Below are 56,844 nucleotides of genomic sequence, written 5' to 3'. Positions count from 1 at the left end.
TTGTGCGCTATGGCTTTCGGTGTCCATCGCGTCTTTTAGGCTCAAATTGTGTTGCGCCAAATATTCATCTACTTGTTTTTTCGCGTAGTTGTTGATTTCAAATTGGTTAATCATGTTTGTTTCCTTTGGTTGGTTACATAAAGATAAAGTTAATCTAGCTAATTGCGTGCCAGCTTATAGTGAAGTGAAATAAAAATGAGACAAGGCGATAACGCTCGCCGTGTGCAAATAGCACATAAGAGCGTTATCAACGCAGTATCATTGCAATTTCACTTCACTATTAAAAGCAGCCTGCATCTTATGATGATTACTGCGGCAAAATATCCGACTTCAATTCAAAGCGCGGAATCACCACTTCGATGCGTCCGCCCCAGCTCGTTTCAAATTCGTATTGCCCTTCCATGCTACCCCAAGGCGTGTCGAGCTGTGTGCCGCTTTGGTATTCAAAACAATCGCCCGAATACAAAGTCGGCTGTTCGCCCACTACGCCTACGCCGTGTACATTTTCTATGTTGCCACAAGCGTCGGTAATTTTCCATGTTCGGGTGCGGAGCGTGATGATTTCATCGCTGCGGTTTTCAATCTTAATTTTGTAGGAAAACGCAAATCGGCTTTGTATGATGTCGCTGTCGGCGGCGCGATATTGCGGTGTAACGTGAATCAAAATATTGTGTTCCATTAGCTTATCCAAATGATGATGTACAAGACGATAATCGTCATGATGGCGGCGATGATGTCGTCTAGCATCACGCCCAATCCGCCGTGTACTTTTTGGTCAAACCAACGAATCGGCGGTGGTTTTAGCGCGTCAAATAGGCGGAACACGATAAACGCTAAACTCCAACAGCCCAAGCCTTGCGGAATGCACGCTAATATCAACATCATGGCGACGATTTCGTCCCACACAATGCCGCTGTAATCGTGTGTGCCGAGTGCTTGTTCGGCTTGATTGCAAATCCAGATGCCCAGCGCAAATAGAGGTAGGCACAATAAGCCCAATGCCAGCTTGCTCATGCCTGAGCCGAGCAGTAAACCTGCAATAAACAAGGCGGGCAATGTGCCAAATGTGCCTGGGGCTTTGGGGGCGAGTCCTGTGCCAAAGCCAAAGGCGACAAAGCACACGGGGCGTTGCCATAGCCATGCGAAAGTGGGTTGAATGGTGGGTGGGATTTTGGTCATGATGTAGATGAAAGAGTGATTAGATTGTGAGAAATGCTACGAATATGCGGAATGATACCATGCATAAAGAAAAATACGACGGTTTGAGTGCAGGCTGCTTGAAAAATCATGCGCCTTTGATTACTGCCTTAATCCGTACCATTTCACGCACAAACGCCGCTAATTTTGCAGGTAAATCCGCGTTTAATTTGCCAATCAATGCGAAAGTGTCGGTTTTGTCGTCAGCGGCAAGCCCGAATCGGTGGCGCGCGCGTGCGGCGTGTTGTCGGACACGGTGAAAGACGAAAATGGCCAAACGCCCGAAAACCTGCTGTGGCGGCTGGACGTGGAAGTCGGCTTCCACCACCCCGCCATGCTGCCCGCCGTAGCGCAAACAGCCGAATGGGCGGCCGCCTGCGGTTTGGATGCGGAACAGGCGCGCAGCATCGCACACAATATTCTGATGGATCCGGTGGACTGGATGGCTGAATGCCGCAGCATGGCCACGCTGGGCGTGCGGCGGATTTTGGAAATCGGCCCCTCCGGCGGCGTGGCCATGCTGACGCAGGCCGTGCTGGACGGGGAAGAGATTGAAGTGCTGGATGTTTCCGGCGCGGAAGGCAAGGCGGCGTTGTTTGGCAGATAACGGCGGCTTCTGATTTTTGAAACTGCGGTTGCCGTGAAGTTAAGAAAAGGCTACCTGAAAAATATTCGGCTTTGTTGAGTCGGATATTTTTCAGGTAGCCTTTATTGATAGGATATTTTAATGGCCGCTTGCCGAAAACGAAGCTTCAACGAAGTTGAAAAGCAGCCTGCACATTGGTTTGTTTTAGGTGGGTGGTTTGGGGATTGACGGATAGGCCATATTGGTATTTGAGGCCGTCTGAAAAGTGGCAGCTTCAACGAAAGTAAATTTGAAAACGGCAAAACGTCAATTAAGCAACCGCGTGCGTGCGTATCGCACACACCCTACGCGTTGATTTTGAAGTTCCTCATGAATCATGGGTAGGGTGTGTGGCGCAGCCACGCACGCAGTGGGTAGTTTTTTATAGCATTCACTCCCCAAAACTCATTACCGCCGTTTCTTTTGTTCCGCCCCAATCCAACGGCAGCCATCCATCCCGTACATAACGGTGAAATGACGAAAACGCCCAATCGCGGACATTGCCACACAATCCATGTTTGACGGGATTGAAATGGATATAGTCCGTGCAACGTTGCAAATCCGTTTCGTCACGCATGGTGTGTTCATAAAAACGCCGTTGCCAAATACCGCGTTCGTGCCGCCGCTGTTTGCTGGCAGACAGGTTTTCGGCATGAGGGAAATGTGCGGAGAATTTGGTTTTAATCAGCCGCCAGCGCAGGGAATAATCCGCATCGTCGGGCGGCAGCGTCCAAATGGCATGAATGTGGTTCGGCAGCACGCATACGGCGACGGTTTCAAAGGGATATTGTTTTTGCACATCCACATAAGCCGCACGCAATAAGTCGATATGTTCGACAAGCAGGCGCGATTTTGGGTTGGCAAGTTTGACGGTGAAAAAGAATGTGCCGCCGGCAATGAAGTTTCTGCGATAACGCGCCATGGGATTTTTGCTTGTGGTTTGGGTGTTGGAGAAGGGATGGTTTATTGTTTAAGGTTTTAACTTCGTTGAAGCTGATGTTTTCAGACGACCTTTGAGGTCGTCTGAAATTGCTAGCTTCAACGAAGTTAAAAGTTGAAACGGCAAATCGTTAATCAAGCAACCGCGTGCGTGCGTACCGCACACACCCTACACGTTGGTTTTGAAGTTCCGAGTGATTCAACGGTAGGGTGTGTGGCGCAGCCACGCACGCGGTGAGTTGGGTATGCTGGCTACGGCTTGCTAGCTACGATTGCTTGTGTTCATCATCTATTGAAATAAAAGATACCATTTTATTTTCTTTATTATTTTTCATTAGATTATTCAAGTTTTCGACGAGAGAGTTTTTCTTACTTTCGTATGGCGTTAAATAATCAGAAATAAAAGCTATTAACAGTAAAACTATGAATGTTGCTAAAATAGTCATTATTAATAAAAAAACCGTATTATCAAAATTTTTGTCGGTAAATAAATAGTTTTTTCTCGTCGCAATAGTATTTTCTGATGTTACAAGCAATTCATTATCCAGTGAATAATCAGAAAATGGAGCACCACCTAAAAAGAGTAGTTGTATCTCTCCTTTTTCTTTTTGTCTCAAATTAGGAATAGTAATTTCAATTTTTTTATCAATAATCATCATTGATGTGTTAGAAAAAGAAGATTTCATTTTAATATTCTCTTGATCTTCTTTTGTAGGAAGAAAAAAACCAGGAATAATTATATGAATATCTTTTTCTATTTGTGATGAATTATTTTCAATATTGATGGATAAAATGGAAGCTAGTCTATCGTAGTTATTAAAAGAGTATTCATATTTTATATTGCCAGAATTAATCCAGCTTATAATAAAAGTTGCAGCTACTGTTGTTAGTATCCCTACAATCAAACCAATAATATGATTTTTCATAATATTTCTTTCCAATCAAATTTAACAAGCATTGATTATTCAATTACTAATTGAATTCAAAAAAAACCTTCAAATACTTCCCAGTATAACTCCCCTTAACCTTCGCCACCTGTTCAGGGCTACCTTCCGCAATAATCCTCCCACCGCCATCACCGCCTTCCGGCCCCAAATCCACAATCCAATCCGCAGTTTTAATCACATCCAGATTATGCTCGATAATCACTATCGAGTTGCCTTTGCCTTTCAGACGGCCTATGACTTGCAGCAGCAGGGCAATGTCGGCGAAATGCAGACCTGTGGTCGGTTCGTCCAAAATATACAGCGTGCGTCCTGTGTCGCGTTTGGATAATTCTAGGGCGAGTTTCACACGTTGTGCTTCGCCACCCGATAGCGTGGTCGCGGATTGTCCCAAACGGATATAGCCTAATCCCACGTCTTGCAAGGTTTGTAATTTTCGGGCAATGGTCGGCACATTTTCAAAAAATTCAAAGGCTTCTTCTACCGTCATCGCCAAAACTTCGTGAATGTTTTTGCCTTTGTATTGCACTTCCAGCGTTTCGCGGTTGTAGCGTTTGCCGTGGCAGACTTCGCAAGGGACGTACACATCGGGCAGAAAGTGCATTTCTACTTTAATCACGCCGTCGCCTTGACACGCTTCGCAGCGTCCGCCTTTGACGTTGAACGAAAACCGCCCCACGCTGTAACCACGTTCACGCGACAATGGCACACCTGCGAACAATTCGCGGATTGGCGTAAACAAGCCTGTATAAGTGGCTGGGTTGGAACGCGGTGTTCTGCCGATGGGCGATTGGTCAACGGTAATCACTTTGTCCAAATGTTCCAAGCCGTGAATGCTGTCGTAGGGGGCTGGTTCTTCGTGGGCGCGGTTGAGCTCGCGGTGGGCGATTTTGGCGAGCGTGTCGTTAATCAGCGTGGATTTGCCGCTGCCTGAAACGCCTGTTACGCAAGTGATTAAGCCCAAAGGCAATTCTAGCGTTACATTTTTCAAATTATTGCCGCTTGCGCCTTTCAGAACGAGCATTCTGTCGGGATTAACAGGCGTTCTTTCAGACGGCACAGGAATGGATTGTTTGCCGCTTAAATATTGTCCCGTCAATGAATTTTCATCTTTCGCTACGATTTCGGGGCTGCCTGAAACAATCACGCTGCCGCCGTGTTCGCCTGCGCCTACGCCCATATCCACGACAAAATCGGCGTGGCGGATTGCGTCTTCATCGTGTTCAACCACAATCACGCTGTTACCCAAATCGCGCAATCTTTTCAATGTCATCAATAATCTATCGTTGTCGCGTTGGTGCAAACCGATTGACGGCTCGTCCAAAACGTACATCACGCCTGTCAAGCCCGAACCGATTTGGCTGGCTAGGCGAATGCGTTGGGCTTCACCGCCTGACAGCGTTTCGGCGGAACGGCTCAAATTCAAATAATCCAAACCCACGTTAATCAAAAAGCCCAAGCGTTCCATGATTTCTTTTAGGATTTTTTCGGCAATTTGGGCTTTGTTACCGTCTAATTGCAGGTTTTCAAAAAACGCAAGTGTTTGATTTAATGGCAATGCGGAAATATCGTGCAAGGCTTGTCCGCCGACTAAAACGTGTCGCGCTTCTTTACGCAAACGCGCACCGCCGCAGCTTGGGCAGGCGCGGTGGTTTTGGTATTCGCGCAATTTGTCGCGCACGGTTTCGCTGTCGGTTTCGCGATAACGGCGTTCCAAATTTGGCATAATGCCTTCAAATGCGTGTTCGCGTTCAAATGTGCCGCCTTTTTCGGATAAGTATTTGAATGGAATAATTTCTTTTCCTGAACCATTCAAAATGATTTTTTGGATTTTTTCAGGCAGCATTTCCCAAGGGGTTTCCACGTCAAAACCATAATGTTTGGCAAGCGATTGAATCATTTGAAAATAAAATTGATTGCGTTTGTCCCAGCCATCAATCGCGCCAGCCGAGAGCGATAATTCGGGGTGTGCGACTACTCGTTCTGCGTCAAAAAAATCGGTGCTGCCCAAACCGTCGCAGGTTTGGCACGAACCTAATGGATTGTTAAAACTGAATAAACGCGGTTCAAGTTCGGGTAAACTGTACGAGCAAACAGGGCAAGCGAATCGCGCCGAAAACCAATGTTCCACGCCCGAATCCATTTCTAACGCCAAAGCACGTTCATCGCCGTGTCGCAGCGCGGTTTCAAAACTTTCCGCCAATCGCTGTTGAATATCATCGCGCACTTTCACGCGGTCAATCACAACATCAATATTGTGTTTGATGTTTTTTTCCAATTTTGGCACGTCTTCAATGGCGTAAATTTTGCCGTCCACACGCACACGCGCAAAACCTTGTGCTTGTAAATCCATAAATAAATCAACAAATTCGCCTTTGCGGTTAACCACCGCAGGGGCTAAAATCATCACGCGCGTGTCTTCAGGCAGCCTGCACATCGCGTCCACCATTTGCGACACGGTTTGGCTGGCAAGCGGTTGATGATGTTCTGGGCAATACGGCGTGCCGACACGCGCATACAAAAGGCGCAAATAATCATGGATTTCCGTAACCGTGCCGACTGTGGAACGCGGATTGTGGGACGTGGATTTTTGCTCAATGGAAATGGCTGGCGACAAGCCTTCAATCAAATCCACATCGGGTTTATCCATCATCTGCAAAAATTGACGCGCGTAGGCGGACAGGCTTTCCACATAACGGCGTTGCCCTTCGGCGTACAGCGTATCAAACGCCAGCGAAGATTTGCCGCTGCCTGAAAGCCCCGTAATCACAACAAGTTGGTGTCGGGGAATGTCTAGGTCAATGTTTTTGAGATTGTGGGTGCGTGCGCCACGAATGCGAATGAAGTCGTTGTTTTGAGCCATGATTTGAGTTGCCTGAAAAATAAAAATGAACTGCGTATTTTAGCATTGTTTGGTTGATGTATTGCAGGCTGCTTTTTATAGAATGGATTGATGTGGCGTGATTGTAGGGCGTGATGATGAAAAGCAGCCTGCACTTTAAATCAACCAAAAAAATGCAGGCTGCTTTTGTTTAGTCCGCTACCGATTTCTTGCGCGATTCCTGCGTATCCAACAACACAAAAACCAGCGTTGCCAACGTCATCAACAACAAAGTCAGCACCATCGCTTTGCCGTAATTGTTGTTACCGACTTTGCTCAAATAGTAGTAAATCAGCGTGGTGAGCGTTTGCCATTCGGGGCGCGATAAAAAGAGCGTGGCGGCAAATTCGCCTATGCTGGTGGCAGCGGCAAAGGTCAAACCGCGCCGTAATGCAGGGCGCAGCAGCGGCAAGGTAATGTGCCACAGCGTTTGGATTGGGCTTGCGCCAAACACTTGTGCGGCTTGGAAATAGCGATGGGGCAGTGCGTCCCATGTTGCCAAAACGTCTTTGGTAACAAAAGGATAGGCGAGCAATACATACAGCGCAAGCAGCAAGTGCAGGCTGCCTGCGTGTTGTGGATATGCCAGCAGCGCGCCAAACGATAAACACACGGGCGAAATCATAAACGGTAAAAATGTGATGCTGCGAAACAGCGGTATGGCGCGAGCGGCTGCGGCGTGGAGTATGCCTAATACGGCTGTACCAAATAGCGCAATGGTGGAAAATCGCAGCGTGTTCCACAGTGCGGAAAGTGTGTCTTCGTGCCATAACACGCGCCACGCGCTGCCTGCTTGGGTGGCTTGCACCACAATCGCCAGCAAGGGTAGGACGCAACACGCGGTCAGCAAGAATAGGGTGTAGCCGAGCAGGATTTTGTGGTGCAGGCTGCTTGGACTTTGCGCGGCAATCGGGCGAATGTCGGCGGCGTGGGTTTGGCGACTGAACCATGCGTTGAGCAAACCTGCGGCGGTGGTGGCAAACAGCACCAGCCAAACCAATACGCTGGCGCGTTCCAAGTCCAGTTCGTGTGCGATTAGGCGGTAGATTTCTACTTCGGCGGTGGCGTATTGTTGTCCGCCCAGCAGCAATGCCAAGCCGAAGCCAGAAAAGCAGTATAGAAAAATCAAGCAGCCTGCACTTGCGAGCCATGGGCGCAACACGGGCAGTTCAACGTGCCAAAATTGTTGCCAAGCGTTTGCGCCCAGCGTTTTGGCGGCAGCGATGCGATTGGCTGGCACGGCGAGCAAGCCTTGGTAGGCAGAACGAATCAGCACAGGCAAATTGAAGAAAATATTGCCATAGAGCAGTAATACGGCGGTGTCTTGCCAACCGCGCCACAGCAGTCCTTTTTCGCCAAACAATGCCAACACGCCCATGCCTGCGACCAAAGTCGGCATAATAAACGGCAACATCAATAGGCTTAAAATCAATGCTTTACCTGAAAACTGCAATCGCGCCAACGCCCACGCGCAGGGCAAACCGAGCAGCAAGGTCAGCAAGACGGTGCAGGCTGCTTGCGTGGCTGTCCAGAGAATGCGCTGGCGGTAGTAGCTGTCGTGCAGCATTTCTAGCCACAGGGGCGAGCCGCCATAATCCAGCATTTTCCACAGCGGAATAGCGGTGAGTAGGCACAAAAAAGCGGCGGGAATGGCCGCGAGCAGCAGGGCGCGGAGTAGGTGGGGCATGGTTTGGATTGGGCGATGAAAAATTGGGCATTATAATAAAAGAACAAAGTAGCCTGCACTTTTTGTTTGCTTACAAAAGTGCAGGCTGCTTTTTTCGCGTGATTTATAGTGGATTAAATTCAACCTAGGACAAGGCGACAACGACCGCCGTGTACAGCTAGTACATAAGGGAGTTGGCAACGCAGTACTAGTTTGAATTTAATTCACTATAAGACGCAGGCTGCGTCCCTTTCACATCAATAATCCAAACTTCGCTTTGCGAGCCCAAACGGAACGGCACGCCCCAAAAACCAAAGCCCGAAGTCACAAAATAATGCCCCAAGCCGATTTGTTCATAACCATAATGCAAGCGATTAATCATCTTCACAATATAATTGGCTGGGAACACTTGCCCATTGTGAACGTGCCCAGACACTTGCACATCAATCGGCAGTTGCGAATGTTCCGACACGCCATCAGGGCGATGGTCTAGCAAAAATACAGGCAAAGTTGTGTCGGCTTGCGTCAATAACTGTTTGGTTGGCAAGCGATTTTTGTCCAAGTTGTCGGGGCGACCCACCACCCACACGCGGTTGTCCACCAGCACCGCATTGTCGTGCAATACCGTAATGCCCGCATCTTGCAAGGCTTGCGTAATGGCGCGTTCTTGTCCAAACAAATCGTGATTGCCCAACGTGGCATACACGCCCAGCGGTGCGCGGAGTTTTTGCAGATGCGGCTTCATGTTTTCCGCTTCGTATGCCACCGTGTCATCGTCCATGATGTCGCCAGGCAGCAAAATCATATCCACTTTTTCTTGCGCCATAATGTTGGACAATTTGTCTAATTGTCGTGCGCCCACCAAGATGCCCAAATGCGTGTCGGCAGCCATGCCAATGCGAATCGGTTGCGCCAACGGTTTGTTGATTGAAATACTGGCATGGCGGACAACAGGCGTGTAGGCATTGTAAATTGCCGTACCAAAAAAGCTAAACAAAATCAATGGCGATAAAATTCGCAAAGCACGAGTGTAATGTGCAGGCTGCCTTTTGGCCAGCTTCAAAACGCGATACAAAAATAATACGATTAAGCTGGTAAAAAACGTAAACAGCAGCAACACCAACCACACTGCCGACCAGCGAGACAGCCCGTGAACTCGAAACACCAAAGCCGAAATCAACAAGCCGTTGCCAAATAAAAAACATCCTGCAAATAATCGTTTACGCGCGGTTTTGGATTGAATGGCAAGCCACCAAATCAAAAATCGCGCAAAAAAGTAAGTGAACAGTTGCAGCCCAAACAGGGTAAAGATAGAAAAGAATTTCATAGGCAAGTGTGTGTAAAAAAGGCGATATTGTAAACGTGCAGGCTGCTTTTTTCTGTGTGAAAACGTGTAAGGCTGGGTAAAGATGCAGGCTGCTTTTTTGCCCAATTTCGTTATAATTCCACTTTCTCGTATCACAACAAGGAACACCAACATGAACCCCATTCTCTCCAACGAACACGCCAGTGCAGCCATTTGGATTGAAGCCCAAATCAAGCAGCCTGCACAAATTGGCACAGCTTGTCGCGCCGCCCTTGTCGCGCTAGAACAGTTGCAAAACCAACGTCCGCAAGACCAAATCGGTATGACCATCGCATTTGGCGCAGACTTCTGGCAAACCCAAGCCGCTGCCAGCCAAGCCCCCGAACTCAAAAATTTCCCCAGCTATGGCACAGGCAACATCATCGCCCCGGCCACGCAACACGATTTGTTGATTCACATTCAATCCAATCAACACGACAGCAATTTCGCGCTTGCCCTATCCGTATTGGACATTTTTGGCACAGCGATTGAAGTCGCCCAAGAAACACAAGGCTTCCGCCGCCACGAAAATCGCGGACTAGACGGCTTTGTTGATGGCACAGAAAACCCACACGGCGATGAAAAAATCCAATCCATCGCGCTCAACCAACACGGCGGCAGCTACATCGTATTCCAACGCTATCAACACGACCTAGCCAAATGGAACAGCCACAGCGTTGCCGAACAAGAACAAAGCGTGGCGCGTAGTAAACAAAGCGATGAAGAATTCGCCAAAGCCGACCGCCACCCACGCAGCCACATCGCCCGAACTAACATCAAAGAAAACGGCGTTGGGCTAAAAATTGTGCGCCGTAGTTTGCCCTATGGCAGCGCGTCAGGCGAACACGGATTGGCTTTTGTTGCCTACGCAAGCAGCCTGCACAATATAGAAGCGCAGTTGCAGCACATGTTTGGCGACGTGCCAGACGGTTTAACCGATTTGCTGCTGGAACGATTAAGCCAAGCCAAAACAGGCGCATATTACTACGCCCCCAGCGTCGCAACCTTGCAACAAATGTAAGCCATAAAAAAGTGCAGGCTGCTTTTGCACGATAAAAAGCAGCCTGCACATTGATTTTTTATCTAACCCGAAAGATTCCCCAATGCACGAACCCCACATCGCCCCCAATGCCAGCAAAACCGAACGCTACCAAACCATCGTCCCAGCCATAGAAGCCCTATTGAGCAGCGACCGCAACCTATTCATCGCAGGACTCGCCAACGTCAATGCCCTGCTCAAAGAAACCTTTGGCTGGTTGTGGGTTGGCTTTTATTTGATTGATGACCAACGTACCGAATTGCAACTATCCGCTTTTCAAGGCCCAGTCGCCTGCACCCGAATCGCACACGGACGTGGCGTTTGCGGACAAGCATGGGCGCAAAATCGCACCATTGTCGTACCCGATGTAAACCAACACCCCGACCACATCGCCTGTTCCAGCCGTTCACAATCCGAAATTGTCGTACCGCTATACAACCAACGGCAACAAATCATCGGTGTACTAGATGCCGATGCCGAGCAAATCAACCAATTTGACGAAATTGATGCCGAATATTTGCAACAAATTTGCCAAATCATCACAAAAAATTTGCTCGCTCAATAAATCTTGCTAATTAAATTTTATTTAAAAACAGCAAAATGACGTTCTATTACAAAATAAATCAAAATAACGCTTGCCAAGAAACCGAATTATCCGCATAATAGCGACTTCTTTGCCGGTGTAGCTCAGTTGGTAGAGCACCTGACTTGTAATCAGGGGGTCGCGAGTTCGATTCCTGCCGCCGGCACCAAAATTTAAAGGACTGCTAAATTATAGCAGTCCTTTTTTATTTTCTCTTAAAAGTCATGCTAAAATACGCGCATCTATCCGTCTAATTTTATAAGGAGAAAATCATGACCTGCCAAAAAATTCGCAAAGCTGTTTTCCCAGTTGCAGGCATGGGAACGCGCTTTTTGCCTGCTACCAAAGCCAGCCCAAAAGAAATGTTGCCGATTGTGGATAAGCCATTGATTCAATATGGCGTAGAAGAAGCGGTAGAAGCAGGCTGCACCGAGATTATTTTTGTAACAGGACGCAGCAAACGCAGCATTGAAGACCATTTTGACAAAGCCTACGAACTGGAAACCGAATTGACCTTGCGCCACAAAGAAAAATTGTTGGCGCATGTGCAAAACATTTTGCCGTCCAACATCACTTGTTTGTATATTCGCCAAGCCGAAGCGTTGGGATTGGGACATGCGGTGTTGTGCGCCCAAGCAGCGGTGGGCAACGAGCCGTTTGCCGTTATTTTGGCAGACGATTTAATTGACGCGCCCAAAGGTGCGTTGGCGCAAATGATTGACAGCTACAATCAAACAGGCAGCAGCGTGTTGGGTGTAGAAACCGTTGCGCCTGACCAAACTGGGTCATACGGCATTGTGGAAATTGCGGATTGGCAGCAATATCAACGCATTCAAAGCATTGTGGAAAAACCGAAGCCAGAAGAAGCACCGTCCAATTTGGCGGTGGTGGGGCGATATATTTTGACTCCGCGCATTTTTGAATTGCTGCAAAATACGCCACGCGGTGCAGGCGGCGAAATCCAACTGACCGATGGCATTGCCAAACTGCTGGAATACGAACCTGTGTTGGCACACGCATTTGACGGCGTGCGTTATGACTGTGGCAGCAAAATCGGCTATTTAGAAGCCACGCTGGCGTTTGGTTTGAAACACCCAGAAACAGGCGCAGCGTTTAAAGAATTGTTGCAACGCTATGCCGCGCAAAATTCATAAATCAAAATTAAGATAAGAAAGTGCAGGCTGCTTTTTACGGCAAAAACCGTGAAAAAAGCAGCCTGCACTTTTATATGTGGGATTTAAAACGTATAACCCGTCTGCAATTCTTCATCGCCCACCAATTCCAGCAACAGCGCATACAAGGGCGCGAGTTCGGCATAGCGGCGCGAAGTACGGCGCAAATAATTCAAAAAGCGCGGGATTTCGGGGCGATATTTGTCTTTGCCATCTCTGTGCCACAAACGCGCAAAAATGCCTGCCACTTTCAAATGACGTTGCACGCCCGTCCATTCGTACCAACGATAAAACGTGTCAAATTCGACTGGAACGGGCAAACCAGCAGCGCGCGCCTTTTCCCAATAGCGAATCACGATGTCTAACGTAAATTCTTCGTCCCACTCAATAAACGCATCGCGTGTGAGCGACACCAAATCGTAGGTGATTGCGCCATACAGCGCGTCTTGGAAATCCAACACGGCAGGGCGGTCGCGTGTGAGCATTAAGTTTCGCACGATAAAATCGCGATGCACAAATACTTTGGGTTGCTGCTCAACTGCGGGCAACAGCACATCCAAAGTTTGTTGCCACAATTTGCGTTGGGCGAAATTGAGTTCGCGCCCCAATTCTTTTGCCACAAACCATTCGGGAAACAAATTGACTTCGCGCAACAGAATTTCGTGGTCGTATTCGGGCAAGCAGCCTGCAACACTGGCTTTTTGCAAAATAATCAATTCGTCAATTGCTTCTAGCAGCAGGGCTTTGTGCGCTTCGGGCGTGTTTTCGTGCTGCATGGCTTTGAGGTATTGAATATCGCCCAAGTCGTTGAGTACCATAAACCCTTGTGCGGCATCGTAATGCAAAATTTGCGGCACGTTAAGCATGGAAAATAGTTTTTGTATGCGAACATAAGGCTCGGTGTTCATTTTATCGGGCGGTGCGTCCATGCAAATCACGCTGCTGCCATCGGCAAACGTTGCGCGAAAATAACGGCGAAAATCGGCATCGGCTGCCGCAAACGATAAAGTGAAGTTTTGTTGTGGATAGCATTGCGCCAACCAATTTTTTAGTGCAGATTCTCTTTGCATGATGTGAATACGCTGGTTTTCGGTTAAAATGACCGCCATTTTAACGTTAAATTTATGTGTAGGTGTGATTTTGTCTCGCTCATTTGTGTATAAACCCTTGTTCGCGGCAGTGGCATTGACTTTTGCCCACTCCGTGCAGGCTGCTTCGGACACTTGGTCGTCTAGCCGTTTGTGTCATGCGCCTGCGCCGTCATCGGCAGAATTGGCTCGTGCCAAAACCAGCGGTGGCGATGCTTTGCCCAGCGATGTAACGCGCATCACGGCAGACAAAGCCGCAGGGCAAACCAATGTGGTGCATCGTGCCGAGGGCGATGCGATTGTGGAACGCAATGGCGACACGCTTAATGCACAATGGGTGGAATACAATCCGCAAGATGAAACGGTGCAGGCAGGCGATGCGTTTGTTTTGACGCGCCAAAATGGCGAAACCGTGCAGGGCGAGCGGCTTAATTATCACTTGGCGCAAAAAAATGGCAGTGCAGACAATGCCGAATTTGTTGCCGAACAAGATGGGCGCAGGCTGCAAGGTGTGAGCAAAAAAGTAACGCTGCTGAACGAACAGCAAACACAGTTGCAAGATGTGAAATTCAACACTTGTAGTGCCGGTGATACATCGTGGTATATCCAAGCGGCAGAAATGAAAGCGGATAACAAATCGGGCATCGGCGTAGCACGTCATGCGCGATTGGTGTTTGCTGGCGTACCGATTTTGTACACGCCGTGGGTGGATTTTCCGATTAATGGCAATCGCAAAAGTGGTTTTTTAGTGCCAACTGTGTCGATTGGTTCGGACGGTGCAACCTATAAACAGCCGTATTATTTCAATCTCGCGCCCAATTACGATGCGACTGTAACGCCTGCGTATATTTCAGAGCGCGGCGCACAATTGGGCGGTGAGTTCCGTTATTTGCAGCCTAAATACCGTGGCGCAATCAGCGCGGAATATATGCCACACGATAGCGAATCAAAATACGACAATCGCTACGAAGTCCGCCTGAGACATTATCATCAATTTAACGCACATTTATCGGGTGGCATTGATTTTACCCAAGTGTCCGACAACGATTATTATCGCGATTTTTACGGGCGCAACGAAATCGCCGAAAACGTGAATCTAGACCGCCAACTGTGGTTAAGTTATGTCAATCAATGGCTGGGCGGCAATGTGCAGGCTGGTTTGTTGGTACGCAAATACCAAACTTTGCCCGATGGTAGCGGCAATATTTCGCGCCCTTATGCCATTTTGCCACGCTTTTCGCTGGATTGGCAGCGCAGTATCGGCAACGCCAGCTTAAATTGGACAAGCCACATCACGCGCTTTGAACACCCAGACTGGCAAAGCGGCTCGCGCTTGGTAGTGTATCCCAGCGTAACGTGGGATTTTTCGCGTAGTTGGGGTTATGTGCGCCCCAAAATTGGGGTACACGCCACGCAATATTGGCTGAAAAATGAAGGTGGTAATCCCAGTCGCCGTGTATCGCGCGTGTTGCCGATTGCCAATGTGGACGCAGGTTTGACATTTGAACGCGAACAAATGTTGTTTAAACAAGCCTATATTCAAACACTTGAACCGCGCTTGTTTTATAACTACATTTCCAGCCGTGAACAAAACACGTTGCCTAATTTTGACTCATCGCAAAACTCGTTTAGCTATGACCAATTATTTCGCGAAAACATCTTTTCGGGCAGTGACCGCATCAATGCCAGCAACAGCACCGCAGTCGGCATACAAACTCGTTTGTTGAACGCCAACACAGGTGTAGAAGTATTCCGCGCTGGTGTAGGGCAAAAATATTATTTTTCGGACGATGATGTGTTGTTAGATGGCAGCCTGCAATCGAGTGCGCGCCGTAAAAGCGATATCGCTGCTTTTGCTGGTGGACAGATTTATCCCAACTGGTTTGCTGACACGCAACTGCATTGGAACGAAAGCACAAATCGCACCGAACAGATGAATTTTGGCTTGCGCTACAACCCAGAAGCAGGCAAAGTGTTGAGTTCGCGCTTTAAATACAGTCGCAACGAAGAGATTTTCTCGGGTTATTTTGGCGAATTACGACATGTGGATTTGGCAGCACAATGGCCGATAACCCCCAATTTGTATGCGGTAGGGCGATATAATTTTAGCGTGAAGCCTTATGCCACATTGGAGCAAACTTTGGGTTTGGAATACAAAAATCCATGCGGTTGTTGGAGCATGAGCGTGGTGGGACAACGCTATGCCACAGGCATCGAAAATGGTCGCACGACACACAAAAACGCCGTATTTTTCACATTGCAACTTAAAGATTTAAGTAATATCGGTAACAATCCTTATGAACAGCTACGCTTGGGAATTCCTGGGTACAGCAAAACCAACGAGGTATATATAAGATGACAAATATTCGTACACTTGCAGCCGCCATTATGCTGGGTTTGGGCATTCAAGCAGCCTGCGCTGCCGACATCAAGCCACTCAACAGCGTGTTAATGGAAGTCAATTCGTCCATTATTACTTATGGCGACGTGTCGCGCACCGTGCGTGAACTCAAATCGCGCCCAACCAACAAGGACATTCCCGAAGCGCAATTAGTGCAGGCTGCCAAGATGCAGTTGGTAGAGCGTTCGCTGCTTGCCGATGCGGCTCGCCAACAACAGTTGCGCGTACCCGAAGCAGGCATTGATGAAGAATTGCAACGCCGTGCCGCGCAAGACAAAACCACTGTTGCTGCTTTGTATGCCAAAGCGGCTAGTGTCGGCTACACCAAAGAGTCTTATCGCCTTGAGGTGGCAAAAGATTTGCTCATTGCGCATATGTTGAGCAACTTAAACAGCGACATTAACATCACCGAAGCGCAAATTCAGGAATACGCTGTGAACGCGCAAAAAACAGGTCAAGCCTTGCCAGCGGCTGAGCCTTATACGGTTTACACCATTCGTCGCATTCTTTTACGCGCGACTAGTCAAGCCGATGTGCCAGCAGTAGGCAATCGTATTCAGCAAATTGCTACGGCGATTGCACAAGGCACGGATTTCGCTTCGATTGCACGCCGTTATTCGCAAGAAGCGCAGGCGGCTAATGGCGGTTTGCACGACAACATCACCGATTATATGTTGCCCGAAAATGTAGAACCGTTTTTGCATACATTAAAAGTGGGTGAAGTGAGTGCGCCGCGCAATGCAGGTACAACATGGCAGATGATTGAATTGGTGGGCAGCCGCACCGAAACCGACCCATACAAAATGCAAGCCGAAGCCATTCGCCGCTTATTGGTTCGCCAAGCACAACAACGTAACCAAGAAGCATTTATTGGTCAGTTGCAGCAAAGCGCGGTGGTGCGTGAGTATTAAATCAATATGAAAAACGCGGAACAGTTGCTTGCTGTTCCGCGTTTTTTTGTGGGCTATTTATTTCGCATCACCCAATTACCTTGTTTTTTCTCAATCAAGATTTTTTCGATAAACGGCTGCTCGCCGCCCGATTTGCTGGACAATTCCAGTTCGCAAGCGTAAACCCCTTCTTTGACCATGCCACCGCCCACGCGCGTGCATTTTTTGGTTACTTCAACATCGTATTGCGATGCGCGAGAAGATTGGGCTTTTTGGAATGCTTGGACGACTGCTGATTTGGTTGGCGGAATCAATGTTAAATTTCCAGTGTGGGTATAGTGATAAACGCCATAGGCAATCACTGCCATAATTACTGTGCCTTTCATGTTAATCATAGGATTTCCTTGTATTTCAATGTTAAATCAAAGTGCAGGCTGCTTTCTTCACGAGCAGCCTGCGATTTTTACGATTTTTTTGGTAGCACGAATGATGCCAACACGCCAATCGCCAAAACCACCAGCACGACTACCAATGACGCGTTGGGCGAAATTTCCCAACCGTGGTGGAATAAGTGATTGGTTGCCGCTAACGCCAGTTTGAATGCGATAAAGAATAGCAAAAACACCACTGCTTTTTCCAAATGCACCAAATAGCCTTTTAACGCTTCCAATACAAAATACATGGTACGCAAGCCCAAAATAGCGAACATCATTGCGCTGTACACGATGAGCGGTTCTTTGGACACGGCAATCACGGCTGGCACGCTGTCAAACGCGAACATCACGTCCGATAATTCAATCACGGCTAAACACAAAAACAGCGGTGTGGCGACTAACACGCCTTTTTTCATTGGCTGTGGGTGGCTGTCTTCGGGGTGTTTCACGTCTTCGCCTGCCAATTCCAAATGCACGTCTGGATATTGTTCACGCGCTTTGGCGAGTTCTTCGGCGTTCAAAAAGAAGTTGTGTCTATACAAACGGGGGAAAACGGGGAAAAATTTGTGTACCAATTTGTAGGCAAAATGTTCGGAATAATCCACGTTTTCGTGGCTGTCTTCATCGCCGCCTTTGAGCATCATAATCGCGGCAAAGGCAATAATCGCGGCAAAAATCAGTTCAACATACGCGCCCAATGCCAGTAAGCCTGTGCCAATTGCGACAAAAATCATGCGGAACACAATCGCGCCAATAATGCCCCAATACAACACGCGGTGGCGCAGGTTTTCGGGGATTTTGAACGATGCAAACACCGCCATAATCAAGAATAAATTGTCAATCGATAATACTTTTTCTAGCGCGTAGCCTGTGAAGAATAGGCTGGCGGTTTCGGCATCGTGGTGTACCCACAAATACACGCCAAACATAATGGAGACGAACACCCAAAACAGCGACCACGATGCCGCGCTTTTGAGTGTGAGTGGTTTTTCATCTTTGTGGGCGAATAGGTCAATGGCGATTGCGCCAACGCTCAACACCACGAATACGGCTACGGTTTCTATGGGGAATCCCAAATGTCCTGTCATATAAAGTTCCTTTAAATGTGCGATAAACAATGCAGCGAAAGTGCAGGCTGCTTTGTGATAGGTTTAAAAGCAGCCTGCACTTTTTGTATGGCTTATGGATTGGGATTAAAACTTCACGCCTTTGTGTAATGCCACCACGCCAGCCGTCAAATTGTGGTAATCCACTTGGTCAAAGCCCACGTCCAACATCATTTGTTTCAGTGTTTCTTGGTCTGGGTGCATACGAATGGACTCGGCAAGATATTGGTAGCTGTCGGCATCTTTGGCGATGAGTTTGCCCATTAGCGGCAGCAGTTTAAACGAATACGCATCATAAACAGGTGCAAGCGGTTCATATACTTTGGAAAATTCCAGCACCAACAGCGTGCCACCTGGTTTGAGTACGCGATACATTTCGCCCAACGCCACGTCTTTGTGCGTCATATTGCGTAAGCCAAACGACACCGATACCAAATCAAAATAATTGTCGGGGAAGGGCAGTTTTTCTGCATCGCACACGGCAACAGGCAAAATCGTGCCTTCGTTGAGCAAGCGGTCGCGCCCCACCGTGAGCATGGACGAGTTGATGTCAGTCAGCCACACTTCGCCTGTTTTGCCGACACGTTTTGCCCAGCCACGTGATAAATCGCCCGTACCGCCTGCAATGTCCAGCACCTTGCCGCCTTTGGGAACGCGAGCGGTGTTAATCGTAAAATGTTTCCACACGCGGTGCAGTCCGCCCGACATCACATCGTTCATGATGTCGTAGTTTTTTGCAACCGAATGAAATACTTGGGCGACTTTTCCTGCCTTTTCGCTTTCGTTTACGGTTTGAAAACCAAAGTGGGTTTGTTTGTTGTTTGAATCGGTCATGATGATGTTTCCTTCATATTCATGATGATGTTTCCTTTATTGCGATGCCGCCGATGCGCCAACGGCAGAAGCAGCCTGCACTTTGGGCGCGTGTTGTTGCACACATTGTTGCAGCGCGGTTTGTAAGGTTTGTTGCAATTTGCTGTCTAGGTTTTTTTGCTGTTCGTTTTGTGCGATGGCTTGCTCCCACGCGCTTGCACCGCCGTATGTTTGCTCGCCGTTGTCGTACACACATTCGCACACGGTTTGGGCAAAGGCTTGTTTTTGCGGATTATTGGTGTTGGCAGGATTGCTGTTTAACGCAGATTGCTGGCACGCTTGCACAAAATTTTGGCGGATTGGACTGGTGTTGGCTTCGCTGGCATCGGGCAATGCTGATGCAGCAGACGTGCTATCGGCTGGTGTGCCTGCACCACCGCAAGCCGCTAAACCAAGTGTCAGTAAAATCAATAGGATATATTTCATTCATCGTGCTTTCTTGTTAATCAATACTTCGTATGCCAAATACAGTAAGGGTAGCGACATAATGCCCAAAAACAGCGCGTTTTGCATCACAAAAGCAGGCGTAATCGCTAATGCAAACAGCATTCCGCAGGCTGCTCCACCCAAATGCGCGGCGTGTCCCGTGTTGTCCCATTGGCGTGGGCTTAACATCATGGCAACCGAGTAGGCAAAATACAAAGTGGCGTAAATCCAAGCGGTTATGGGGATTGGAATCGGGAAAATCATGATTTCGCTCATCGGGTTAATGGTGATAGACGCGAACAAAATGCCTGACACACCGCCCGATGCGCCAATCGCGGCATAGCTGGGGCGATTTTTGTATAGCCACAGCGAAAACAAATTGCCAGCCAGCACCGCGCCAAAAAACAGCAGCAAAAAGCCGAGCCAGCCATAAATATAAGCAATCACGCGCGAGAAAAAATACAGCGTGAACAGGTTAAAAAACAAATGCCAGCCATCTGCGTGCAAAAATGCCGAAGTAATCAGGCGTTGATATTGTTTGTTGTAGCGAATGGCGGCGATTTGGAATTGGTATCGCTGGAACACAAACGTATTGCGCCAGCCAATAAAGCTCACAATCGCAATCACAGCGATTAAAATCAAAGGGACAAGTTGGGTTAAATTCATGTTTTTATGTGTGATTTATATGGTTGATAAAGTGCAGGCTGCTTTGTAATCTTAATGTGAACAGCCACCGCCGCCACAACCATGCGTTTTTTGTTTGGGCGACTTCGTTGGCGGCGACAAATCGGGTTCACGCGATGCGCCAGCGGCCTGCAATTTGGCAAGATATGCCTGCCAGAGCGACTGATAATCGTGCGCCAACACATATAAATAATCCCAATCGTACAAACCGCTGTCGTGTCCATCGGAAAACACAATTTTTAGCGCGTAATTGCCAGCAGCCTGCAAATCGTCAATCAACACATCACGTTTACCCGTTTGCAATTTTTCTTGTCCTTTGCCGTGTCTGCGCACTTCCGCGCTGGGCGACAACACGCGCAAATATTCGGCTGGCAACGCAAACTCGGCTGCGTCATACACCAAAGTAAGCGTGTCTCGGCTAGGGTTTAAGCGAATTTCTTGGGGGATAGCGTATTGCATGGTCAAAGCAGCCTGCACATAAAAAAGCGCGATTTTAACAGATTAAACCACGATAGATAATGCAGGCTGCTTGCTTTTTACGTTAAAATACGCCAATTTTCTGTCATTGCGCGTGTTCCCTGCTCAACACGCGCCAAACTATTTTTATCCGATTGAATTTACTATGCAAAACAACGCTACTCAAATCACACAAAACGGCTTAACCGCCATCGCCCAAGCCACCGACCAACAAGCCCTAGAACTCGTCAAAGCGCAATATTTAGGCAAAGCTGGCGAATTAAACGCGCTGCTGAAACAGCTTGGCGCATTGTCGCCCGAAGAGAAAAAAACAGTTGGCGCACACATAAACGAATGCAAACAACAGTTTCAGGCAGCCTACGATGCGAAACGCGCCGAAATGGAAGCAGCCAAATTGCAAGCGCAATTAGCCGCCGAAGCCTTGGACGTAACGCTGCCTGCGCGTGGTCAAGACGTGGGTGGTTTGCATCCTGTAACGCTGACATTGCAGCGCGTGGTTGAGCTGTTTCACGGCATGGGTTTTGAAGTGGCGGACGGCCCTGAAATTGAAGACGATTTCCACAATTTCCAAGCCTTGAACATTCCACAAAATCACCCTGCGCGTGCCATGCAAGACACGTTTTATGTGGAAAATGGCGATGTGTTGCGTACGCATACTTCGCCGATTCAGGTGCGCTATATGTTGGACAAGAAAAATCCACCAATCCGCATTATCGCACCAGGGCGTGTGTACCGCGTGGACAGTGACGCGACCCATTCGCCGATGTTCCACCAATGCGAAGGTTTGTGGGTTGAAGAAGGCGTTACTTTTGCCGATTTGAAAGCGGTATTTACTGATTTTATTCGTCATTTCTTTGAACGCGATGATTTGCAAGTGCGTTTCCGTCCATCATTTTTCCCATTTACCGAGCCGTCTGCCGAGATTGACATTATGGGCGACAACGGCAAATGGTTGGAAGTGGGCGGCTGCGGCATGATTCACCCTAACGTATTGAAAAACGTAAATATTGACCCTGAACAATACACGGGTTTTGCGTTTGGGATTGGTTTAGACCGTTTCGCGATGTTGCGTTATGGCGTGAACGATTTGCGTTTGTTCTTTGATAATGATTTGGCGTTTTTGAATCAGTTTAAGAAGTGATTTTTCAGGCTGCCTGAAAGGAAATCTAAATGGCAGAATTATCTATCCAACTATTTAGCGACATCGTTACCCGATTGCAAGAAGGCTGGCAGCGTTATTTGCAAGACACCAGCGACACGCAAATCCGCGATGGATTGATTCAACGCTTTGAATTTACCTACGAAATCAGCCACAAAATTTTAAAACGCTATTTGGAAAACACGTCCGCCGACCCCACGCAATTTGATTTGATGAGTTTTCAAGACATCATTCGCACCGCCAACGAGCAAAATTTATTGCTGGGAAATTGGGCGGATTGGAAACAATACCGTGATATGCGCGCGCGGACGAGCCACACCTACGATGAAGAAACCGCGATTGCTGTGGTGCAAGGCATTGAGAAATTTCTTGCGGAAGCGCAATTTTTTTCAATAAAAATTACAAGAAAAATCATGCCAGTAGAATTAAATATTTCGCCCGATAAATGGCAAATTGTGCAAACGATTTTGCAGCAACACATTTCGCAACGCACGGTGTGGGCGTTTGGTTCGCGCGTAAATGGCAAGGCAAAGCCGTATTCAGATTTAGATTTGGCGGTGTTGGGCGATATGTCGCTTTCTTCGGCGGAACACGCGGATTTGGTGGACGATTTTTCGGAAAGCGATTTGCCGTGGAAAGTGGATTTGGTGGATTGGTGTTTGATTGGCGATGAGTTTCGGGCGATTGTGGCGGCGCGGTATTTTGTGGTGCAGGCTGCCTGAAAATTTGAAGGAGTAGAAAAATGAATAATGTTCACTATACATTTCAATTAGATAATCATTTGAAACAGGCATTTTTTCAGGCTGCCAAGGAATCCAATCGCAGTAGTGCGGAATTATTGCGCGAATTGATGCGCGAGTTTGTGCAAAAGCAGGCTGCCACGCCAAAGAAAGTCAGTTTAGCTGAAAAATTAGGTGGTTATCATCCAGCAGCAGAAGTAAATTTTGAGTTTGAGCGAGAAATGGACGAATTTCGCGCAGCGGAGTTTGACTAATGTATCTGCTTGATACCAATATTGTTTCTGAATTACGAAAACTAGACAGCAATAAAATCAATCCAAATGTGCAAAAATGGGCGGAACAAGTTGATTTTGATAAAACATTTATCAGCGTGATAACAATTAGCGAAATTCAAATGGGTATTTTACGTTTGGCGCAAAGTGATAAACAGCAAGCTAATATGTTGGCGGATTGGTTTGAAAATCAGGTTTTACCCGAATATCAATCGCGCAGTATTTTGATAAATAAAGAAATTGCTTTGCGTTATGCTACTTTACACATTCCCAATAAACGCCCTGTAAATGATACCTTTATTGCGGCGACTGCATTGGAATATGATTTTGTGTTGGTTACGCGCAATATTAAGGATTTTCAGGGTATGGGACTGAAATTGCTTAATCCGTTTGAGTTTCAGGCTGCCTGAAAAAGGAAAATCAATGAAATATGAAGATATGAAACGATACGACCAACGCAGCATTTTAATGCCAATTTTAATTAAATTGCTGCAAAATCTTGGTGGTAAAACAACACGCAAAGAATTGCGAAATGAAATTAAATCGTCAGTAAAAGAAATTCCAGAAGAATTTATTGATGAAACAAGACCTGCAAAAAATGGAGGGACTTATCGTCCTTTTGATTTTGTATTTAATTTTGGAGTTGCCAATTTAGAAATGGCAGGCTTTATAAAACGTCCTAACCGTGGCGAGATTATTCTTACCGAAAAAGGTAGAGCCTGTAATAGTGAAGATATTGATGTTGAAAGAGATATTTACGCATTTTCTGACCCAATGTGGAAAGAACGCCGTGCAAATAAGAAAAATAGTAATAAAGTAAAAATTGAAGAAGAAGACGAAGAAGAAAATAGTATTAAAGAAACAGAAGAAAATGATGTCAGTGAAAATTGGAAAGAGCAATTAAAACAAGCTCTTCTTAATATGTCGCCCAAAAAATTTGAAATATTTTGTCGTGCATTGATCAAAGCCATGGGGGTAGATATAGACGATAAAAAAGGTGTTTCTGAAACGAGAGACGGTGGATTGGACGGTTTCGGCTACATTGTTTCTGATGATTTTCGGACTTCTCGTGTTGCTATTCAAGCTAAACGTTGGACGAATACGCGAGTAGGTTCTCCTGAAATTAACCAATTTGCAGGGGCAATGGATCTTCACAATGCTGAATTTGGTATTTTTATTACTACTTCTGATTTTTCACGAGAAGCGATTGAAAATTCTCGTAATAGAAAAAGAGCTATTACCTTAATCAATGGCGATAAAATCATTGAATTAGTTGAAAAATATCAGTTATACGTCAAACCAATCACAACCTTTCAGCTTGAAGATTTCTATTTTGAAGAAAACTAATTTTCAGGCAACCTGAAACCCCATTTTAATTTTAAAAACAAAGAGATTTAAAAAAATGCAATTCTCCTACACATGGCTAAAAACCCAAGCCAACCCCAATTTATCCGCCGACCAACTTTCCCATTTGCTGACCATGGCAGGCTTGGAAGTGGAAGAACTCAACGCAGCCGCCCCCGATTTTTCGGGCGTGGTGGTGGCGGAAGTCAAATCCGTTGAAAAACACCCCGACGCTGACCGCCTGAACGTAACCCAAGTGGACGCAGGCACAGGCGAGTTAATCCAAATCGTGTGCGGTGCGCCGAATGTGAAAGTGGGCATTAAAGTACCGTGTGCTTTGCCTAACGCACTGTTACCAAACGATTTTAAAATTAAGCCAACCAAAATGCGTGGCGTGGTGTCCAACGGTATGTTGTGTTCCGCCAAAGAATTGGGCTTGGAAGACAAGGTGGACGGCTTGCTCGTGCTGCCTGAAAACGCCCCAGTCGGTCAAAATATCCGCGAATTTTTGGATTTGGACGACGCGATTTTTACGCTGAAAATCACGCCAAACCGCACCGATTGTTTGAGCATTAAAGGCATTGCTCGCGAAGTGTCGGCTTTGACGCAATGCGAATTTAATCCGATTCAAATCAATCACATCGCCACGCAAACCACGCAAAAACAAGCCGTACAAATTGACGCACCAAACGACTGCGGACGTTTTATCAGCCGCGTGATTTCGGGCGTGAACGCGACCGCCGTCAGCCCTGATTGGTTGGTGCAACGCTTGGAACGTAGCGGCATTCGCAGCATTTCGCCGCTCGTGGACATCGGCAATTATGTGATGTTGGAAATCGGGCAGCCGATGCACGTTTTTGACGCGGATAAAATTTCAGGCAGCCTGCACGTTCGCCGTGCGAAAAATGGCGAAGTGCTTGATTGTTTGAATGAAAAAACGGTTACGCTAGCGGACAATACGCTTGTGATTGCCGATGAACAGCAAGCCTTGTCTATCGCTGGTTTGATGGGCGGTGTGGCGAGTGCGGTTTCTGATGAAACGAAAAATATTGTTTTGGAAGCGGCGTGGTTTAATCCGTTGATTATTTCAGGAAAATCAAGACAATACGGTTTTGGTTCGGACAGCTCTTTCCGTTTTGAACGCGGTGTGGACAGCGAATTACAACGCGATGCGATTGAACGCGCAACGGAATTGGTCGTACAAATTTGCGGCGGCGAAGTGGGCGAAATCGTGGAAGTGTTGGGCGATTTGCCAACCGCGAAAACGGTGGAAGTTCGCACGGCTCGCGTGGAAAAAGTGTTGGGTGTTTCTATTGAAAATCAACGCATTGAAACGATTTTGCAGCATTTGGGTTTGCAGCCTGAAAAAACGGCAGACGGTTTCCGCGTTACCGCACCAAGTTTCCGCTATGATATTGAAATTGAAGCGGATTTGATTGAAGAAATCGCTCGCGTGTATGGCTACGAGAATATTCCTGATGATTATACGTCGGGTAAATTGGCGATGTTGAAGCTGCCTGAAAACCGTCATTCTCGTTTTGGCGTGTATCAAAAAATGGCGGCTCGTGGTTTCCAAGAAGTCGTGAGTTATGCGTTTGTAGACGAGCAATGGGAACAAGATTTTGCGAATAATCAAGACCCTATCCGTTTACAAAATCCGTTGGCGGCACAATATGCGGTCATGCGTTCTACGTTGATGGGCGGCTTGATTGAGATTTTGCAAAACAATTTAAATCGCAAACAAAATCGCGTGCGTGTGTTTGAAATTGCGCGAATTTTCCGTAAAGAAAACAATCAGTTTGTACAAACGGAACGTGTGGGCGGTTTGGTTTACGGCTCGGCGTTACCTGAACAATGGGGCGAAAAATCGCATCCTGTGGATTTTTACGATTTGAAAGCGGACGTGGAAACGCTGTTGCGTGGCAAAAACGCAGCGTTTGTGAAGGCGGAACATTCGGCGTTGCACCCAGGGCGTTGCGCGGCGATTGTGGTTGATGGCGTCAATGTCGGCATCATCGGTGAATTGCACCCGAAATGGACGCAAAAATACGATTTGCCGCAAGCGCCGTTGTTGTTTGAATTGGACATGGACGCGGTGCTGACGACCGAAAAAGTGCGTTATCAGGCGGTGTCTAAATTCCAAGCTGGACGACGTGATTTGGCGTTTGTGCTGCCTGAAAATGTGGCTTTTGCGGATTTGCAGGCTGCTTTGGGTCAAGTAAATAATCCGATTATTCAAGGGATTGAGTTGTTTGACGTGTATCGCGGTGCTGGGCTGCCTGAAAATCATAAATCGTTGGCGGTCAAAATTTCGCTGCAAGATATGAACGCAACTTTGACTGATGAAACGGTTGAGCCGATTATTCAGGAATTGATTGCGAAAGCGGAAACGGTTGGGGCGAAATTGCGTTAATCGTGTAAATATTCAGGCAGCCTGAAAGGAGAATTTTCAGGCTGCCTGAATGGTATTTTTTGAAGGGAATGAAAACATGAAAAGCATCAATACTGCGCTACGGTAGAACATGTGGCGGATAAAGAAGGCAATCCGATTCAACGCGAACCATTGCAATTTTCTGCACCTAATCATGGTGATATTTTTGAAATTGTGGCGCGAATCAAGCAACGCGACGATATGGGCGAAGAAACTGCCGTACGTTTTGCTGTTGGGCTGAAATTGTTTAGCGAAACGGCTTTGGAAAATAAAGATTTACCGCTTTTTGTGGCGTTGAAACCGCATTTGACGGAAATCATGCAAATTGTTAAAGGGAAGAAATAAAAAGTGCAGGCTGCTTTTCCATTTTCAGAAAAAGCAGCCTGCACTTTTTGTTGATAGCAGTCACCCTTTGCGCCAAGGCGTTTGCCCTTGATGTGCGGTTTGCACATAGTGCTGAATCATTGTGCGGTTTATTTCCGTAGCGTACTCTTCCATTTTGGATTCTGGTATGCCCAACTTTGCTAAATGATGATACATAGTAGGGTTTTGTCGTTGCCAATCCCAAAAATAATCCACCGTGTATTCACCCGTGCAAGTGCAAGGGATTTTTTGGCGATTCAATTCGTCAAACATAACCGCATCGTTGCCAAAGCCTTGTTTGCACCAAATATGCGCCATTTGTTGTGCCAATGGGCGCGACAAAGCGTAGCAATTTACATCAATCAATGGTGGGGTATGATTTACCATCGTTGTCTTAATCCACTGCCCTTGAAAATTAACTGCAATGTGACAAGCAATACCATGCTGCATACGATAATGCCCCAGTGATTCTATATCGTCATACATTAACCATTCGTGCTGGCGATTGACAAAGTTTCGTAGCGTGTACACATACGCAACCCCAGGATAAAGACGAGCCGCGTTGACAATGCTTTCCACATGATTGGGGCAATAAGCATTGTCATCGTCCAAAAAACAAATAATGTCTTCTTGCGCCACAAATGGCGACATCGCTAAAATATGACTGTTGTACCAACCATTCGCACCTGTGTTCACGGGCAAATAAATCGCTTTGACTTGTGGATAGTTCGCCAAAATAGCGCGCGCCGCTTCTGCGTGTTGCTCGCCATCTACAAACACATAATGCGTGCAAGGATAGGTTTGCGCCGCCACGCTTTCTATGGCGCGGATTAGACTGTCGCGTCCTATTGTGGCGGTTATCACGGCTACACTATAATTGGCTGGCGATAGTTGCGTTGATTGCATTCATTGGTTTCCTTTTGTGTACAAAGCAGCCTGCACTTATTTTTGGTTGATTTATTTACCGCTCAATCAATCCAACAGACCCAAAACAATACGCAACATACGGCGGATTGGTTCAGCCGCGCCCCACAATAATTGGTCGCCCACCGTGAACGCGCTGATGTATTCGCCGCCCATCGCCAATTTGCGAATGCGACCCACAGGCGTAGTCAAAGTGCCTGTAATCGCCGCAGGGCTCAATTCGTGAATGGTCGCTTCTTTGGTATTGGGGACAACTTTTGCCCAAGGGTTTGCGTTGGCAATCAGTTGTTCGATTTCTGCCAATGGCAAATCTTTTTTCAATTTCAATGTGATGGCTTGGCTGTGACAACGCATTGCGCCCACACGAACACACAAACCGTCAATCGCGATTGGGTTTTCGCGACCCAAAATTTTGTTGGTTTCCACGCCGCCTTTCCATTCTTCTTTGGATTGACCGTTGCCCAAATCCGCGTCAATCCACGGAATCAAGCTGCCTGCCAATGGTACGCCAAAGTTTTCTTTTGGATAGGAATCCGAACGCAAAAAGTCCGACACTTTGCGGTCAATGTCCAAAATCGCGCTGGCTGGGTCGGCGAGTTCGGCTGCCACTTGGCTGTGTACCGCACCCATGCCCGAAATCAATTCGCGCATATTTTTCGCACCTGCACCCGATGCGGCTTGATAAGTCATCGAAGTCGCCCATTCCACCAAATCGTTTTGGAACAAACCGCCCAACGCCATCAACATCAACGATACGGTGCAGTTGCCGCCGACATAATTTTTGATGCCGTTTTTCAAGCCAGCGTCAATCACGTTGCGGTTTACGGGGTCTAACACGATGATTGCATCGTCTTTCATACGCAAAGTAGAAGCTGCGTCAATCCAGTAGCCGTTCCAGCCGCTTGCGCGAAGTGGCTCAAACACGGCTTTGGTGTAGTCGCCGCCTTGACAGGTTACGATGATATCCATTTTTGCCAATTCGGCGATATTGTTTGCGTCCAACAGCGTTTTGGCTGCTTGACCAAAGTCGGGGGCTGCACCGCCTGCGTTAGAAGTCGTGAAAAAATACGCTTCGGGAATGTGGGCGAAGTCGTTTTCTTCGCGCATACATTGCATCAAAACCGAGCCGACCATGCCACGCCAGCCAACAAAACCTACTTTCTTCATGTTTGCGTCTCCAAATTGAGGGTAAAAAAGGGGATAAAAAAGTGCAGGCTGCTTTTGCTGCACCAAAAAACAGTTTTTTAAACCTTTGTAAGCAAAATGTAAAGTATTTTGCGTGTGCAGGCTGCTTTTTTTATTCAAAATTGGTAAAAGCAGCCTACACTCAAACATTCACACCTGTTTGCAAATAATTCTCACACTTTCTTAACTTTATATTACAATCGCTCACTTTACTTTGTCTTGCGAATTGTAGGTGTTTATGAACGATAAACTTTCTTGTGCAGAACAAGCCAGCTTTGTGGATATGATTCACTGCTATTCCAACGCCATTAGCTCGCCATTGTGGGACTATTTAGTGTGGATTTTGATTGGCGTGGGCTTGTTTTTTACGCTTTCTACTGGTTTGGTGCAAATTCGCCTGTTTGGGCGCAGTATCAAAGAAATTTCGGGCAGCCGCCAAAATCCAAACGACCCACACGGCATTACATCATTCCAAGCCTTTGTAACAGGTTTGGCAAGCCGCGTTGGTACGGGCAACATTGCAGGCGTGGCGATTGCGATTACCGCAGGCGGGCCAGGTGCGGTATTTTGGATGTGGATGACTGCGCTCATGGGCATGAGTTCTGCCTTTGCCGAATCCACTTTGGCGCAGCTCTATAAAGTACGCGACAAAGAAACAGGCTTGTTCCGCGGTGGGCCTGCGTATTACATCACACATGGTTTGAACCAGCGTTGGCTGTCTATTCTGTTTTCGATTAGCTTGATTTTCTGTTTTGCCTTTGTGTACAACGCGATTCAGGCAAACACCATTGTACAGTCGATTCAATCTGCCACAGGCATGACCACCGCGCACGGCGTATCCGAAGAAGTGTGGGACAACTACAAACACGGCATCGCTGCCACTTTGGTAATCTTGACCGCGCCAATTATTTTTGGCGGTATCAAACGCATTGCACGCGCATCGGAAGCGATTGTGCCTGTAATGGCTCTGCTTTATATTGGCGTAGCATTGTTTGTGATTTTGACGCATTTGAGCGAAGTGCCGCGTATGTTCGCGTTGATTTTTGAAGACGCATTCACGTTCAAAGCAGCAGGTGGCGGTTTGCTGGGCGGTTTGGTATCACAAGCCATGATGCTGGGCATTAAACGCGGCTTGTTCTCCAACGAAGCAGGTCAAGGTTCTGCGCCCAACGCGGCTGCCGCTGCGGACGTGAAACACCCTGTATCGCAAGGTTTGATTCAAATGCTGGGTGTGTTTGTGGACACGATTATTGTGTGCTCGGCAACTGCATTCATTATTTTGTTGGCGCAATCGCCCGCCAATCCAGATTTAAGCGGCATTCAAATCACGCAGGCTGCTTTGGAAAGCCATGTCGGTTCTTGGGCGCAAACATTCTTGGCGGTGGTGCTGTTTATGTTCTGCTTCTCGTCGATTATTGGTAACTATGCGTATGCTGAATCCAATATCCAATATTTGCACAGCAACCGCTTTGTGCTGACTGTGTTCCGTATGATGACTTTGGGCTTTGTGTATTTTGGCTCAATTGAAAAAGTGGCGATTGTGTGGGATATGGGCGATTTGACCATGGGCATTATGGCGTTGATTAACTTGGTGTCTATTGTTTGCCTGTACAAAATTGTGTTGCTGCTGTTGAAAGACTACACGGTTAAAGTGAAAATGGGCAAAGCCGAACCCGAATTCAAATTGAGCGAACACCCTGTGTTGAAACGCAAAATTAAATCGGATATTTGGTAAACCTATAAATAAAGTGCAGGCTGCTTTTTAAATCATCAAAAAGCAGCCTGCACTTTATTTATCAATCAAAAATATCTTTCAGCTTATCAAAAAAGCCCTTTTGACGTGGCGTTTGGCTAATATCCAAACCAGTAGAAATCTTCTCAAATTCCACCAGCAATTCCTTTTGGCGTTCCGTCAAATTAACAGGCGTTTCCACCACTACATGACAATACAAATCGCCCACCAAACTACTACGAACCGATTTAATCCCCTTGCCTTTCACGCGCAAACGCTTACCATTTTGCGTGCCTTCGGGAATATTCAGTTTAACCTTGCCCGTCAAAGTAGGCACTTCCACTTCGCCACCCAAAGCCGCAGTCGCAAAACTAATCGGCAATTCACAATGCAAATCCGTTGGTGCATCGGGGTCGCGCTGGAAAATCTTGTGTTCGCGCACCGACACATGGATATACAAATCGCCAGCAGGCGCACCATGCGTGCCAGGTTCGCCCTCGCCAGTTAAACGAATGCGCTGACCATCGTCAATACCAGCGGGAATGTTCACTTCCATCGTTTTGCTGGATTTAACGCGCCCAGAACCATGACATTTCACACACGGCTCTTTAATTTCCTTGCCCGAACCGTGGCAAGTTGGACACGTTTGCTGAATCTGAAAAATCGCCTGACGCACATGAACCGTACCCGAACCGCCACAAGTGCGGCAAGTGGTCGCTTTTGTTCCCACTTTCGCGCCCGAACCATGGCACACATCGCATTCATCGTGCGTAGGAATCGTGATTTGTTTTTTCACGCCAGACGCTGCTTCTTCCAGCGTAATCTCCACGCCATATTGCACGTCCGAACCCTGATAATTCGGCTGACGCGCACTGCCACCACCAAACATCTGGCTAAAAATATCGCCAAAATCGCCGCCAAAGCCACTGAATCCACCACCAAAACCACCAGCACCGCCACCAAATCCGCCTGCGCCAGCCTGTTCAAACGCCGCATGACCATACTGGTCGTATGCCGCTCGTTTTTGAGGGTCAGACAACGTATCGTATGCCTTTTGTACTTCTTTAAACTTATCTTCCGCTTCCTTGTTATCGGGATTGCGGTCGGGGTGGTATTTCATCGCCATTTTGCGATAGGCTTTTTTAATCTCATCATCGCTTGCCGATTGGCTCACACCCAGCGTTTCATAAAAATCTTGTTTACTCATGGTTTGGTTTTCTTTGTCAAAATCAAAAATAAATAACGAATGCCAGCCAATATAATGCCAAAGTAGCATATTTCAAGCCAATGTGTTGATTAAAAGCAGCCTGCACTTTAAATAGTATGATGTGCAGGCTGCTTTTAAAATCACAATCGCAATCCAAAATAAGTATTAAGCAAACAAAATTATCACATTAGCTCAGAAGGGGTAATAATTTTGTTACAAAAAAACAACACATTTTAGAAAGTGTGGTGCATTAATATAAAATACATAAAAACAATAATTTATTTTAAAATTGGCGATGAAATTAATCAGAGTAAACGTAAAGCTGTCACAAAACCGCTTGCCTATCTGGAGGTAAAAACTATATATTGCACCCACAACGCCAAGCGCAAAGTTTGGTAGTCGAAGTTAAATTTGATACAACATGTCGGCGAAAACCGACCCTTTTTCAACTAAGTGCTAAAAGGAACTTAAACATGAAAAAAACTTTAATTGCAGTAGCATTGGCTACTTTGTCTGCAACTTCAATGGCTGACGTGATTTTGTACGGTAAAATCAAAGGTGGCGTGGAAGTAACCAAAGAAAAAGGTGAATCTGGTACAGATACTACAATCGTAGACTACGGTTCACGTATTGGCTTTAAAGGTCACGAAGAATTGAACGCTGGCTTGAAAGCAATCTGGCAATTGGAACAAAAAGTAAACATCGGTGGTAAATCTACTGGTTTCGGTACTCGTAACTCATTCATCGGTTTGGAAGGTGGCTTTGGTCGCTTGACAGTTGGTTACCAACACAACCCAGTGGGTGATTTTGCTGGCAATTTGGACCAATGGAGTTATGATTCTGGTGCAGCAGGTTTAAGTGTGTTTACTCGTGGAACTGCTATTAACAAACGTCGCGTTAGTGCATACTACACTAGCCCAGATTTCGGTGGTTTCTCTTTAGGTGCTTATGTTTCTCCTAGCGATAACAATAGCACAGACGATAGCGATAAAGCAGTTTACGCAGCAAGCTTGCGTTACAAACACGCTTCTGGCTTCTTTGCTGATGTATTGGGTGGTATGGCACACAAATCTGCTGTAAATGGTAAAGATGGTTACCAAATTGTTGCACAAGCAGGTTACGATGCTGCACCTTGGTTTGCAGGTGTTGCATACCAAACTACTCGTGGTGTAAACTTGGATGACTATGCTGATGCATACAAATCTCAAGAAGTTGCTGCATCTTTTGCTTACGATGTAAGTGACGCATTGAAAGCTAAAGCATCTGCTGTTTATGGCTTTGGTTTCAAAAATGTGGATGGTGCTAAATTGTTTAATAATGGTAAATATTACCAAGCTGTTATCGGTGCTGATTACGCATTGAGCAAACGTACTGTTGCTAATGCACAAGTTGGTGCAATCCGTGCTAAAAATGCTGCTGGTGAAAATAAAACAGTTGGTACTTTAAGCGTTGGTATGGGTCACGCATTCTAATCTAAATTATCGCTTGATAATTTAATCTAACAGCCCCTGTTTTGGCATTGCTAAAACAGGGGCTGTTTGTGTGCAGGCTGCTTTTTGATGCAAAAAAGCGACATGGGGCGAAGCTGTTTTATTTTGTATTTAATTGAATAAAAACAATATTGCTGAAACGGATATGATTTTAGATGCCTAATCCTAATTTTTATCTATAAATTGGGTTAATGTGTTTGTATTCTGTTTGCAAACCTTGTATATTTACAAATCAGGAAGATTAGTGTGATAATTAAGCACGCTATTTTATTTTATGCACATAAGGAAATGAATAATGAAAAAAACGTTATTAGCGATTGCGTTAGCTGCGGTATCAACCACTTCAATGGCGGATGTAATTTTGTATGGTAACATTAAAGGCGGTGTGGAAGTGACCAAAACGGTAGGCGTAAACGGCACAACCACAGCTATTGCCGATTATGGTTCATTTGTTGGCTTCAAAGGTCATGAAAACTTAAATGGCAATTTAAAAGCCATTTGGCAATTGGAGCAAGACGTTGATGTGGCTGGTGGTGCATACGGCAAAAACCGCACACAAGGTTTTGGCACGCGCGATTCGTTTGTTGGTTTGGCAAGCGATTTCGGTACAGTTAAAGCCGGTTACCAAAGCACTCCTATCAAAGCGGTAAACGACCGTTTGGATATTTGGGAATATGGTCAAGGCGGCAAAGTGGCTGGCTTGGGCGAATTCACACAAGACAGCGATGCTAACACTCGCGCAGTGGCTATTTCTTACGAAACACCAAACATGGGTGGCTTTACCGCTACGGCTTATGTATCGCCTAGCGATAACAACCAAGGCAATAAAACAGATGGTCGCGACCGTTCAATCTATGGCGTGGGTGCAAGCTACGAACAACCAGAAGGTGGCTTCTTTGCTGATGTGGCTGGTGTATATGTGAAAGCGGGTGCGAATAACTTTACCAATACTTCTGCACGTCATGCGCCTAATTATGACCATGCGTACCAAGCGATTGTTCAAGCTGGTTATGAGCAAGGTAATGTGTTAGTGGGCGTGGCGGCACAACGTGCGAAAAATGTGGACGTAAACTACGATGTTCGCAACGAAGTAGCTGTGTCTGGTGCATATAAAGTGAGCCCTGCATTGCGTTTGAAAGCATCTGCAGCATACGGCTTTAAATTGGCTGACCAATCTGGTGCGAAAGCATACGGCAACGGTAAATACTTGCAAGGTGTTGTGGGTGCGGACTATGCGTTCTCTAAACGCACGATGGTTAATGGTCAAGTTGGCTACACGCAATTTGGTAACAAAGCCAACAACAACCGTACTGGTGCAGTTAGCATGGGTATGAGCCATAAATTCTAATTTTGCTATTTAATCAAAAGCCCTGTAATCCTAATTGGATTGTGGGGCTTTTTGCCGTGCAGGCTACTTTTACCGAATATGCTAAAATACCGCCCAATTTATTCAAAAAAGCAGCCTGCACTTATGTCTAATTCTATCTTTGTCCCACTTCGGGCGCATTCCGAATTTTCGATTACAGATGGCATCATTCGCGTGTCGGAACTTGCCAGCCATGCCGCCAAGTTGGGCTATCCTGCGCTGGCTTTAACCGATTTGATGAACACGTTTGGCTTAATCAAATTTTATAAAGCGTGTCGCAAAAAAGGCATCAAGCCGATTATTGGCGCAGATATTCGCGTAGAAAATCCCAATCAAGCCGATGATTTTTACAGCGTGTTGCTGCTGGCAAAAAATCATCAAGGCTATGTGCGTTTGGCAGAATTGCTCACCGCTGCCTACGAAGGCGATGGGCGCGATTTGCATTGCCCCAAAGTGTTGGAACGCGATTTGGCAAACGGCGACAATTCGGGCCTGATTTGTTTGTCGGGCGCACAACAGGGCGAAGTAGGGCGACATTTGCTGTTGGATAATGTGGCTGATGCACGTGCTGCTGCACAAAAATACGCAGCGTGGTTTCCCAATGCGTTTTATTTGGAATTGCAACGCCTAAACGAAAAGCCCGAATGGGAACAATGTGTCGCAGGCAGCCTGCACTTGGCAGCGGAATTGGATTTGCCTGTGGTGGCAACGCATCCGATTCAGTTTTTGCAACGCGAAGATTTTAAGGCGCACGATGCGCGAGTGTGTATTGCTGGTGGCTGGGTGTTGGCAGACAAAAAGCGTCCGCAAAATTTTGTCGATAGCCAATATTTTGTGTCGCCACAAGAAATGGCGGAGCGTTTTGCCGATATTCCCGAAGCGTTGGCGAACAGCTTGGAAATTGCTAAACGCTGCAACGTGACTTTAACGCTGGGCAAGCCTGTATTGCCCAATTTCCCCACGCCAAACGGCATGGATTTGAACGATTACTTGGTGCATTTATCCAACGAAGGCTTGCGCGAACGTATGGCGGTGCTGTATCCCAACGAAGACGAACGCACCCAAAAAATGCCCGAATACCAAGCGCGTTTGGATTTTGAGTTGCAAACCATTATCCAAATGGGCTTCCCTGGTTATTTTTTGATTGTGCAAGACTTCATTAACTGGGCAAAAAACAATGGTTGCCCCGTTGGGCCGGGGCGCGGTTCGGGTGCAGGCTCGTTGGTGGCGTATTCGTTGCGAATTACCGACCTAGACCCGCTCAAATACGCGCTGCTGTTTGAACGCTTTTTAAATCCAGAGCGTGTGTCCATGCCCGACTTTGATATTGACTTTTGCCAAGCTAATCGCGGTCGTGTCATTGAATATGTGCGCGAAAAATACGGCAAAGAAGCGGTTAGCCAAATTGTGACCTTTGGTACGCTGTCGTCCAAAGCCGTGATTCGCGATGTGGGGCGCGTGTTGCAGCTGCCGTTTGGTTTGTGCGACCGTTTGTCCAAGCTTGTGCCAGTGGTGCAAAACAAGCCACTTGGATTGCAGGCTGCTTTGGAAGAAGAGCCCGAAATCGGTAAAATCATTCAAGAAGAAGAAGCCGAAGAATTGCTGGAATTGGCAATGAAATTGGAAGATTTAACGCGTAATTTGGGTATGCACGCAGGGGGCGTGTTGATTGCGTTGGGCAAGATTTCCGATTTTTGTGGCGTATATCAAGCCGATGAAAGCTCGTCGCCTGTGTCGATGTATGACAAGGGCGATGTGGAAGACATTGGCTTGGTAAAATTTGACTTTTTGGGCTTGCGAAATCTGACGATTATCGAAATGGCGCAAAATTTCATCAAGCAAACCACAGGCAATGTGGTGGACGTGAACTACATTCCGCTGGACGACCAAAAAGCCTATCAAATTTTCCGCAGCCCACCCAACACCACCGCCGTGTTCCAGTTTGAATCCAGCGGCATGAAGCAAATGCTCAAAACCGCGCACACGACCAAGTTTGAAGAATTGATTGCGTTTGTGTCGCTGTATCGCCCCGGTCCAATGGAGAACATTCCCGATTTTGTGGCGCGAATGAAAGGCGCAGACTTTGAATATTTGCACCCTTTGCTTGAACCTGTGCTTGAACCGACTTATGGCATTATGGTGTATCAAGAACAGGTGATGCAGGCGGCTCAAGTGATTGGTGGCTATTCCTTGGGTGGTGCGGATTTATTGCGCCGTGCGATGGGTAAAAAGAAACCCGAAGAAATGGCAAAACACCGCGAAATTTTTGCCAAAGGTGCAGCCGAACAAGGCATTAGCCAAGGAAAAGCCGATGAAATTTTTGACTACATGGAAAAATTTGCAGGCTATGGTTTCAACAAATCGCACGCAGCGGCATATGCTTATGTGTCGTACCAAACGGCGTGGCTTAAAGCGCATTATCCTGCCGAATTTATGGCGGCAACCATGTCAAGCGAGTTGGACAACACCGACCAGCTCAAAGTGTTTTATGACGATGCGCGGAGTAAATTAAACGGCATCAGCTTTTTGTCGCCCGATATCAACGAATCGTTTTATCGCTTTATCCCCAACAAGAACAAGCAGATTCGTTATGCTTTGGGCGCGATTAAAGGCACGGGCGAAGCAGCAATCAACGCGATTGTGGCGGAACGTGAACGCGGTGGAAAATTTGTTAGCCTGTTTGATTTTTGCGAACGCATGGGCAAGCAGCACATTAATCGCCGCACCATTGAAGCCCTGATTCGTGGTGGCGCGTTTGATAGCATCGAACCCAATCGCGCGATGCTGTTGGAAAACGTGGAATTAGCGTTGCAAAATGCCGAGCAAAAATCCAGCAACGCCACGCAAGGCGGTTTGTTTGATATGTTGGACGATGCGTTGGACGAAATCCAAATGCAGCCTGCACCTGCGTGGGATTTGGCGCAACAATTAACCGAAGAAAAAACCGCCATCGGCTTTTATTTGAGTGGACACCCATTCAAACCACACGAAGCGGAAGTGCGCCGATTTACCCCGACCAAGCTGGCACATTTACGCGCCCAAAACGACAGCCAACGCATTGCAGGCTTTGTCACATCGGTGCGCACCATCAACACCAAAAAAGGCAAAATGGTTGCCATTGTGTTGGAAGACGATTCGGCAACGCACGAAGTCTTGCTGATGGGCGAAACGCTGGAAAACACGCCACGCGAATTGTTGCAAGCCGACCAAATTTTGATTTGCGATTGCCGTGTGCGCGAAGACCGCGGCGAAAAATCGGACGGCGGTTTGCGTATCAACGTCAATGCGGTGTACACGCTCAACCAAGCACGATTGCATTATGCAGGCTGCTTGAAATTGCATTTGCGCCCCGAACACGATATTGATGCGTTGGTTGCGCTGTTGCAGCCCTATACTCAAAGCGAAAACAAACGCATTCCTGTGCAAATTTACTATCAAAACGACAAGGCGCGTGGCACATTGCTGCCCAGCACGCATTGGGCGGTGGAAGTAAACGAAACTTTGTTCAACGATTTGGGTCAATTACTTGGCACAATGGCGGTGCGTGTGGAATAAAATTGCGCGAAATCAAAAAGCAGCCTGCACTTTCTATTAATTGAAAGTGCAGGCTGCTTTTTAAGCAATATTAAACTAGGACAAGGCGAAATTATAGTGAATTATAGTGAATTAAATTTAGATTAGTACAGCGTTGCCAACTCCCTTATGTACTAGCTGTACACGGCGGTCGTTGTCGCCTTGTCCTAGTTTGAATTTAATCCACTATAAATTGAGGTGGCAAAAGCAGCCTGCACTTATTTGCGCCGATTAGGCAAAGTCAAAGTGGGCAAATTCCAACCGCGATACACCGCCAGCATTCTAATCGCAAAAATCAAACACATTGCCGAAATACTGCGAAACCAGTCGCCCGCCCAATGGCTCGGCAACGCCAAATAATACGCGCTGCCTATAATAGACGCGGTGATGTAGATTTCTTTTTGCAGCACCAGCGGAATTTTGCGGCACACAATGTCGCGCATCATGCCGCCTGCAACTGATGTAATCGCGCCCATAAGCAGCACAATCGGCGCACTCATGCCACGCGAAATAGCAGCCTGCGCCCCAATAATGGTGAATGCTGCCAAGCCCAGCGCGTCAAACCAGCGCAAGGCTTTGTCCACGCGGTCAAAGCTGTGATAAAAAATCTGCACCACCAGCGACACGGCAAAAATCCAATACAGATAATTCAAATCGTGCAGCCAAAAAATCGGGTGGCGATTGAGCAGCAAATCGCGCACCGTGCCACCGCCCACACTGCCTAAAAACGAAATCATAAATGCGCCAAACATGTCAAAGTTTAGGCGTTTGGCAAGCATGGTTGCGGCAACGGTGCAGGCTGCTACGCCTATCATATCCAGCGTGTAGATAATGCTGCTAACAGAAGGGAGATTGTGTGGGAGTTGGTCTAGCATGATGTTTTGTTATTTAAACTGCGAGAATGCCAAAATCAGCGCGAGTGGCTCATCGTGCAAAGGTGTTGCACCAAATAATTGATACCAGTTGCAACATAAATTCCGTCATATTGGTATGACTTAATTCGGCGGCTTTGGTCAAAATAGCCTTATCTTCGCTGCTGATACGAAAGGCAATGCGTTGGTTTTCATGGCTAATCACTTGGGGCATGATATTCCCTTTGTGTGCATTAAAGATGTACAGTTTAACACTTTTAAAGTGCAGGCTGCTTTTTATTCTGTTCACATTCCGCCCAATATTCCTGCAAACCCCGTTCGCGCAACACGCAGCTTGGGCATTCGTGGCAACCGCCGTCCACACCCATATAGCAAGTGTGGGTGCGCGTGCGAACAAAATCCAACGCGCCCAATTCGTCTGCCAATGCCCACGTTTGCTTTTTGGTCAGATACATCAACGGCGTATGCAGTCTAAATTCATAATCCATTGCCAGTTGCAAAGTTTGCTGCATGGAATCAATAAACACTTGGCGACAATCGGGGTAGCCCGAAAAATCGGTTTCGCACACACCAATCACAATATCGTGAATTTGCTGCGATTTGGCATAAATGGCGGCATACAGCAAAAACAGTGCATTGCGTCCGTCCACAAACGTGTTGGGCAAACCGTTGTCTTGGGTTTGAATGCGCGCTTGGCTGTCCATCAGCGCGTTGTGCGTAATGCTGCCCACCAGCGACAAATCCAACACCGTTTGGGCGATACCGAGTTCTTGGGCGATTTCGGTGGCGCGTTGCAATTCAATTGCGTGGCGTTGTCCATAGGCAAACGTCATCGCCTGCACATGGTCTTTGCCATATTGCGCGATGGCTTGAATCAGGCAAGTAGTGGAATCTTGTCCACCCGAAAAAATCACGAGTACGCGCTTATTTTGTGTCATTTTGTTTACCCATTTTCGCTTTAATCATTTCAAACACCATTGGCAACACCGACACCACAATAATCCCAATCACAACTTTGCCAAAATTGTCTTTCACCATTGGCAAATTGCCAAACAAATAGCCCAAATACGTCAGCGACAACACCCACGCCAACGCGCCAATAATGTTGTAGCGAATAAATTTGCTGTAATTCATATCGCCCATGCCTGCCACAAACGGCGCAAACGTGCGAACAATCGGCACAAATCGCGCCAAAATAATGGTTTTGCCGCCGTATTTTTCATAAAACGCATGGGTTTTGTGCAAATATTCTTGCTTAAAGATTTTGCTGTTGGGATTGGCAAACAGTTTTGCGCCAAAGTATTTGCCAATCGCAAAATTAACGGCATCGCCCAAAATGGCGGCAATCAACAATACGCCCACCACAGCGTGAACATTCAAATTGCCTTGCGATGCCGCTGCCACCGCCCCTGCGGCAAACAGCAATGAATCGCCTGGCAAAAATGGCGTAACCACCAATCCTGTTTCGCAAAACACAATCCAAAACAAAATCGCATACAGCCATGCGCCGTATTGAGCGGTGAGCGCGACCAAATGCTGGTCAATGTGGAGAATAAAATCAATGATGGTTGCAATCATGTGCAGGCTGCCTAGATAGTCAAAAAACGCTATTTTATGCTACATTGCGGCTTTGACCAAATCTGTTTATTTCACAAAACGAAAGGAAGCATCATGGCTGTGAACTTAACCGAAAAATCGCCCGACCAACTGCGTTTGATTGATGGCGTGCAACTGTTTACTGCGCAAGCTGGTATCAAAAAAGCCCAACACGATGACGTAACGCTGATGCTGTTGTCGCCTGAAAGCACTGTGGCTGCGGTGTTTACGCAAAACAAATTCTGCGCTGCACCTGTTCGCGTGGCAAAACGTCATTTGTTCAACGAAAACGGTATTCGTGCACTCATCATCAACACAGGCAACGCTAACGCTGGCACGGGTGCATCGGGCGAACAACACGCGCTGCAAATGTGTGCAGCAGCGGCAAAAAGTGCAGGCTGCTTGCTCGAACAAGTGTTGCCGTTTTCCACAGGCGTGATTTTAGAACCGTTGCCGATTCAAAAAATCGTGGACGCATTGCTCAAAATCCGCCAAGTGGATTGGGGTTTGGCAGCGCGTGCGATTATGACCACCGACACCGTAGCAAAAGCCGCTAGTGCCGAAGCGCGAGTAGGCAATCATCACACCGTTCGCGCCACAGGCATTTCCAAAGGCGCAGGCATGATTTGCCCGAACATGGCGACCATGCTCGGCTTTATCGCCACCGATGCGAATATTGCCCAACCCATTTTGCAGCAAATGACCGAAGACATCGCCAACGAAACCTTCAACTGCATTACGGTAGATGGCGACACCAGCACCAACGACAGCTTCGTGATAATTGCCACAGGCAAATGCGGACAAAACGAAATTGACAACATTGCCGACCCACGCTATCAACAAGTCTATGATTTATTAAAACAAGTGGCATTGGAATTGGCGCAAGCGATTGTGCGCGATGGCGAAGGCGCAACCAAATTCATTACCGTGCGTGTAGAAAACGCAAGCAGCCTGCACAATGCGCGAAAAATTGCCTATGCGATTGCCCATTCGCCGTTGGTTAAAACCGCGTTTTCGGCAAGCGACCCCAATTTAGGGCGCATTTTGGCGGCGATTGGCTATTCGGGCGAAGCGGTTGATGTGGACAAATTGCGTTTGTATTTGGGCGATGTTTTGGTGGCGGAACAAGGCGGACGCGCGGCATCGTATCAAGAAGCAGACGGTCAGCGCGTGATGAACGAAGCGGAAATTTTGGTGCGCGTTGATGTGAACGCAGGCACGCACCACGCTACGGTTTATACTTGCGATTTGACCAAAGAATATGTGGCGATTAATGCGGATTATCGTAGTTGATTAGCGCAAAAGGGCAAAGCAGCCTGCACTTTCTATTAACAAAAAGTGCAGGCTGAGATTTTGTATAGTGATTTAAATTTAGATTAGTATGGCGTTGCCAACTCCCTTATGTACTACGCGTACACGGCGGTCGTTATCGCCTTGTCCTAATCTAAATTTAATCCACTATATAATAGATGATTGGGGATATGATTGCGATGTGATAAAAGCAGCCTGCATGAAAACAGTTAAAGTGCAGGCTGCTTTGTACTAAAAACAATGCTTACCGTTTATTCAGTTTGCCCGAAATAAAATTGCCTGTGGTTTGAATGATGACCACCAACACAGTCAGCAACACCACCACCGCTATCATCACATCGGGCATATAACGCTGGTGTCCGTAGCGAATACCCAAGTCGCCAATGCCACCACCGCCAATTAAACCTGCTGCCGCGCTGGCTTCCAGCAAGCCAATCAGCAAAATCGTAATGCTCAACACCAAGCCAGAACGCGCTTCGCTCAACAGCACTTTGAACACAATCGTGCTAGGCGATGCGCCCATAGCCTGCGCGGCTTCTACTACGCCACGCGAAACTTCTTTTAAATTCTGTTCCACCAATCGCGCAAAATAAAAGCAGCCTGCAATGCTCAACGACACGCTAGCGGCAAGCGGGCCAAACGATGTGCCAACAATTAAGCGCGTCAATGGCATCACCACAATCATCAAAATCACAAACGGAAACGCACGCATAAAGCTAACCGCCGTGCCAAGTGTGCGATGAATCGGGCGATTGGCGAAAATTTGCTCATAGCCACTGGTAAACAGCCACACGCCCAACAGTCCGCCCAAAATCACGCTCACGGTTGCCGACACACCCACCATGGTTAGCGTTTCCACAATCGCCTGTTTGAAGTCGGGTAGCAGTTTGTTTAAGTTTTCAAAATTCATTTTGTTTACTTCGTTTATTTGGTTGATTTAAAGTGCAGGCTGCTTTTTTGTTTATCAATTATCCAATAAATCATCAAACAGTCAAACGCCCAATCCTATTAGTAAAAGCAATAGGAAAACGCCCAGCAACGGCATACCTAATCCATTCCAAAAAGCGGAACGATGCGAGCGATATAGCTTTTGTCGCAGCAATCCTATTAGCCAGCCGATTGACCAACCCAGCATACCTATTATGTGCAGCAACACCGCAGGTTCGTGCGAGACAATCGTTTGCCACAACACGAGCCACAGCAGAAGATTCTGGCTCAACGCCATGCCTGTGATAAAAAATGGCTTGGGTTGAGCCAATGTGGACAGCGCAATCGGCACAAACAAAACGATGATGAGATACCACCAGCCAATGTATAGAGAATGCAGCCAAATGGTTGCGCCAATAATCGGCAGCGAGATGCCAATAGCCAGCAAAACATCGGCAATTGCGCGGTGCAGGCTGCTTTTAATCATCGCGCAGCAATTCCTGTCCAATTTCCGATTGCGCCAAAATTGTGCCATTTTGCACTTGCGCCACTTCCAGCAATTTGCCCTGATGCAGCAATGCGGTGCGATGACACAGCTTGCGAATCACGCTCATTTCGTGGGTAACAATTACAATGGTTACTTTAAATCGCTCGTTGATTTCGCGCAGACATTGCAACACGCTGCGTGTGGTAATCGGGTCAAGCGCAGAAGTCGGCTCGTCTGCCAAAATCACGCTCGGATTGGGCGCAAGCGCACGAGCAATGCCCACACGTTGTTTTTGTCCGCCCGAAAGTTGCGCGGGATAATGCCCAGCGCGTTCGGTTAGCCCAACAATTTCCAAGCATTCGGCAACACGCGCCGCGATTTTGTCCTTATCCCAGCCTGCAATTTCCAACGGAAACGCGACATTTTCGGCAACAGTGCGATTGCTCAACAAGTTAAACTGTTGAAAAATCATGCCGATTTGTTGTCGTGCTTGGCGTAGTTGCGCTTCGTTTAGGCTGGTTAAATCTTGCTCGTTTACCAAAACCTTGCCCGAATCGGGTCGCTCCAATAAATTGATTAGGCGCAACAGCGTGGATTTGCCTGCACCCGAATAACCCATTAAGCCAAAAATTTCGCCTTGTTCAATGGTTAAACTGGTCGGCTCAACGGCAGTAAAGCGCGTGTTGTCGCGGGTTTGGAAGGTTTTGGTAACTTGGTCTAATACAATCATTGTGTGGTCTTTTCAATGCAACAAAGCCCGATGCACGAACACAACGGGCTTTGAAAATTCATCGTCCTAGCTTAGCTGTTTGCCCGCAAGCTGTGTCAAATCGGCATAAGATAAGGTGTCGATTAAACGATAAATCATACAATGATGTCAAGATGATTTGCTTCTATGCGATAGAACGAAAATGCAGGCTGCTTTGGATGCCCTAATGTTGCCTGCATAGTTTTGTGCAACGGTTTTCATTGTGAAAATAAATTGCAAGCAATTCAAATCAATAGGTATAATCCGCCTCGTTACTAACCCACATTTGGAGATATAAAATGTCTGTACAAATCAAAACAGCAGCAGAATTAGAAGGTCAAAACGTACCAGCAGTCGTATTCCACACACGACAAGATGATGCGTGGGTAGATGTTTCTACTGACGACTTGTTCAAAGGCAAAACCGTTGCCGTGTTCTCATTGCCAGGCGCGTTTACGCCAACTTGCTCTTCAACTCACTTGCCACGCTACAACGAATTGGCAGCAGAATTCAAAAAACGCGGTGTAGATAGCATTGTTTGTATTTCTGTAAACGACACATTTGTGATGAACGCTTGGTTGGCTGACCAAGAAGCTGAAAACATCATCGTTGTACCAGACGGTAATGGCGAATTCACCAAAGGCATGGGCATGTTGGTAAGCAAAGAGGCATTGGGTTTTGGCGACCGTTCATGGCGTTACTCTATGCTGGTTAAAGATGGTAAAATCGAAAAAATGTTCATCGAGCCAGTAAAAGACGGCGACCCATTCGAAGTGTCTGACGCTGACACGATGTTGAAATACATTGACCCAACTTGGACACCACACGAGTCTGTGTCTATCATCACCAAACCAGGTTGCCCATTCTGCGCCAAAGCCAAAGCTTTGTTGAAAGAAAAAGGCTATGCATTTGAAGAAATCGTGTTGGGTCGTGATGCGTCTATCACTTCTGTACGCGCGATTACTGGCAAAGCGACTGCACCACAAGTGTTCATCGGTGGCAAATACATCGGTGGCAGCGAAGATTTGGAAAAATATTTCGCATAATAAGTGTTCCCCGTGGCGTGGCAGTTTTCTCCTCCTTTTCTGTCGCGCCCATTGGGTAGCGTGCTAGTTTTCTCCTCCTTTTCTAGCCGTTGCCCCCTGAATAGCCCACAGGGTTATTCAGGCAGCCTGCAATATTTTGTTATGATGCAGGCTGTCTGAGTAACTCTTTTTATGCATCATAATTATTGATTTTAACTAAAATATTTTCAACTTTATAAGGATTTAGCTATGAAAAAAATTCTAGCAGACGTAGTAGTGATTGGCGGTGGAACAGCTGGCATGGGTGCGTATCGCAATGCCTTGTTGCATACCAAAAATGTATATTTGATTGAAAGCCATGTATTTGGTACGACTTGTGCGCGTGTCGGCTGTATGCCGTCAAAATTGTTGATTGCAGCGGCAGAATCGCGTCATCACGCTTTGCATACCGACCCATTTGGTGTGCATTTGGACAAAAGTTCGATTGAAGTCAATGGTGTAGAAGTGATGAATCGCGTGAAATCTGAGCGCGACCGTTTCGTTGGCTTTGTCGTGTCAGACGTGGAAGAGTGGGACGCAGATAAACGCATCATGGGCGCGGCTAAATTTATTGACGAACACACCGTCCAAATTGACGACCACACGCAAATCACGGCAGAGCGCATTGTCATCGCCACAGGTTCGCGCCCTGTTGTTTTCCCACAATGGGAAGTCTTGGGTGACAAGTGCATCATCAACGATGACGTGTTTTCGTGGGACACATTGCCCGAAAGCGTTGCCGTGTTTGGCGCAGGTGTGATTGGCTTGGAATTGGGTCAAGCCTTAAAACGCTTGGGTGTGAACGTGGAAATTTTCAGCGTAGGCGGTGCGATTGGCGGTATTTCTGATCCAGTTGTATCCAACGAAGCCAAAGCGATTTTTGGCGCAGAGTTGCCTTTGCATTTGGACGCGAAAACTGAAGTCTCTTTAAATGCAGACGGCAAAGTGGAAGTGAAATGGGAGCAAGACGGCAAAAGTGGTGTGTTTGTGGCGGATTATTTATTGGCTGCCGCAGGTCGCCGTCCGAATGTGGACAACATCGGTTTGGAAAACATCAACATTGAACGCGATGCACGTGGCGTGCCAACCGCTGACCCGTACACCATGCAAACCAGCATTCCACATATTTTCATTGCAGGCGATGCGTCTAACCAACTGCCGTTGCTACACGAAGCCAGCGACCAAGGTAAAATCGCAGGCGAAAATGCAGGTAAATATCCCAATATTTCCAAAGGTTTACGCCGTAGCATGATTGGTGTGGTATTTACCACTCCGCAAATCGCGTCTATTGGTAATCGTTTTGCAGGTTTGAAAGCGCAGTTTGGCGATGATTTTGACAGCAAAGTGGCGATTGGCGAAGTTTCATTCAAAAATCAAGGGCGTAGCCGTGTGATGTTGGTTAATCAAGGTCATTTGCGTGTGTATGCCGAAAAATCAACAGGCAAATTCTTGGGTGCGGAAATGGTTGGGCCTGCTGCCGAACACATCGCGCACTTGTTGGCGTGGGCGCACCAGTTGAATTTGACTGTGCCGCAAATGTTGGATTTGGCGTTCTATCACCCTGTGATTGAAGAAGGTTTGCGTACTGCTTTGCGTGATGTGAATGCGAAATTAGCGTAATCGGTTGATATTGAAGTGCAGGCTGCTTTTTTACTTGCCAAAGCAGCCTGCACTTTTTGTGTGCATACAATTTAAGCGGTTTAAGGTAAAATCGCGCGATTGAAAAAGCAGCCTGCATTTATATTTAGAGAAAGAAATCATGCTAAACAAAGACCAATTCGCCGATAACCATTTTATCCGCACCATTATTGAAGACGATTTGAAATCAGGCAAACACACCGCCATTCAAACGCGCTTTCCGCCCGAGCCAAACGGCTATTTGCACATCGGACACGCCAAATCTATTTGCTTGAATTTTGGCTTGGCGTATGTGTATGACGGCTTGTGCAATTTGCGTTTTGACGACACCAATCCCGAAAAAGAAAACCAAGAATACGTTGATTCCATTAAAGAAGATGTTCAATGGCTCGGCTTTAAATGGAATGGCGAACCGCGTTACGCTTCCGATTATTTTGACCAATTATTTGATTACGCAGTCGGCTTAATCAAAGACGGCAAAGCCTATGTTGATGATTTAACAGCAGATGAAATGCGCCAATATCGCGGCACTTTAACCGAAGCGGGCAAAAACAGCCCTTGCCGCGAACGCAGTATTGAAGAAAATTTAGATTTATTCATGCGAATGAAAAACGGCGAATTTGAAGACGGCAGTAAAACCTTGCGCTTGAAAATTGACATGGCATCGGGCAACGTGAATTTGCGCGACCCTGTGATTTACCGCATTCGCCGCGCCCACCACCACAACACAGGCGACAAATGGTGCATTTACCCAATGTATGATTACACCCACGCCATTTCCGATGCCATTGAAAATATTACACATTCTTTGTGTACATTGGAATTTGAAGCGCACCGCCCATTGTATGATTGGGTGTTGGACAATATTCCTAGCCCAAGCCACCCACGCCAATATGAATTTTCGCGTTTGGAATTGCTGTACTCAATCACATCAAAACGCAAATTAAATCAACTTGTTACAGAAAATCACGTTTCAGGCTGGAACGACCCACGCATGCCGACTATTTCAGGCATGAGAAGACGCGGTTACACGCCCGAAGGTTTGCGTTTGTTTGCCAAACGTATCGGCATTTCCAAATCGGAAAATGTAGTTGATATGGACGTTTTGGAAGGTGCAATCCGCGAAGAATTGGAACACTCTGCGCCGCGTTTAATGGCAGTGGTTAATCCATTGAAAGTTAGGCTGATAAATTTTGAAGCGGGCAAAACGCAAAGCCGTACCGCCGCATTCCACCCAAATAACGACAGTTTTGGCGAGCGCGATGTGCCAATTTCATCAACAATTTACATTGAACAAGACGATTTCGCCGAAGAACCGCCAAAAGGTTGGAAGCGTTTGACCTTGGGCGGCGAAGTGCGTTTGCGCCATGGTTATGTGATGAAATGCGATGAAGTCGTGAAAGATGAAAATGGTCAAGTCGTTGAATTAAAATGCAGTATTGACCACGACACGTTGGGTAAAAATCCCGAAGGGCGCAAAGTGAAAGGCGTAATCCATTGGGTGTCTGCGGAACACGCTGTGCCTGTGAAAGTGCGTTTGTACGACCGTTTGTTTACCGTTGAACGCCCTGACGCGGTGCGCGGCGATGACGGCGAATATGTGCCGTTTACCGATTTCTTGAACCCCAATTCTATGCAAGAAATCACGGCTTACGCGGAAAGTGTGGTAAACGATTTGCCGCCCGAAAGCCGTTGGCAATTTGAGCGAATTGGTTATTTCGTTACCGACCGTTTTGAACACAAGCAAGGGCAAACGCCTGTTTTCAATAAAACGGTTGGGCTGAAAGATACTTGGCAAAAATAATATCCATCTAATCAATTAAAACAAAGTGCAGGCTGCTTTTGAAATCTACAAAAAGCAGCCTGCACCTTTTATCCACATTATAAAAATGAACACAACCCTACACTTCCCTGATTTCGCCACACGCTTGGTTGCTTGGCAGCGCGAACACGGACGGCACGATTTCCCTTGGCAAGTGCGCGACCCGTATCGTGTGTGGCTGTCAGAAATTATGTTACAGCAAACGCAAGCCAGCACGGTGCGCGATTATTACACGCGCTTTGTTGCCGTCTTGCCCACCGTGCAAGACTTGGCAGCCGCTGAACAAGATACGGTTTTGGCGTTGTGGGCAGGCTTGGGCTATTACAGCAGAGCGCGAAATTTGCAGGCTGCCGCGCAACAAATCGTGCAAGATTTTGGCGGACAATTCCCCAGCACGCGACTGGAATTGGAACAGCTAAAAGGCGTAGGACGCAGCACCGCCGCCGCGATTGCTGCCTTTGTCTTTGGTGCGCGAGAAACGATTTTGGACGGCAACGTCAAGCGCGTGTTGTGCCGCGTGTTCGCCCAAGACGGTGAGCCGCAAAACAAAGCCTTTGAGCGCGAATTATGGGCGTTGGCAGAAAGCCTGCTGCCCGAACAATCTAGCGATATGCCCGCCTACACGCAAGGTTTAATGGATTTGGGCGCGACCCTTTGCATACGCAGCAAACCGCAATGTTCGCGCTGCCCCATGTCGGATAAGTGCTTGGCATATCAACAAAATTTAACCGATGTTTTACCGCGCAAAAAAACGCCTGTTGCCGTAAAGCAGCAGACGCTTTTTTGGTTGATTTTGGTGCGCGAAGACGGTGCAATTTGCGTGCAAAAACGCCCCAATCGCGGCATTTGGGCAGGTTTGTATGGTGTGCCAGAACAAAGCAGCCTGCACGATTTGGCGAACTGTGCCACCGCGTGTGGCGCAAATTGGCAAGATGCCGAAGAACGCGCCAGCATTGCCCATCGCCTGACGCATCGCGCGTTGGAAATTGTGCCGTATGTGTTGCGTGTGGCAAACGACACGCCCGTACCGAGTGCAGGCTGCTTGTGGTTGCCGCACCGCGATTGGGCGGACTATGCCATGCCGACTCCGTTGGCAAATGGTTTGGCGGATTGGGTTGCGTGATAGCTAATTAGAGTGGATAGTTGAATTCAATTACAAAAAATACGATAAAATGGTAAAATTTGGTAGTTTTATTTCAGTTTTAACAGAAAGTTTGTATATAAGATGTTGTTTTTGATTCAATTTGCCATTGTGTTGTTTTGCATTTTGGTTGGCGCACAAAAAGGCGGTATTGGTTTGGGCGTGTTTGGTGGCATTGGTTTAGCGGTGCTGACGTTTGGTTTTGGTTTCGCGCCAACCAGCCCACCCATTGATGTGATGTTGATGATTATGGCAGTCGTGAGCGCGGCAGCGGCCATGCAAGCGGCAGGCGGTTTGGATTATATGATTCAAATTGCAACCAAAGTGCTGCACAAAAATCCCAAATACATCACGTTTATTGCGCCTGCGGTAACGTATTTGTTTACCGTGTTGGCAGGTACAGGACACGTTGCCTATTCGGTATTGCCCGTGATTGCCGAAGTGAGCCGCCGCAACGGTATTCGCCCATCGCGTCCTTTGACGATGGCAGTGATTGCATCACAATTCGCGATTGTCGCCAGCCCGATTGCAGCAGCGGTGGTAGCAACCGTTACCTTTTTAGAACCGCAACACATCACCTTGGGCGATGTGTTAAAAGTAACCGTGCCTGCGACCATTTTGGGCATTGGTTTAGCGTGTGTGTTTGTCAATAAACTGGGCAAAGAATTAAAAGACGACCCGCATTATCAAGCCTTGTTGCGCGACCCTAACTATGCGGCACAAGACCAGGCCAATGTGCAGGCTGCTTCTGGCGATGCGGTAAACAAAACCGCGAAATTATCGGTAGGCATTTTCTTGTTTGCCGCTTTGTTGGTGGTGTTGCTGGGCGCGATGCCGTCGCTGCGTCCTGTGTTTGAAGGCAAGCCAATGGGTATGGCACACACGATTGAAATTGTGATGTTGGCAGCAGGCGCATTGATTATTTGGTTATGCAAACCTGATGCCGATGCGATTACCAAAGGCTCGGTTTTCCACGCAGGTATGCGCGCCGTGATTGCCGTATTTGGTATTGCATGGCTGGGCGACACCTTAATGCAAGGTCATTTAACCGAAGTAAAAGAAGCCGTGTCTGGCTTGGTGCAGGCTGCTCCGTGGACATTTGCATTTGCCTTGTTTGTATTGTCGGTGCTGGTAAACAGCCAAGGCGCAACTGTGGCGACTTTGTTCCCTGTGGCGATTCAACTGGGCGTGCCTGCGCCGATTATTATTGCGACTTTTGTGGCGGTAAACGGCTATTTCTTCATTCCTAACTATGGCCCAATTATTGCCGCGATTGACTTTGATACCACAGGTTCAACGCGCATTGGTAAATACATTTTCAACCACAGCTTTATGTTGCCAGGTTTGTTGAGTATGGTGTTTAGCTTGATTTTTGGCTTGATTTTGGCGCAGATTTATTGGTAAATGGTTGGGTAGTTATAGTGAAATGAAATAAAAATAGGACAAGGCGACAATGCCCGCCGTGCAAATAGCACATAAGGGCGTTGGCAACGCCGTACTATTGCGATTTCATTTCACTATACAAAAAGCAGCCTGCACTTTAAGTAAACAAAAAGTGCAGGCTGCTTTTTTATTGATTGTTGATTCACTTCATCGCCAACACGCTCAACCCAGGTAAATTGGCAAAACCTTCTTCGCGCACAATATCGCAAAAATCGGTCAAATACGCGCAATCGGCATCTTCGCTGCGAATGGCGGCATACAGCTCGCTTTGCAGTGGCGTGTCGGTGAGCGTTCGCGCCACGACATATTGTTTTTCTACATACGGCATCACCGACCAATAGGGCAGGGCGGCAATACCGCGTTTGCTTGCCACCAGTTGCACAATCGCAATCGTCAGCTCGCTATGGCGGCGCATGGGGTTGATGCCGCGTGGCAACAGCACTTTGCGTAACAAATCCAACATATCGTCTGGCACAGGATAAGTAATCAGCGTTTCGTTAATGAAATCTTCCGCTTGCCAGATTTCTTTTTGCGCCAATGCGTGGTCTGGGGCGCAAATGCCAACCATTTCGTAGGCAAACAAAGGCTGATAGACAATGCCAGCTTGCGGCACGGCTTCGGACACAATCGCCAAATCGGCACGGTGCGTCAATAACAACGCCACAGGGTCAGCTTGAAAGCCCGATACAATGTCCAATTCCACTTGTGGCCATTGCGGACGGAACACGCCCATGGCAGGCATCAGCCAATCAAAACAGGTGTGGCATTCCACCGCCACGCGCAATTCGCCTGCGTCGCCGTGGATAATTTGCATTAAGTCGCGTTCGGCAGCGGCAACGCGCGGCAACAGTTCGCGCCCGAGTTTGAGCAAGCGTTCGCCTGCTGGTGTGAAGCGCAATGGCGTGGATTTGCGTTCAAATAATGGCGTGTCAAAATAGTTTTCCAACACGCGGATTTGGTGCGACAAGGCAGATTGGGTCAAATGCACGCGCTGGGCGGCAAGCGATACGCTGCCTGTTTCTTCCAATGCCAACAAGGTGCGTAGGTGGCGAAGTTCTATGATGCTGTCCATGATGTGTGTGATGTGTATTCAATGAATGAGATAAGGCTGGCATATTAAAATAATTCATGATGTGGTGCAAACGCAAAGCAGCCTGCACTTTAAAGTCATGGTTGTTTATTTATTTTTGTTATAGCTGTTAGTTTGAGTAATGACTATATAACCGTTGTGCCGTTTGCCTTGGAGCGCGGCATGATTCAAGCGCAAGGCGACACCACAACCGTGCGCGTGCTGACCTTAAACACAGGCATGCTGGCGGATATTACTGTGCAAACGCCCAACGGCGAAATTTCGTATGATGGCGATGCCAAAATTGATGGCGTACCCAACACATCTGCCCCCATTGAAATCAATTTTTTGGACACCGCAGGCTCGGTCGCAGGCAGTTTGTTGCCCACAGGTCAAGTGCTGGATACGTTTGATTTGGGCGACTTCGGTTCGCTGGACGCGACTTGTATCGACAATGGTATGCTCATGGTTTTGGTTTGTGTGGCGGATTTAAATCGCACAGCTTATGAAAGCGTTGCCGATTTGAACGCCGACACCGAATTGAAAGCGACTTTGGAACGCCTGCGTTTGGTGGCTGCTGAAAAAATGGGTTTGGGCGATGTGCGCGATAAAAACTACCCCAAAATGTGTTTGCTCAACAAAGCGATTGATGGCAGCGCGATTCACACGCGTTGCTTTATTCCACACGTTTGCCACGATGCAGTGGGCGTGTTAGCAGCGGTTACCGTTGCCACCGCGTGCGTGATGCGCGGCACAGTTGCAGATGGTTTGAGCAATGTGCAGGCTGCTTTTGACGCGAAAAGCACCATTTCGGTAGAACACCCAAGCGGCGAATTTAGCGTGGTACTCACATTGGATTCGCAAGGCATGGTTACTAGCTCGGCTTTGTTGCGAACGGCGCGATTGATTATGCGCGGCGAAGTGATGATTTCGAACTATGTTCAGTTTCGTTAAATCGTGTAAAATCGACGTGCAGGCTGCCTGTATAGTTCAACGAAAGGAAATCAAATGAATGTTTTGGTCATCAACGGCCCTAATCTCAATTTACTGGGTTTGCGCGAGCCGCATATTTATGGCGCAGAAACCCTTGCCGATGTAGAAAATAAATTGGGCAAATTGGCAGGCGAATTGGGCTTGTCGGTGCAATGTTTTCAGCACAACCATGAAGGTGCGATTGTGGACAAAATCCACGAATCACGCGGCAAAGTAGATTGGATTATCATCAACGCAGGCGCGTACACGCATACCAGCGTGGCAATCCGCGATGCATTGGGCGGTGTCGATATTCCGTTTGTAGAAGTGCATATTTCCAATGTTCATGCGCGAGAAGCATTCCGCCATCATTCTTATTTGTCGGACAAGGCAACAGGCGTGATTGTGGGCTTGGGAACATTTGGCTACGAAGCGGCATTACAATTTGTCGCACGCAAGAAAAAATAGCAGTAAACACATAGTGAAGTGAAATAAAAATAGGACAAGGCGACAACGTCCGCCGTGTGCGAATAGGAATAGCACATAAGGACGTTGGCAACGCAGTACTATTGAAATTTCACTTCACTATAAAAAGCAGCCTGCACATTGGTAGTAATGAATAATGGGCGTGCAGGCTGCTTTATATATCTAAACACATCAGGAGACTCAATTATGCTTATCAATGGACGCACCGAAATCATTGCCCACATTGGTTATCCTACACACACCTTCACATCGCCCATGATTTACAACCCGTATTTTGCCGATGCAGGCATCAATGCGTTGGTTGTGCCAATGGGTTCAAAAGCGGAAGACTACGCCGAATTTTTGCCAGCCGTGTTCAAGTTGAGCAACATCATCGGCGCGTTGGTTACCATGCCACACAAAGTAACCACCGCGCAAATGCTGGGCGTGGATCGCATTACCAAAACCGCACAAATCGCAGGTGCAGTCAATGCCGTTCGTTTGGGTAAAGACGGCAAATTGGAAGGCGATTTGTTTGACGGCGAAGGCTTTGTACGCGGCATCAAAAACAAAGGCTTTGAGCCAAAAGGCAAGTCGGCAATGGTAGTCGGTAATGGCGGCGTAGGTTCGGCAATCGCAGCGAGCTTGGCAGCGGCTGGTATAGCGCGTTTGGCGTTGTTTGATGTAAACGAAGAATCATCGCGCAAATTGGGCGCACGTTTGCAAGAACATTATCCAAACTTGCAACTGGAATACGCCAGCAACGACCCAACAGGCTTTGATTTGTTGGTAAACGCCACGCCAATGGGCATGAAAGAGGGCGACCCAATGCCTGTGGATTTGGACAAAGTATCCAGCCAAACTTTTGTGGGCGATGTGGTACTCAAATCCGAGCCAACCGCCTTTTTACAAGCCTGTCAGGCAAAAGGCTGCACCATTCAAGTGGGCGTAGATATACTGTTTGAACAAATTCCTGTGTATTTGGAATACTTCAATTGGAATACTTCAATTTGCCAACCACCACCGCGCAACGCTTGCGTGAATTGGCAGATATTCGTTACTAATCTTTCATTCAATCTTCATCAAACAAAATAAAGTGCAGGCTGCTTTTGTGGTTTTATCAAAGCAGCCTGCAACCTTAAATTAGGAGTTGCAGTATGTCGGGAAACAATATCGATGTACGCGAGCTGCTAGACAGCCGAGATGTGAGCGCGTATCAAAAATTTATCGTATTCATCAGCTTTTTGATTGTGGTGATGGACGGTTTTGACGTAGTGATTATGGGCTTCGTAGGCCCAGCCCTCAAAGAAGCATGGAACTGGACAAACAGCGATTTAGCTACCGTGTTGTCGGCAGCCTTGTTTGGCTTGACCTTTGGCGCACTCACCGCAGGGCCGTTGGGCGATAAATTCGGTCGCCGCAAAGTGCTGACTGCCAGCGTATTCATTTTTGGTTTGTTTACTTTGTTGGTTGCCACCGCGTCCAGTAAAACAGAATTCATCGTTTATCGCTTTATTGCAGGCTTTGCCATGGGCGGTATCATGCCGATGGTTGCCACTTTGGTCAAAGAATACTCGCCCGTTAAACGCGCATCTTTATTGGTAACGATTGTATTCGCAGGCTTTACCGTAGGCGCAGCAGGCGGCGGCTTTTTGGCAGCGTGGATGGTGCCCCATTTTGGTTGGGCAAGCGTATTCGTATTGGGTGGCGTATTGCCAATTATCACCGCCGTTGTGATGTTCTTTACCTGCCAGAATCGCTCACTTTCTTGGTATTAAAAGGCGGGCAACGCGAAGAAATCCGCAAAATCGTAGAACGTTGCGCACCAGGTGTAACCACTGCCGAACCACATTCACCGTACCAACGCCACCTAATACCAGCACCGATGTCAAAGAAAGCCCCATTCAAATCGCATTGAACAGCCACTATCGCTTGGGCAGTATCCTATTGTGGAGTAGTTACTTCCTGCACTTATTCTTGGTGTACTTGCTCGGCAGCTGGATGCCAACCATGATTAAAGAATCAGGCATGACTACATCACAAGCCGCGATTATTTCCGCCATGTTCCAATTGGGCGGCCCACTTGGTTCAGTCATGCTCGGCTGGTTCATGGACAAATTTGAACCACATCGCGTCATTACATCAGCCTACGTCTTGGGTGCAATCATGTTGGTTGTGATGAGCAACATCGGTGGCGAATACCTGCTCATGTGTATCGTAGCATTCGTCATTGGTGCAGGCTTCAACGGCGGTGGTACAGCCATGAACGCCTTGTCGAGCAACTTCTTCCCATTGCCAGCACGCGCCACAGGCAACAGCTGGATGCACGGTATCGGACGCACAGGCGCGATTATCTCCGCATTTGCAGGCGCATGGATGCTGAACGCAGGCTGGAATTTCTCGACCGTAGCATTAGCATTGACCGTGCCAGCCGTATTCATCGGCATTTTGCTCACCGTTAAATTCCTGCGTTACCGCACCTTATCGTAAATCGTAGCGCAATAAAAAGTGCAGGCTGCTTCGTGTAGAAAAGCAGCTTGCACATTGTTATTTTCATTTACATGATTAAGAGAGAGCATAGCGTTGAGTCGCTCTACCTGTGCTGTGTTGAGTTTACCGAATTCCAATTTCCAAGAAGTTGAAAAATAAAAGTTGTGGAAAAACAGAGAATTGCAAAAAAGTTGTAAAAAAGTGCTAGAAATTATTTGACGGTTTGTGGTGAGTAGCGTATAG

Annotated in this window: 55 protein-coding genes, 1 tRNA gene and 1 pseudogene (1 of these 57 only partly in view); 30 read left to right on the top strand and 27 right to left on the bottom strand. The window is 47.2% G+C overall.

All coding sequences use genetic code 11. The features are described 5' to 3' along the window. The 3 genes from BQ5809_RS02315 to BQ5809_RS02305 all read right to left on the bottom strand — a co-directional run. A protein-coding gene (locus BQ5809_RS02315) for a hypothetical protein (protein WP_003788302.1) crosses the window boundary here: on the bottom strand, positions 1-114 show its 5' end (the start). Its footprint begins 162 nt before the window's first position; only the first 114 of its 276 coding nucleotides appear in the window; its start codon is at positions 112-114; its stop codon lies beyond the left edge, outside the window. Positions 115-307: 193 nt separating this feature from the next. After that, the gene (apaG, locus tag BQ5809_RS02310) at positions 308-679 is read right to left on the bottom strand and encodes a Co2+/Mg2+ efflux protein ApaG (RefSeq protein WP_003788301.1); all 372 of its coding nucleotides are present in this window, start codon (positions 677-679) and stop codon (positions 308-310) included. Then, positions 679-1,179: a phosphatidylglycerophosphatase A family protein gene (locus tag BQ5809_RS02305; protein ID WP_003788299.1), complete on the bottom strand. Its 501-nt coding sequence runs from the start codon at positions 1,177-1,179 to the stop codon at positions 679-681. The genes apaG and BQ5809_RS02305 overlap by 1 nt, the downstream gene beginning before the upstream one ends. Positions 1,180-1,238: 59 nt before the next feature. On the opposite strand from BQ5809_RS02305, the gene BQ5809_RS10950 reads away from it, so the two are divergent. Both BQ5809_RS10950 and BQ5809_RS02295 read left to right on the top strand, forming a co-directional pair. Then, entirely contained in the window at positions 1,239-1,457 is a 219-nt protein-coding gene (locus BQ5809_RS10950; RefSeq protein ID WP_155114358.1) for a hypothetical protein, read from the top strand. Continuing rightward, positions 1,454-1,804 (top strand): hypothetical protein, encoded by a 351-nt coding sequence (locus BQ5809_RS02295; RefSeq protein ID WP_231954160.1) that lies wholly within the window; start codon positions 1,454-1,456, stop codon positions 1,802-1,804. Before BQ5809_RS10950 ends, BQ5809_RS02295 begins: the two co-directional genes overlap by 4 nt. A gap of 409 nt (positions 1,805-2,213) precedes the next feature. On the opposite strand, the gene BQ5809_RS02290 is transcribed toward BQ5809_RS02295, so the two are convergent. The 5 genes from BQ5809_RS02290 to BQ5809_RS02270 all read right to left on the bottom strand — a co-directional run bounded on the left by BQ5809_RS02290 (position 2,214) and on the right by BQ5809_RS02270 (position 9,579). Beyond that, positions 2,214-2,744 (bottom strand): REP-associated tyrosine transposase, encoded by a 531-nt coding sequence (locus BQ5809_RS02290; RefSeq protein ID WP_003788294.1) that lies wholly within the window; start codon positions 2,742-2,744, stop codon positions 2,214-2,216. 283 nt (positions 2,745-3,027) lie between these two features. After that, the gene (locus BQ5809_RS10945; RefSeq protein ID WP_003788290.1) at positions 3,028-3,687 is read right to left on the bottom strand and encodes a hypothetical protein; all 660 of its coding nucleotides are present in this window, start codon (positions 3,685-3,687) and stop codon (positions 3,028-3,030) included. A 46-nt stretch (positions 3,688-3,733) separates the two neighbouring features. Beyond that, positions 3,734-6,568 (bottom strand): excinuclease ABC subunit UvrA, encoded by a 2,835-nt coding sequence (gene uvrA, locus BQ5809_RS02280; protein WP_003788289.1) that lies wholly within the window; start codon positions 6,566-6,568, stop codon positions 3,734-3,736. 169 nt (positions 6,569-6,737) lie between these two features. Further along, positions 6,738-8,273 (bottom strand): ABC transporter permease, encoded by a 1,536-nt coding sequence (locus BQ5809_RS02275; protein ID WP_003788286.1) that lies wholly within the window; start codon positions 8,271-8,273, stop codon positions 6,738-6,740. A 187-nt stretch (positions 8,274-8,460) separates the two neighbouring features. Further along, entirely contained in the window at positions 8,461-9,579 is a 1,119-nt protein-coding gene (locus tag BQ5809_RS02270; protein WP_032827855.1) for a metallophosphoesterase, read from the bottom strand. 151 nt (positions 9,580-9,730) lie between these two features. Between BQ5809_RS02270 and BQ5809_RS02265 the strand changes: the two genes are divergently transcribed. From BQ5809_RS02265 to galU, 4 genes are all read left to right on the top strand, one after another. Then, positions 9,731-10,618 carry a Dyp-type peroxidase gene (locus BQ5809_RS02265; RefSeq protein ID WP_003788279.1) on the top strand — a complete coding sequence of 296 codons (888 nt, stop codon included), beginning with the start codon at positions 9,731-9,733 and terminating at the stop codon, positions 10,616-10,618. Between the two features lie 82 nt (positions 10,619-10,700). Continuing rightward, positions 10,701-11,201, top strand: a complete 501-nt coding sequence (locus BQ5809_RS02260) for a GAF domain-containing protein (protein WP_003788277.1) — start codon at positions 10,701-10,703, stop codon at positions 11,199-11,201. A 111-nt stretch (positions 11,202-11,312) separates the two neighbouring features. Next, positions 11,313-11,388: transfer RNA gene (locus BQ5809_RS02255), tRNA-Thr, on the top strand. A gap of 103 nt (positions 11,389-11,491) precedes the next feature. Further along, positions 11,492-12,373, top strand: a complete 882-nt coding sequence (gene galU / locus BQ5809_RS02250; RefSeq protein ID WP_003788275.1) for a UTP--glucose-1-phosphate uridylyltransferase GalU — start codon at positions 11,492-11,494, stop codon at positions 12,371-12,373. Positions 12,374-12,456: 83 nt separating this feature from the next. On the opposite strand, the gene amgK is transcribed toward galU, so the two are convergent. Beyond that, complete coding sequence (gene amgK, locus BQ5809_RS02245) at positions 12,457-13,461, bottom strand: N-acetylmuramate/N-acetylglucosamine kinase AmgK (RefSeq protein WP_032827825.1); 1,005 nt, start codon at positions 13,459-13,461, stop codon at positions 12,457-12,459. A 28-nt stretch (positions 13,462-13,489) separates the two neighbouring features. On the opposite strand from amgK, the gene BQ5809_RS02240 reads away from it, so the two are divergent. Both BQ5809_RS02240 and BQ5809_RS02235 read left to right on the top strand, forming a co-directional pair. Beyond that, on the top strand, positions 13,490-15,838 hold the full coding sequence (locus BQ5809_RS02240; RefSeq protein ID WP_032827824.1) for an LPS-assembly protein LptD: 2,349 nt from the start codon (positions 13,490-13,492) through the stop codon (positions 15,836-15,838). Further along, positions 15,835-16,791 carry a peptidylprolyl isomerase gene (locus BQ5809_RS02235; RefSeq protein ID WP_003788270.1) on the top strand — a complete coding sequence of 319 codons (957 nt, stop codon included), beginning with the start codon at positions 15,835-15,837 and terminating at the stop codon, positions 16,789-16,791. Before BQ5809_RS02240 ends, BQ5809_RS02235 begins: the two co-directional genes overlap by 4 nt. A 53-nt stretch (positions 16,792-16,844) precedes the next feature. On the opposite strand, the gene BQ5809_RS02230 is transcribed toward BQ5809_RS02235, so the two are convergent. The 6 genes from BQ5809_RS02230 to BQ5809_RS02205 all read right to left on the bottom strand — a co-directional run bounded on the left by BQ5809_RS02230 (position 16,845) and on the right by BQ5809_RS02205 (position 20,752). Beyond that, positions 16,845-17,165 carry a hypothetical protein gene (locus tag BQ5809_RS02230; protein ID WP_003788268.1) on the bottom strand — a complete coding sequence of 107 codons (321 nt, stop codon included), beginning with the start codon at positions 17,163-17,165 and terminating at the stop codon, positions 16,845-16,847. A 68-nt stretch (positions 17,166-17,233) separates the two neighbouring features. Then, on the bottom strand, positions 17,234-18,292 hold the full coding sequence (locus tag BQ5809_RS02225; protein ID WP_003788266.1) for a TerC/Alx family metal homeostasis membrane protein: 1,059 nt from the start codon (positions 18,290-18,292) through the stop codon (positions 17,234-17,236). 105 nt (positions 18,293-18,397) lie between these two features. Next, entirely contained in the window at positions 18,398-19,144 is a 747-nt protein-coding gene (gene ubiE, locus BQ5809_RS02220) for a bifunctional demethylmenaquinone methyltransferase/2-methoxy-6-polyprenyl-1,4-benzoquinol methylase UbiE (RefSeq protein WP_003788264.1), read from the bottom strand. Positions 19,145-19,180: 36 nt separating this feature from the next. Continuing rightward, entirely contained in the window at positions 19,181-19,609 is a 429-nt protein-coding gene (locus BQ5809_RS02215; RefSeq protein WP_003788262.1) for a hypothetical protein, read from the bottom strand. Continuing rightward, complete coding sequence (locus BQ5809_RS02210; RefSeq protein ID WP_003788260.1) at positions 19,610-20,275, bottom strand: rhomboid family intramembrane serine protease; 666 nt, start codon at positions 20,273-20,275, stop codon at positions 19,610-19,612. Positions 20,276-20,326: 51 nt separating this feature from the next. After that, complete coding sequence (locus tag BQ5809_RS02205; protein ID WP_080561239.1) at positions 20,327-20,752, bottom strand: gamma-butyrobetaine hydroxylase family protein; 426 nt, start codon at positions 20,750-20,752, stop codon at positions 20,327-20,329. 163 nt (positions 20,753-20,915) lie between these two features. Between BQ5809_RS02205 and pheS the strand changes: the two genes are divergently transcribed. The 7 genes and pseudogenes from pheS to BQ5809_RS02165 form a co-directional block, all read left to right on the top strand. After that, positions 20,916-21,911, top strand: coding sequence for a phenylalanine--tRNA ligase subunit alpha (gene pheS / locus BQ5809_RS02200; RefSeq protein WP_032827854.1), 996 nt, complete (start codon positions 20,916-20,918; stop codon positions 21,909-21,911). Positions 21,912-21,940: 29 nt separating this feature from the next. After that, positions 21,941-22,651, top strand: coding sequence for an HI0074 family nucleotidyltransferase substrate-binding subunit (locus BQ5809_RS11230; protein WP_003788254.1), 711 nt, complete (start codon positions 21,941-21,943; stop codon positions 22,649-22,651). 20 nt (positions 22,652-22,671) lie between these two features. After that, the gene (locus BQ5809_RS02185; RefSeq protein WP_003788252.1) at positions 22,672-22,923 is read left to right on the top strand and encodes a hypothetical protein; all 252 of its coding nucleotides are present in this window, start codon (positions 22,672-22,674) and stop codon (positions 22,921-22,923) included. Further along, positions 22,923-23,351 carry a type II toxin-antitoxin system VapC family toxin gene (locus BQ5809_RS02180; protein WP_003788250.1) on the top strand — a complete coding sequence of 143 codons (429 nt, stop codon included), beginning with the start codon at positions 22,923-22,925 and terminating at the stop codon, positions 23,349-23,351. Before BQ5809_RS02185 ends, BQ5809_RS02180 begins: the two co-directional genes overlap by 1 nt. Before the next feature lie 13 nt (positions 23,352-23,364). Next, a complete protein-coding gene (locus BQ5809_RS02175; protein WP_003788247.1) occupies positions 23,365-24,288 on the top strand; it encodes a restriction endonuclease in 924 nt (307 codons plus the stop codon). Between the two features lie 55 nt (positions 24,289-24,343). Further along, positions 24,344-26,698 (top strand): phenylalanine--tRNA ligase subunit beta, encoded by a 2,355-nt coding sequence (gene pheT / locus BQ5809_RS02170; RefSeq protein WP_003788245.1) that lies wholly within the window; start codon positions 24,344-24,346, stop codon positions 26,696-26,698. A gap of 96 nt (positions 26,699-26,794) precedes the next feature. After that, positions 26,795-27,061 (top strand): annotated as a pseudogene (locus tag BQ5809_RS02165) (DUF3861 domain-containing protein); the annotation flags it as partial. A gap of 60 nt (positions 27,062-27,121) precedes the next feature. On the opposite strand, the gene BQ5809_RS02160 reads toward BQ5809_RS02165, so the two are convergent. Further along, entirely contained in the window at positions 27,122-27,985 is an 864-nt protein-coding gene (locus tag BQ5809_RS02160) for a glycosyltransferase family A protein (RefSeq protein ID WP_003788241.1), read from the bottom strand. Between the two features lie 66 nt (positions 27,986-28,051). Then, positions 28,052-29,170, bottom strand: a complete 1,119-nt coding sequence (gene asd / locus BQ5809_RS02155; RefSeq protein ID WP_032827850.1) for an aspartate-semialdehyde dehydrogenase — start codon at positions 29,168-29,170, stop codon at positions 28,052-28,054. A 256-nt stretch (positions 29,171-29,426) separates the two neighbouring features. Between asd and BQ5809_RS02150 the strand changes: the two genes are divergently transcribed. After that, the gene (locus BQ5809_RS02150; protein WP_003788239.1) at positions 29,427-30,923 is read left to right on the top strand and encodes an alanine/glycine:cation symporter family protein; all 1,497 of its coding nucleotides are present in this window, start codon (positions 29,427-29,429) and stop codon (positions 30,921-30,923) included. Positions 30,924-30,984: 61 nt separating this feature from the next. Here the strand turns inward: BQ5809_RS02150 and dnaJ are convergent, their stop codons facing one another. Then, a complete protein-coding gene (gene dnaJ, locus BQ5809_RS02145; protein ID WP_032827849.1) occupies positions 30,985-32,127 on the bottom strand; it encodes a molecular chaperone DnaJ in 1,143 nt (380 codons plus the stop codon). Between the two features lie 473 nt (positions 32,128-32,600). Here dnaJ and BQ5809_RS02140 point away from each other — a divergent pair, with 473 nt between their 5' ends. The 3 genes from BQ5809_RS02140 to dnaE all read left to right on the top strand — a co-directional run bounded on the left by BQ5809_RS02140 (position 32,601) and on the right by dnaE (position 38,538). Continuing rightward, entirely contained in the window at positions 32,601-33,599 is a 999-nt protein-coding gene (locus tag BQ5809_RS02140) for a porin (RefSeq protein WP_003788234.1), read from the top strand. Between the two features lie 313 nt (positions 33,600-33,912). Beyond that, positions 33,913-34,965 carry a porin gene (locus BQ5809_RS02135; protein WP_003788232.1) on the top strand — a complete coding sequence of 351 codons (1,053 nt, stop codon included), beginning with the start codon at positions 33,913-33,915 and terminating at the stop codon, positions 34,963-34,965. A gap of 123 nt (positions 34,966-35,088) precedes the next feature. Continuing rightward, positions 35,089-38,538 carry a DNA polymerase III subunit alpha gene (gene dnaE / locus BQ5809_RS02130; RefSeq protein ID WP_032827822.1) on the top strand — a complete coding sequence of 1,150 codons (3,450 nt, stop codon included), beginning with the start codon at positions 35,089-35,091 and terminating at the stop codon, positions 38,536-38,538. A 236-nt stretch (positions 38,539-38,774) separates the two neighbouring features. On the opposite strand, the gene BQ5809_RS02125 is transcribed toward dnaE, so the two are convergent. Genes BQ5809_RS02125 through BQ5809_RS02115 form a run of 4 tightly spaced genes read right to left on the bottom strand, consistent with a single transcriptional unit; the run spans position 38,775 to position 41,006 of the window. After that, positions 38,775-39,431: a trimeric intracellular cation channel family protein gene (locus BQ5809_RS02125; protein ID WP_003788226.1), complete on the bottom strand. Its 657-nt coding sequence runs from the start codon at positions 39,429-39,431 to the stop codon at positions 38,775-38,777. Between the two features lie 49 nt (positions 39,432-39,480). Next, positions 39,481-39,642 (bottom strand): type II toxin-antitoxin system TacA family antitoxin, encoded by a 162-nt coding sequence (locus BQ5809_RS10160; protein ID WP_003788225.1) that lies wholly within the window; start codon positions 39,640-39,642, stop codon positions 39,481-39,483. 43 nt (positions 39,643-39,685) lie between these two features. Next, positions 39,686-40,366, bottom strand: coding sequence for a 7-cyano-7-deazaguanine synthase QueC (gene queC, locus BQ5809_RS02120; protein ID WP_003788223.1), 681 nt, complete (start codon positions 40,364-40,366; stop codon positions 39,686-39,688). Then, entirely contained in the window at positions 40,353-41,006 is a 654-nt protein-coding gene (locus BQ5809_RS02115) for a DedA family protein (protein WP_003788222.1), read from the bottom strand. Before BQ5809_RS02115 ends, queC begins: the two co-directional genes overlap by 14 nt. Positions 41,007-41,099: 93 nt before the next feature. On the opposite strand from BQ5809_RS02115, the gene argJ reads away from it, so the two are divergent. Next, on the top strand, positions 41,100-42,317 hold the full coding sequence (gene argJ, locus BQ5809_RS02110) for a bifunctional glutamate N-acetyltransferase/amino-acid acetyltransferase ArgJ (RefSeq protein ID WP_019390054.1): 1,218 nt from the start codon (positions 41,100-41,102) through the stop codon (positions 42,315-42,317). Positions 42,318-42,579: 262 nt separating this feature from the next. Here the strand turns inward: argJ and BQ5809_RS02105 are convergent, their stop codons facing one another. The 3 genes from BQ5809_RS02105 to BQ5809_RS02095 all read right to left on the bottom strand — a co-directional run bounded on the left by BQ5809_RS02105 (position 42,580) and on the right by BQ5809_RS02095 (position 44,479). Further along, entirely contained in the window at positions 42,580-43,245 is a 666-nt protein-coding gene (locus BQ5809_RS02105; RefSeq protein WP_003788216.1) for a methionine ABC transporter permease, read from the bottom strand. An 81-nt stretch (positions 43,246-43,326) separates the two neighbouring features. Continuing rightward, positions 43,327-43,749 carry a hypothetical protein gene (locus BQ5809_RS02100; RefSeq protein WP_003788215.1) on the bottom strand — a complete coding sequence of 141 codons (423 nt, stop codon included), beginning with the start codon at positions 43,747-43,749 and terminating at the stop codon, positions 43,327-43,329. Then, positions 43,742-44,479 carry a methionine ABC transporter ATP-binding protein gene (locus BQ5809_RS02095; RefSeq protein WP_003788213.1) on the bottom strand — a complete coding sequence of 246 codons (738 nt, stop codon included), beginning with the start codon at positions 44,477-44,479 and terminating at the stop codon, positions 43,742-43,744. The genes BQ5809_RS02100 and BQ5809_RS02095 overlap by 8 nt, the downstream gene beginning before the upstream one ends. Positions 44,480-44,796: 317 nt before the next feature. On the opposite strand from BQ5809_RS02095, the gene BQ5809_RS02090 reads away from it, so the two are divergent. The 5 genes from BQ5809_RS02090 to BQ5809_RS02070 all read left to right on the top strand — a co-directional run bounded on the left by BQ5809_RS02090 (position 44,797) and on the right by BQ5809_RS02070 (position 51,566). Then, on the top strand, positions 44,797-45,543 hold the full coding sequence (locus tag BQ5809_RS02090) for a glutathione peroxidase (protein ID WP_003788211.1): 747 nt from the start codon (positions 44,797-44,799) through the stop codon (positions 45,541-45,543). Positions 45,544-45,771: 228 nt separating this feature from the next. After that, positions 45,772-47,181, top strand: coding sequence for a dihydrolipoyl dehydrogenase (locus BQ5809_RS02085; protein ID WP_003788209.1), 1,410 nt, complete (start codon positions 45,772-45,774; stop codon positions 47,179-47,181). Between the two features lie 139 nt (positions 47,182-47,320). Next, on the top strand, positions 47,321-49,003 hold the full coding sequence (locus BQ5809_RS02080; RefSeq protein WP_003788208.1) for a glutamine--tRNA ligase/YqeY domain fusion protein: 1,683 nt from the start codon (positions 47,321-47,323) through the stop codon (positions 49,001-49,003). An 85-nt stretch (positions 49,004-49,088) separates the two neighbouring features. Next, the gene (gene mutY, locus BQ5809_RS02075; RefSeq protein WP_174259097.1) at positions 49,089-50,144 is read left to right on the top strand and encodes an A/G-specific adenine glycosylase; all 1,056 of its coding nucleotides are present in this window, start codon (positions 49,089-49,091) and stop codon (positions 50,142-50,144) included. A 102-nt stretch (positions 50,145-50,246) separates the two neighbouring features. Next, positions 50,247-51,566 carry an anaerobic C4-dicarboxylate transporter gene (locus BQ5809_RS02070; RefSeq protein WP_003788205.1) on the top strand — a complete coding sequence of 440 codons (1,320 nt, stop codon included), beginning with the start codon at positions 50,247-50,249 and terminating at the stop codon, positions 51,564-51,566. A 181-nt stretch (positions 51,567-51,747) separates the two neighbouring features. Here BQ5809_RS02070 and BQ5809_RS02065 read toward each other — a convergent pair whose 3' ends face one another. Further along, entirely contained in the window at positions 51,748-52,677 is a 930-nt protein-coding gene (locus BQ5809_RS02065; protein WP_003788203.1) for a LysR family transcriptional regulator, read from the bottom strand. A gap of 132 nt (positions 52,678-52,809) precedes the next feature. Between BQ5809_RS02065 and BQ5809_RS02060 the strand changes: the two genes are divergently transcribed. The 5 genes from BQ5809_RS02060 (at position 52,810) to BQ5809_RS11220 (ending at position 56,601) form a co-directional block, all read left to right on the top strand. Continuing rightward, positions 52,810-53,628: a PrpF domain-containing protein gene (locus tag BQ5809_RS02060; protein ID WP_003788200.1), complete on the top strand. Its 819-nt coding sequence runs from the start codon at positions 52,810-52,812 to the stop codon at positions 53,626-53,628. A gap of 54 nt (positions 53,629-53,682) precedes the next feature. Then, positions 53,683-54,114 carry a type II 3-dehydroquinate dehydratase gene (aroQ, locus tag BQ5809_RS02055; RefSeq protein ID WP_003788198.1) on the top strand — a complete coding sequence of 144 codons (432 nt, stop codon included), beginning with the start codon at positions 53,683-53,685 and terminating at the stop codon, positions 54,112-54,114. 204 nt (positions 54,115-54,318) lie between these two features. Beyond that, positions 54,319-55,206 (top strand): shikimate dehydrogenase family protein, encoded by an 888-nt coding sequence (locus tag BQ5809_RS02050; protein WP_003788195.1) that lies wholly within the window; start codon positions 54,319-54,321, stop codon positions 55,204-55,206. Positions 55,207-55,268: 62 nt separating this feature from the next. Further along, positions 55,269-55,889, top strand: coding sequence for an MFS transporter (locus tag BQ5809_RS11225; protein WP_003788194.1), 621 nt, complete (start codon positions 55,269-55,271; stop codon positions 55,887-55,889). 40 nt (positions 55,890-55,929) lie between these two features. Continuing rightward, positions 55,930-56,601 (top strand): MFS transporter, encoded by a 672-nt coding sequence (locus tag BQ5809_RS11220; protein WP_003788192.1) that lies wholly within the window; start codon positions 55,930-55,932, stop codon positions 56,599-56,601. Here BQ5809_RS11220 and BQ5809_RS11215 read toward each other — a convergent pair. Next, a partial coding sequence (locus tag BQ5809_RS11215; RefSeq protein ID WP_234982865.1) for a hypothetical protein occupies positions 56,583-56,844 on the bottom strand: 262 nt, incomplete at its 5' end. The genes BQ5809_RS11220 and BQ5809_RS11215 overlap by 19 nt on opposite strands.

It is taken from the genome of Kingella kingae ATCC 23330 (assembly GCF_900111845.1).
Lineage (GTDB): Bacteria > Pseudomonadota > Gammaproteobacteria > Burkholderiales > Neisseriaceae > Kingella > Kingella kingae.
This window is presented reverse-complemented; position numbering and strand designations above follow the sequence as displayed.

Excerpts from the sequence above, each read along its gene's own strand:
- apaG (WP_003788301.1), bottom strand. The coding sequence starts at position 679 with ATGGAACACAATATTTTGATTCACGTTACACCGCAATATCGCGCCGCC.
- BQ5809_RS02305 (WP_003788299.1), bottom strand. The coding sequence starts at position 1,179 with ATGACCAAAATCCCACCCACCATTCAACCCACTTTCGCATGGCTATGG.
- BQ5809_RS10950 (WP_155114358.1), top strand. The coding sequence starts at position 1,239 with ATGCATAAAGAAAAATACGACGGTTTGAGTGCAGGCTGCTTGAAAAAT.
- BQ5809_RS02290 (WP_003788294.1), bottom strand. The coding sequence starts at position 2,744 with ATGGCGCGTTATCGCAGAAACTTCATTGCCGGCGGCACATTCTTTTTC.
- BQ5809_RS10945 (WP_003788290.1), bottom strand. The coding sequence starts at position 3,687 with ATGAAAAATCATATTATTGGTTTGATTGTAGGGATACTAACAACAGTA.
- uvrA (WP_003788289.1), bottom strand. The coding sequence starts at position 6,568 with ATGGCTCAAAACAACGACTTCATTCGCATTCGTGGCGCACGCACCCAC.
- BQ5809_RS02275 (WP_003788286.1), bottom strand. The coding sequence starts at position 8,273 with ATGCCCCACCTACTCCGCGCCCTGCTGCTCGCGGCCATTCCCGCCGCT.
- BQ5809_RS02270 (WP_032827855.1), bottom strand. The coding sequence starts at position 9,579 with ATGAAATTCTTTTCTATCTTTACCCTGTTTGGGCTGCAACTGTTCACT.
- BQ5809_RS02265 (WP_003788279.1), top strand. The coding sequence starts at position 9,731 with ATGAACCCCATTCTCTCCAACGAACACGCCAGTGCAGCCATTTGGATT.
- BQ5809_RS02260 (WP_003788277.1), top strand. The coding sequence starts at position 10,701 with ATGCACGAACCCCACATCGCCCCCAATGCCAGCAAAACCGAACGCTAC.
- galU (WP_003788275.1), top strand. The coding sequence starts at position 11,492 with ATGACCTGCCAAAAAATTCGCAAAGCTGTTTTCCCAGTTGCAGGCATG.
- amgK (WP_032827825.1), bottom strand. The coding sequence starts at position 13,461 with ATGCAAAGAGAATCTGCACTAAAAAATTGGTTGGCGCAATGCTATCCA.
- BQ5809_RS02240 (WP_032827824.1), top strand. The coding sequence starts at position 13,490 with ATGACCGCCATTTTAACGTTAAATTTATGTGTAGGTGTGATTTTGTCT.
- BQ5809_RS02235 (WP_003788270.1), top strand. The coding sequence starts at position 15,835 with ATGACAAATATTCGTACACTTGCAGCCGCCATTATGCTGGGTTTGGGC.
- BQ5809_RS02230 (WP_003788268.1), bottom strand. The coding sequence starts at position 17,165 with ATGATTAACATGAAAGGCACAGTAATTATGGCAGTGATTGCCTATGGC.
- BQ5809_RS02225 (WP_003788266.1), bottom strand. The coding sequence starts at position 18,292 with ATGACAGGACATTTGGGATTCCCCATAGAAACCGTAGCCGTATTCGTG.
- ubiE (WP_003788264.1), bottom strand. The coding sequence starts at position 19,144 with ATGACCGATTCAAACAACAAACAAACCCACTTTGGTTTTCAAACCGTA.
- BQ5809_RS02215 (WP_003788262.1), bottom strand. The coding sequence starts at position 19,609 with ATGAAATATATCCTATTGATTTTACTGACACTTGGTTTAGCGGCTTGC.
- BQ5809_RS02210 (WP_003788260.1), bottom strand. The coding sequence starts at position 20,275 with ATGAATTTAACCCAACTTGTCCCTTTGATTTTAATCGCTGTGATTGCG.
- BQ5809_RS02205 (WP_080561239.1), bottom strand. The coding sequence starts at position 20,752 with ATGCAATACGCTATCCCCCAAGAAATTCGCTTAAACCCTAGCCGAGAC.
- pheS (WP_032827854.1), top strand. The coding sequence starts at position 20,916 with ATGCAAAACAACGCTACTCAAATCACACAAAACGGCTTAACCGCCATC.
- BQ5809_RS11230 (WP_003788254.1), top strand. The coding sequence starts at position 21,941 with ATGGCAGAATTATCTATCCAACTATTTAGCGACATCGTTACCCGATTG.
- BQ5809_RS02185 (WP_003788252.1), top strand. The coding sequence starts at position 22,672 with ATGAATAATGTTCACTATACATTTCAATTAGATAATCATTTGAAACAG.
- BQ5809_RS02180 (WP_003788250.1), top strand. The coding sequence starts at position 22,923 with ATGTATCTGCTTGATACCAATATTGTTTCTGAATTACGAAAACTAGAC.
- BQ5809_RS02175 (WP_003788247.1), top strand. The coding sequence starts at position 23,365 with ATGAAATATGAAGATATGAAACGATACGACCAACGCAGCATTTTAATG.
- pheT (WP_003788245.1), top strand. The coding sequence starts at position 24,344 with ATGCAATTCTCCTACACATGGCTAAAAACCCAAGCCAACCCCAATTTA.
- BQ5809_RS02160 (WP_003788241.1), bottom strand. The coding sequence starts at position 27,985 with ATGCAATCAACGCAACTATCGCCAGCCAATTATAGTGTAGCCGTGATA.
- asd (WP_032827850.1), bottom strand. The coding sequence starts at position 29,170 with ATGAAGAAAGTAGGTTTTGTTGGCTGGCGTGGCATGGTCGGCTCGGTT.
- BQ5809_RS02150 (WP_003788239.1), top strand. The coding sequence starts at position 29,427 with ATGAACGATAAACTTTCTTGTGCAGAACAAGCCAGCTTTGTGGATATG.
- dnaJ (WP_032827849.1), bottom strand. The coding sequence starts at position 32,127 with ATGAGTAAACAAGATTTTTATGAAACGCTGGGTGTGAGCCAATCGGCA.
- BQ5809_RS02140 (WP_003788234.1), top strand. The coding sequence starts at position 32,601 with ATGAAAAAAACTTTAATTGCAGTAGCATTGGCTACTTTGTCTGCAACT.
- BQ5809_RS02135 (WP_003788232.1), top strand. The coding sequence starts at position 33,913 with ATGAAAAAAACGTTATTAGCGATTGCGTTAGCTGCGGTATCAACCACT.
- dnaE (WP_032827822.1), top strand. The coding sequence starts at position 35,089 with ATGTCTAATTCTATCTTTGTCCCACTTCGGGCGCATTCCGAATTTTCG.
- BQ5809_RS02125 (WP_003788226.1), bottom strand. The coding sequence starts at position 39,431 with ATGCTAGACCAACTCCCACACAATCTCCCTTCTGTTAGCAGCATTATC.
- BQ5809_RS10160 (WP_003788225.1), bottom strand. The coding sequence starts at position 39,642 with ATGCCCCAAGTGATTAGCCATGAAAACCAACGCATTGCCTTTCGTATC.
- queC (WP_003788223.1), bottom strand. The coding sequence starts at position 40,366 with ATGACACAAAATAAGCGCGTACTCGTGATTTTTTCGGGTGGACAAGAT.
- BQ5809_RS02115 (WP_003788222.1), bottom strand. The coding sequence starts at position 41,006 with ATGATTGCAACCATCATTGATTTTATTCTCCACATTGACCAGCATTTG.
- argJ (WP_019390054.1), top strand. The coding sequence starts at position 41,100 with ATGGCTGTGAACTTAACCGAAAAATCGCCCGACCAACTGCGTTTGATT.
- BQ5809_RS02105 (WP_003788216.1), bottom strand. The coding sequence starts at position 43,245 with ATGAATTTTGAAAACTTAAACAAACTGCTACCCGACTTCAAACAGGCG.
- BQ5809_RS02100 (WP_003788215.1), bottom strand. The coding sequence starts at position 43,749 with ATGATTAAAAGCAGCCTGCACCGCGCAATTGCCGATGTTTTGCTGGCT.
- BQ5809_RS02095 (WP_003788213.1), bottom strand. The coding sequence starts at position 44,479 with ATGATTGTATTAGACCAAGTTACCAAAACCTTCCAAACCCGCGACAAC.
- BQ5809_RS02090 (WP_003788211.1), top strand. The coding sequence starts at position 44,797 with ATGTCTGTACAAATCAAAACAGCAGCAGAATTAGAAGGTCAAAACGTA.
- BQ5809_RS02085 (WP_003788209.1), top strand. The coding sequence starts at position 45,772 with ATGAAAAAAATTCTAGCAGACGTAGTAGTGATTGGCGGTGGAACAGCT.
- BQ5809_RS02080 (WP_003788208.1), top strand. The coding sequence starts at position 47,321 with ATGCTAAACAAAGACCAATTCGCCGATAACCATTTTATCCGCACCATT.
- mutY (WP_174259097.1), top strand. The coding sequence starts at position 49,089 with ATGAACACAACCCTACACTTCCCTGATTTCGCCACACGCTTGGTTGCT.
- BQ5809_RS02070 (WP_003788205.1), top strand. The coding sequence starts at position 50,247 with ATGTTGTTTTTGATTCAATTTGCCATTGTGTTGTTTTGCATTTTGGTT.
- BQ5809_RS02065 (WP_003788203.1), bottom strand. The coding sequence starts at position 52,677 with ATGGACAGCATCATAGAACTTCGCCACCTACGCACCTTGTTGGCATTG.
- aroQ (WP_003788198.1), top strand. The coding sequence starts at position 53,683 with ATGAATGTTTTGGTCATCAACGGCCCTAATCTCAATTTACTGGGTTTG.
- BQ5809_RS02050 (WP_003788195.1), top strand. The coding sequence starts at position 54,319 with ATGCTTATCAATGGACGCACCGAAATCATTGCCCACATTGGTTATCCT.
- BQ5809_RS11225 (WP_003788194.1), top strand. The coding sequence starts at position 55,269 with ATGTCGGGAAACAATATCGATGTACGCGAGCTGCTAGACAGCCGAGAT.